Annotated in this window: 41 protein-coding genes (1 of these 41 running past the window's edge); 17 read left to right on the top strand and 24 right to left on the bottom strand. The window is 44.8% G+C overall.

The features are described from left to right. Together ACYVAA_RS07800 and ACYVAA_RS07795 are read right to left on the bottom strand one after the other, a co-directional pair. On the bottom strand, nucleotides 1-166 hold the 5' portion of the coding sequence (locus ACYVAA_RS07800) for a biopolymer transporter Tol (RefSeq protein WP_460540219.1). 3,128 nt of this gene lie to the left of the window's left edge; 166 of the gene's 3,294 nt are visible here — the first part of the coding sequence; its start codon is at nucleotides 164-166; its stop codon lies off the left edge, out of view. Nucleotides 167-189: 23 nt separating this feature from the next. Further along, nucleotides 190-1,242 carry an NAD(P)/FAD-dependent oxidoreductase gene (locus tag ACYVAA_RS07795; protein WP_460540217.1) on the bottom strand — a complete coding sequence of 351 codons (1,053 nt, stop codon included), beginning with the start codon at nucleotides 1,240-1,242 and terminating at the stop codon, nucleotides 190-192. A 57-nt stretch (nucleotides 1,243-1,299) separates the two neighbouring features. On the opposite strand from ACYVAA_RS07795, the gene ACYVAA_RS07790 reads away from it, so the two are divergent. From ACYVAA_RS07790 to ACYVAA_RS07770, 5 genes are read left to right on the top strand one after another with little or no spacing between them, the layout of a single operon-like run. After that, nucleotides 1,300-1,953, top strand: coding sequence for an MBL fold metallo-hydrolase (locus tag ACYVAA_RS07790; protein ID WP_460540215.1), 654 nt, complete (start codon nucleotides 1,300-1,302; stop codon nucleotides 1,951-1,953). Further along, on the top strand, nucleotides 1,950-2,648 hold the full coding sequence (pssA, locus tag ACYVAA_RS07785) for a CDP-alcohol phosphatidyltransferase family protein (RefSeq protein WP_460540213.1): 699 nt from the start codon (nucleotides 1,950-1,952) through the stop codon (nucleotides 2,646-2,648). Before ACYVAA_RS07790 ends, pssA begins: the two co-directional genes overlap by 4 nt. Beyond that, nucleotides 2,638-5,916 carry a type IX secretion system sortase PorU gene (porU, locus tag ACYVAA_RS07780; RefSeq protein ID WP_460540212.1) on the top strand — a complete coding sequence of 1,093 codons (3,279 nt, stop codon included), beginning with the start codon at nucleotides 2,638-2,640 and terminating at the stop codon, nucleotides 5,914-5,916. Before pssA ends, porU begins: the two co-directional genes overlap by 11 nt. Beyond that, nucleotides 5,913-7,133, top strand: a complete 1,221-nt coding sequence (gene porV, locus ACYVAA_RS07775; protein WP_460540210.1) for a type IX secretion system outer membrane channel protein PorV — start codon at nucleotides 5,913-5,915, stop codon at nucleotides 7,131-7,133. Before porU ends, porV begins: the two co-directional genes overlap by 4 nt. Then, entirely contained in the window at nucleotides 7,133-8,407 is a 1,275-nt protein-coding gene (locus ACYVAA_RS07770) for a M16 family metallopeptidase (protein ID WP_460540208.1), read from the top strand. The genes porV and ACYVAA_RS07770 overlap by 1 nt, the downstream gene beginning before the upstream one ends. Here the strand turns inward: ACYVAA_RS07770 and ACYVAA_RS07765 are convergent. The 3 genes from ACYVAA_RS07765 to ACYVAA_RS07755 are packed head-to-tail and all read right to left on the bottom strand — an operon-like array spanning nucleotide 8,404 to nucleotide 10,674. Then, nucleotides 8,404-9,360 carry a glycosyltransferase family A protein gene (locus ACYVAA_RS07765; protein ID WP_460540206.1) on the bottom strand — a complete coding sequence of 319 codons (957 nt, stop codon included), beginning with the start codon at nucleotides 9,358-9,360 and terminating at the stop codon, nucleotides 8,404-8,406. The genes ACYVAA_RS07770 and ACYVAA_RS07765 overlap by 4 nt on opposite strands. Before the next feature lie 8 nt (nucleotides 9,361-9,368). Further along, a complete protein-coding gene (locus ACYVAA_RS07760) occupies nucleotides 9,369-10,283 on the bottom strand; it encodes a GNAT family N-acetyltransferase (RefSeq protein ID WP_460540204.1) in 915 nt (304 codons plus the stop codon). Beyond that, nucleotides 10,261-10,674, bottom strand: a complete 414-nt coding sequence (locus ACYVAA_RS07755; RefSeq protein WP_460540202.1) for a sugar 3,4-ketoisomerase — start codon at nucleotides 10,672-10,674, stop codon at nucleotides 10,261-10,263. Before ACYVAA_RS07755 ends, ACYVAA_RS07760 begins: the two co-directional genes overlap by 23 nt. 208 nt (nucleotides 10,675-10,882) lie before the next feature. On the opposite strand from ACYVAA_RS07755, the gene ACYVAA_RS07750 reads away from it, so the two are divergent. Beyond that, nucleotides 10,883-11,479, top strand: coding sequence for an IMPACT family protein (locus ACYVAA_RS07750; protein WP_460540200.1), 597 nt, complete (start codon nucleotides 10,883-10,885; stop codon nucleotides 11,477-11,479). On the opposite strand, the gene ACYVAA_RS07745 is transcribed toward ACYVAA_RS07750, so the two are convergent. Genes ACYVAA_RS07745 through ACYVAA_RS07735 form a run of 3 tightly spaced genes read right to left on the bottom strand, consistent with a single transcriptional unit; the run spans nucleotide 11,463 to nucleotide 14,726 of the window. Next, on the bottom strand, nucleotides 11,463-12,074 hold the full coding sequence (locus tag ACYVAA_RS07745; RefSeq protein WP_460540198.1) for a 3'-5' exonuclease: 612 nt from the start codon (nucleotides 12,072-12,074) through the stop codon (nucleotides 11,463-11,465). The genes ACYVAA_RS07750 and ACYVAA_RS07745 overlap by 17 nt on opposite strands. Continuing rightward, a complete protein-coding gene (nhaC, locus tag ACYVAA_RS07740) occupies nucleotides 12,071-13,552 on the bottom strand; it encodes a Na+/H+ antiporter NhaC family protein (protein WP_460540196.1) in 1,482 nt (493 codons plus the stop codon). Before nhaC ends, ACYVAA_RS07745 begins: the two co-directional genes overlap by 4 nt. Before the next feature lie 58 nt (nucleotides 13,553-13,610). After that, complete coding sequence (locus ACYVAA_RS07735; protein ID WP_460540194.1) at nucleotides 13,611-14,726, bottom strand: NAD(P)/FAD-dependent oxidoreductase; 1,116 nt, start codon at nucleotides 14,724-14,726, stop codon at nucleotides 13,611-13,613. A gap of 76 nt (nucleotides 14,727-14,802) precedes the next feature. Between ACYVAA_RS07735 and ACYVAA_RS07730 the strand changes: the two genes are divergently transcribed. After that, nucleotides 14,803-15,297 (top strand): Mpo1 family 2-hydroxy fatty acid dioxygenase, encoded by a 495-nt coding sequence (locus ACYVAA_RS07730; protein ID WP_460540192.1) that lies wholly within the window; start codon nucleotides 14,803-14,805, stop codon nucleotides 15,295-15,297. Nucleotides 15,298-15,386: 89 nt separating this feature from the next. Beyond that, nucleotides 15,387-17,408 carry a cation:proton antiporter domain-containing protein gene (locus ACYVAA_RS07725; protein WP_460540190.1) on the top strand — a complete coding sequence of 674 codons (2,022 nt, stop codon included), beginning with the start codon at nucleotides 15,387-15,389 and terminating at the stop codon, nucleotides 17,406-17,408. A gap of 175 nt (nucleotides 17,409-17,583) precedes the next feature. Here ACYVAA_RS07725 and ACYVAA_RS07720 read toward each other — a convergent pair whose 3' ends face one another. Then, nucleotides 17,584-19,866 (bottom strand): patatin-like phospholipase family protein, encoded by a 2,283-nt coding sequence (locus ACYVAA_RS07720; protein WP_460540188.1) that lies wholly within the window; start codon nucleotides 19,864-19,866, stop codon nucleotides 17,584-17,586. Nucleotides 19,867-20,044: 178 nt separating this feature from the next. Between ACYVAA_RS07720 and ACYVAA_RS07715 the strand changes: the two genes are divergently transcribed. Next, nucleotides 20,045-20,746 carry a DUF4494 domain-containing protein gene (locus ACYVAA_RS07715; protein WP_460540186.1) on the top strand — a complete coding sequence of 234 codons (702 nt, stop codon included), beginning with the start codon at nucleotides 20,045-20,047 and terminating at the stop codon, nucleotides 20,744-20,746. 88 nt (nucleotides 20,747-20,834) lie between these two features. On the opposite strand, the gene ACYVAA_RS07710 is transcribed toward ACYVAA_RS07715, so the two are convergent. The 5 genes from ACYVAA_RS07710 to ACYVAA_RS07690 form a co-directional block, all read right to left on the bottom strand. Further along, a complete protein-coding gene (locus ACYVAA_RS07710; protein WP_460540184.1) occupies nucleotides 20,835-22,964 on the bottom strand; it encodes an FN3 associated domain-containing protein in 2,130 nt (709 codons plus the stop codon). Nucleotides 22,965-23,025: 61 nt separating this feature from the next. Next, complete coding sequence (locus ACYVAA_RS07705; RefSeq protein ID WP_460540182.1) at nucleotides 23,026-24,480, bottom strand: DUF1501 domain-containing protein; 1,455 nt, start codon at nucleotides 24,478-24,480, stop codon at nucleotides 23,026-23,028. 1 nt (nucleotide 24,481) lies between these two features. Next, entirely contained in the window at nucleotides 24,482-26,797 is a 2,316-nt protein-coding gene (locus tag ACYVAA_RS07700) for a PSD1 and planctomycete cytochrome C domain-containing protein (RefSeq protein ID WP_460540180.1), read from the bottom strand. Nucleotides 26,798-27,627: 830 nt separating this feature from the next. Next, nucleotides 27,628-29,100, bottom strand: a complete 1,473-nt coding sequence (locus ACYVAA_RS07695; RefSeq protein ID WP_460540178.1) for an alpha-L-fucosidase — start codon at nucleotides 29,098-29,100, stop codon at nucleotides 27,628-27,630. 357 nt (nucleotides 29,101-29,457) lie between these two features. Then, nucleotides 29,458-30,591 (bottom strand): family 20 glycosylhydrolase, encoded by a 1,134-nt coding sequence (locus ACYVAA_RS07690; protein WP_460540176.1) that lies wholly within the window; start codon nucleotides 30,589-30,591, stop codon nucleotides 29,458-29,460. 312 nt (nucleotides 30,592-30,903) lie between these two features. On the opposite strand from ACYVAA_RS07690, the gene ACYVAA_RS07685 reads away from it, so the two are divergent. Genes ACYVAA_RS07685 through ACYVAA_RS07670 form a run of 4 tightly spaced genes read left to right on the top strand, consistent with a single transcriptional unit; the run spans nucleotide 30,904 to nucleotide 37,730 of the window. After that, nucleotides 30,904-34,350, top strand: coding sequence for a response regulator (locus ACYVAA_RS07685; RefSeq protein ID WP_460540174.1), 3,447 nt, complete (start codon nucleotides 30,904-30,906; stop codon nucleotides 34,348-34,350). Between the two features lie 3 nt (nucleotides 34,351-34,353). Beyond that, nucleotides 34,354-35,181 (top strand): CheR family methyltransferase, encoded by an 828-nt coding sequence (locus ACYVAA_RS07680; protein ID WP_460540172.1) that lies wholly within the window; start codon nucleotides 34,354-34,356, stop codon nucleotides 35,179-35,181. Beyond that, the gene (locus ACYVAA_RS07675) at nucleotides 35,174-35,785 is read left to right on the top strand and encodes a chemotaxis protein CheB (protein ID WP_460540170.1); all 612 of its coding nucleotides are present in this window, start codon (nucleotides 35,174-35,176) and stop codon (nucleotides 35,783-35,785) included. The genes ACYVAA_RS07680 and ACYVAA_RS07675 overlap by 8 nt, the downstream gene beginning before the upstream one ends. Before the next feature lie 13 nt (nucleotides 35,786-35,798). Beyond that, the gene (locus ACYVAA_RS07670) at nucleotides 35,799-37,730 is read left to right on the top strand and encodes a hybrid sensor histidine kinase/response regulator (RefSeq protein ID WP_460540167.1); all 1,932 of its coding nucleotides are present in this window, start codon (nucleotides 35,799-35,801) and stop codon (nucleotides 37,728-37,730) included. A 72-nt stretch (nucleotides 37,731-37,802) separates the two neighbouring features. On the opposite strand, the gene ACYVAA_RS07665 is transcribed toward ACYVAA_RS07670, so the two are convergent. The 6 genes from ACYVAA_RS07665 to ACYVAA_RS07640 all read right to left on the bottom strand — a co-directional run bounded on the left by ACYVAA_RS07665 (nucleotide 37,803) and on the right by ACYVAA_RS07640 (nucleotide 44,988). After that, nucleotides 37,803-38,996: an MFS transporter gene (locus ACYVAA_RS07665; protein WP_460540165.1), complete on the bottom strand. Its 1,194-nt coding sequence runs from the start codon at nucleotides 38,994-38,996 to the stop codon at nucleotides 37,803-37,805. A gap of 141 nt (nucleotides 38,997-39,137) precedes the next feature. Continuing rightward, nucleotides 39,138-40,649: an alkaline phosphatase family protein gene (locus tag ACYVAA_RS07660; RefSeq protein WP_460540163.1), complete on the bottom strand. Its 1,512-nt coding sequence runs from the start codon at nucleotides 40,647-40,649 to the stop codon at nucleotides 39,138-39,140. A gap of 37 nt (nucleotides 40,650-40,686) precedes the next feature. Next, entirely contained in the window at nucleotides 40,687-42,285 is a 1,599-nt protein-coding gene (locus tag ACYVAA_RS07655; RefSeq protein WP_460540161.1) for a sulfatase, read from the bottom strand. A 592-nt stretch (nucleotides 42,286-42,877) separates the two neighbouring features. Next, on the bottom strand, nucleotides 42,878-43,123 hold the full coding sequence (locus ACYVAA_RS07650; RefSeq protein WP_460540159.1) for a YtxH domain-containing protein: 246 nt from the start codon (nucleotides 43,121-43,123) through the stop codon (nucleotides 42,878-42,880). A gap of 157 nt (nucleotides 43,124-43,280) precedes the next feature. Continuing rightward, nucleotides 43,281-43,757, bottom strand: coding sequence for a hypothetical protein (locus ACYVAA_RS07645; RefSeq protein WP_460540157.1), 477 nt, complete (start codon nucleotides 43,755-43,757; stop codon nucleotides 43,281-43,283). Nucleotides 43,758-43,998: 241 nt separating this feature from the next. Beyond that, entirely contained in the window at nucleotides 43,999-44,988 is a 990-nt protein-coding gene (locus tag ACYVAA_RS07640) for a 2-hydroxyacid dehydrogenase (RefSeq protein WP_460540155.1), read from the bottom strand. A gap of 490 nt (nucleotides 44,989-45,478) precedes the next feature. Between ACYVAA_RS07640 and ACYVAA_RS07635 the strand changes: the two genes are divergently transcribed. Genes ACYVAA_RS07635 through ACYVAA_RS07620 form a run of 4 tightly spaced genes read left to right on the top strand, consistent with a single transcriptional unit; the run spans nucleotide 45,479 to nucleotide 51,827 of the window. Continuing rightward, nucleotides 45,479-46,213 carry a hypothetical protein gene (locus ACYVAA_RS07635; protein ID WP_460540153.1) on the top strand — a complete coding sequence of 245 codons (735 nt, stop codon included), beginning with the start codon at nucleotides 45,479-45,481 and terminating at the stop codon, nucleotides 46,211-46,213. A 3-nt stretch (nucleotides 46,214-46,216) separates the two neighbouring features. Continuing rightward, nucleotides 46,217-48,973, top strand: a complete 2,757-nt coding sequence (locus tag ACYVAA_RS07630) for a TonB-dependent receptor (RefSeq protein ID WP_460540151.1) — start codon at nucleotides 46,217-46,219, stop codon at nucleotides 48,971-48,973. A 7-nt stretch (nucleotides 48,974-48,980) separates the two neighbouring features. Then, nucleotides 48,981-50,168 (top strand): DUF4249 domain-containing protein, encoded by a 1,188-nt coding sequence (locus ACYVAA_RS07625; RefSeq protein WP_460540149.1) that lies wholly within the window; start codon nucleotides 48,981-48,983, stop codon nucleotides 50,166-50,168. 12 nt (nucleotides 50,169-50,180) lie between these two features. Further along, entirely contained in the window at nucleotides 50,181-51,827 is a 1,647-nt protein-coding gene (locus ACYVAA_RS07620) for a hypothetical protein (RefSeq protein ID WP_460540147.1), read from the top strand. Between the two features lie 73 nt (nucleotides 51,828-51,900). On the opposite strand, the gene ACYVAA_RS07615 is transcribed toward ACYVAA_RS07620, so the two are convergent. The 4 genes from ACYVAA_RS07615 to ACYVAA_RS07600 form a co-directional block, all read right to left on the bottom strand. Continuing rightward, nucleotides 51,901-53,151: an NAD(P)/FAD-dependent oxidoreductase gene (locus ACYVAA_RS07615; protein WP_460540145.1), complete on the bottom strand. Its 1,251-nt coding sequence runs from the start codon at nucleotides 53,149-53,151 to the stop codon at nucleotides 51,901-51,903. A gap of 151 nt (nucleotides 53,152-53,302) precedes the next feature. Beyond that, entirely contained in the window at nucleotides 53,303-54,301 is a 999-nt protein-coding gene (locus tag ACYVAA_RS07610; RefSeq protein ID WP_460540142.1) for a 4-hydroxyproline epimerase, read from the bottom strand. A gap of 4 nt (nucleotides 54,302-54,305) precedes the next feature. Next, a complete protein-coding gene (locus ACYVAA_RS07605; RefSeq protein WP_460540139.1) occupies nucleotides 54,306-55,763 on the bottom strand; it encodes an aldehyde dehydrogenase (NADP(+)) in 1,458 nt (485 codons plus the stop codon). Beyond that, nucleotides 55,763-56,674, bottom strand: coding sequence for a dihydrodipicolinate synthase family protein (locus tag ACYVAA_RS07600; RefSeq protein WP_460540137.1), 912 nt, complete (start codon nucleotides 56,672-56,674; stop codon nucleotides 55,763-55,765). Before ACYVAA_RS07600 ends, ACYVAA_RS07605 begins: the two co-directional genes overlap by 1 nt. Between the last annotated feature and the right edge of the window lie 997 nt (nucleotides 56,675-57,671).

Genomic DNA, 57,671 nt, shown 5'->3' with positions numbered 1-57,671 from the left:
CGTAGTAATACACCTCAAAATTATTGGATGAAAAAAAATGCCAGTCGAATTCCTGGTGCTGTATCCTGTTTTTCCCAAAACGTTCTTGATCAAATTGAGCTTGGGAAACCGAAAAGCTACCAAGCCAAAGAATCGTAAAATAAATACCAACTAATTTTAACCTCATTGATTTGATATGATGTCTTAGTTCTAAATATACTTAAAAAATCGACTTATGTTAACATCTTTTTCAGGTTCGTCCTTCCCCATCAATAAGTCGAACATTATATTGCTGTAATAAGGTACCAAAGAAACTCCTTTGGCTCCAAACCCATTAAATATATAAACGCTGTCGTCCTTTGGATGTTTTCCCAAAATGGGCTTTCTGTCTTTTGTGGCAGGCCTGATGCCTGTCCGATGGCTGATCACTTTCTTTTGCTGGGAGGGAACAATCTTATCCAAGCGCTCAAAAATCTCCTGTTTTGCCCTTTCAGTTGGCCCCGTATCCAGGTCGTGCCAGCTGTAGGTGGATCCAACCCTGATGGTATTGTCCGGCATGGTGATCCTAAAAACTCCCCGGTTGATGATCTCTTCCGGGGTGAATTCATCCTCCATCTCCAAAATTTCCCCCTTGACAGGTGCGAAAGGAAGCCAATCGAAAAACGGGCTCTTCATTGCCCCTAGGCCATTGCAATACACCAATGCTCCCGCTTTGATGTCCTTGTATTCCCAAAAGGCCCCAGCTTTCCGAAGAGCGGTTTCTGCAAAGGCATCTTCCCTTAGCATTTCCTGTCCCTTTAGCCAGAGGGTATAGCCATTCAGTAAAGTGTTGATGTCCACATAGCCAGAGTTTTGGAGCATGATGCCCCCAAAGGGATCGTTTACTTCTTTGTACAGCGAGTGCATCCTCACCTCTTTCAGATAAGGCTGAAGTCCCTCATCGATGCTTTTGCCCATCCACTCATTCTGTTCCTCTATACTATTGAAGGGACGGTAGATAGGTTTGCTATATACCAGCTGTTTGCCTATCAGTGCTTCCAGCTCATTGTACAGCGGAAGAATTTCCGGGAAGAGCCTGTCGGCATTCCAGGTTTTCACCATTTTTCTTCCGGTAATGGGGTTAAACAAACCGGCCGCTACGCGGCTACTATTGTTCTGGGCAGGGAGATCCAGTACACAAACTGACTTTCCAGCTTTGATCAACCGGTAAGAAAGCACCGTACCTGCTATCCCCTGTCCTATGAGTAAAAAATCCACTTCCATGCCCAAAAATAAATTCTTTCTTCGTTATTTTGGCATGAATTCAAAAATGTTTCGGACATGCTCCAAGTTAAAGTTTTTACCTTCAACCCCTTTCAGGAAAACACCTATGTGCTCTATGATGAAACTAAAAAAGCCATCATTGTAGATCCCGGCTGTTATGAAAAGGGAGAAAAGGAAAGCCTCAAAAATTTCATTCAGGAACACCAGCTTCAGCCGGTGAGACTACTGAACACCCATTGCCATATCGACCATGTGCTTGGAAATGACTTTGTCAGCAGCAGCTATCAAATTCCCCTGGAAATCCATCCCAAGGAAGAACAGGTGCTCAAAGCAGTTGGGGCATACGCCTCCAATTACGGTTTCCCGGCCTACGTGGAATGCGAGGACTTCACTTATTTCGAAGAGGGAAACACCATCGAATTTGGCAATACCCAGCTTCAGGTGATCTGGGTGCCGGGACACGCGCCGGGACATGTGGTATTTTATCATGCAGAAAGTAAAACCTGCATTGGGGGGGACACCCTTTTCCAAGGCAGCATTGGCCGTACAGACCTTCCCGGAGGGGATCACCAAACTCTCCTTGAAGCCATCAAGGCAAAGCTTTTTGCCTTACCGGATGACGTTACCGTCTATCCTGGACACGGACCAGCCACTACTATCGGGCATGAAAAACAGTACAACCCATTTGTGGGCAAAAAGGCTATATTTTGAACATCAAGAAACATATTCCCAATGCCATCACCTGCATGAACCTGGTGAGTGGTATGGCCGGCATCTATTATGTCAACCAGGATAAAATACATTATGCCACCTATTTCATCCTTGCTGCGGCGGTATTTGACTTTTTGGACGGTATGGTGGCCAGACTGCTCCATGTCCACAGTGAAATCGGCAAGCAGCTGGATTCCTTGGCAGACTTGGTGACCTTTGGTGTATTGCCGTCTTTTGTGGTTCTAAAACTGCTGGAAATTTCCTTTCCCGATAGTTTTCTTCCTTTTTTGGCCTTCTTTATCGGCATACAATCTGCCCTCCGGCTGGCAAAGTTCAACGTGGACACCCGACAGTCTGACCGCTTTATAGGCGTGCCCACACCGGCAAATGCCTTACTGCTATGCACCTTGCCGTTTCTTGCAGACCAATTTGATTGGGCCAACTCTTTGGTTTCAAATGGCTATTTATTGTTGGCTTTTTCCTTGCTAATGGCTATTTTGTTGACCGTGGAATTACCACTTATCGCACTGAAATTCAAAAACTTTCGGCCTTCAGACAACTTGTTTCGTTATTTGGTGATCATTATCGGAATTTCAAGCATAATTCTCTTGGGAATTGCAGGAATACCTTTTGTGATAATGGGATATATTTTACTTTCTTTGATTGAGAATTTGATTAGACCCCATGAAGTCTAACCTTTCTATCGTATGCTTTTTAATTAGTATTTTATGGCTTACCATAGCCTGTGGTATACAGTCAGCAGAGGCCCAGTCCAAATTCTTTAAATTTCCTGTCACCGAATCTGGCATTTATAAGATCAGCTCCTCAGATGCCCAAAAATGGGGAACCAGTACAGTCCAGCAACTGGCCATTTATGGCCAAAAGGGTATGCTCCCGCAGGAATTGGAAGAGACTGCACTGGAACTTAAAGAAATCCCTACCTGGATGGACAACGACCAACTTTTTGTCTACCTCGAAGCACCAAACACCTTGGATATTATCAACGATACGCTTCGCTATCGACACCATTACTTTGCCGATACCGCCTATTACCTTATACAAACCGGAGTGGACAGCCCTAAAAGGATAACTTCCTCCTCTGCTTCACCTGTTCCCTCCCCAGAAAGCTGGCTTTATCAAGTCCATGCATATAAGAAAGAGGTCCACAACCTCTTGTCTTCCGGAAGGAATTGGTACAGTAACAAACTTTTTTCGGGAGGCATCTCTTCCTTCAATATCAGCGTTTCACCTTACCACCAGGGGCCCATTTATTTCCAGGCAGAAGTAATGGCCCAATCCTTTTCACCCAGTGAGCTGAGTATCCGAAGTGCTCAGACCATTTTCACCAAAATGAATGTTGCTGAGATCCCCAACGCCACTTACGGCATTAAAGGCATGGAAGCTTTTTCCAAAGGTTTTGTGGATCATTTGGACCTTGGTACGGTCACCAGTTTCAATTTGGAGATGAACAGCGCCCATTCAGGAGGTGTGGGTTACCTCAAGTACTTCTTACTGGGCTTGCCCCATCATCCGGATCAGTTAACACCAGGCATTTACTTTCCGCTGGAAGGGAGAAATGTCCGCTTTTCCATCAGGCCAAACCAGCAGGCCTGGGACGTAACGGACATGTACCTTCCTAAAACCGTTCCTACCAATGCAGGTGCTGGAACGATTCCTTCACACCACAAACTGCTGATACTAGATCCAGAAAAGGTCCGGAACATTGCTTCTCCTCAAAACATCAACTTAGACCTTAGGCATACCTCTGCGAATGCCTCTTTGGTCATCATTGCTCCTTCCTCCCTGTTATTTCAGGCCAACAGATTGGCCGAGCATAAAAACAAGACGGGAATCCCCACTTTAGTGGTCAAGCTGGAGGACCTATACAATGCCTATAATTATGGCACAAGGGACATTTCAGCCATACGAAACTTCCTTGCTGACCAATTCCACAAATCCGGTAATCTCCGCAATGTCCTGCTGTTTGGCAAAGGAACTTTTGATTACAAAAATATTATCGACGGAAGGCCCAACCTTATCCCTGTTTACAGTTCCCGTAACAGCTTGGATCCTCTAAAATCCTTTAGCTCGGACGATTATTTTGGCTTTTTGGAAATGGGCCAGGGCAGTTGGCAGGAAAGCGAAGCAGGCGACCATCTCCTGTCTGTCGGGGTAGGAAGAATCCCCGTGATAAACCGCCAAGAGGCAAAATCCGTCGTGGATAAGATCATTCAATACGAGACAGCATCCGCCCAACAGGGAGTTTGGAAAAGGAAACTGCTTTTTGTAGCCGATGATGCGGACAACAATATCCACTTAAGGCACAGTGAAACGCATGTGGCTACCTTGCTGGAAAACCATCCGGAATTCATTGCCGAAAAACTCTATCTGGACAATTTCGAACAGGTTCAGGAAAATAACTATCAATCCTCTCCTACTGCCAAGGATTTCCTGGCCAAAAAAATCAGTGAGGGCACTTTTTTGGTCAATTACATTGGCCATGGAAATGAAAACACCCTCACCTCAGAACGGCTATTCCAAACTTCAGATATCCAAAACTGGCCCGAAAGCCCCCATTTCCCCATCTTTATGACGGCCACCTGTGAATTTGGAAGGCAGGACAGCCCTTTTTTGCGCTGTGGGGCAGAAGAACTGCTAATAGCTGAGAAGAAGGGGGCGATAGCTCTTCTAACTACAGGAAGGCCTGTTTTCAGTAATATTAATTTCCAGCTCAACAAGGCTTTTATCAACACGCTTCTTCAGCAGGATGCGGGCCAATACCTACTGCTGGGGGATATCTTTAAGCAGACCAAAAACAATAGCCTTAATGGCCCTTACAACCGAAACTTTTCATTGATCGGTGATCCCAGTTTAAGGCTCCCCCTTCCCGAGCTGAATATTTCCCCATCCCTTACAAGTCCTGAGCTGTTGATCGAAACGGACACCTTAAAGGCGGGCAGCGAAGTAAAGATAATGGGGCAGGTGCTTGATCCCTTGACAGGCGCCTTGGTTTCCGCTTTTGACGGGGAATACCTTCTTGACCTGTACGACGGGCCTGTTGAGGCACCAACCTTAGGAGATGAAGGTCCAAAAGGAAGCTTCCAAAGAGCAGACATTGTCCTGCACAGGGGAACGGGCAAGGTGAAAGGCGGTCTATTGGAAGCCAGGGTCTTTATCAAGCCAGATCTTCACGCCAACTATGAAAAGGGCAGTGTGAGGATATATGCATCGGACTTGAAGAGAGGATGGGAAGCTATGGGCTCAAAATCCCTGCTGATAGGTGGGACACCTGAACAGCCAAAAGAAGACCTAAAAGGCCCAGTTATTAGGCTTTTTGCAGAAGACAGCCTTCAAAAAGTCCACACCATCCCCTCCAGTCAAGTAAGGCTCCTAGCCCATCTGAGTGATGAAAGCGGGATCCAATTGGCCAAGGTCCCTACAGGTCAAAATATTACCCTAAAAATTAATGAAGATGCGGTACTTGAGCTAAACGATCATTACAGGGCCCTCCTTGGTGATTATCGAAAGGGTATAATTGATTTAAAAGTGAACGGACTGAAAGAAGGAAAAAACCTCCTTAGCTTGACAGCCTATGATAATTATGGGAACCAAAGCACGGAGCAGCTTGAAATAGAGGTCCGGGGCAGCAGGGAGTTAACAATCCTTGGGCATACCACTTATCCCAATCCTACCAGTGGGATCAGCTATTTTAGCTTTACCCATAACAGGCCCGGGGAAAATCTATTGGCAATGCTCAGTATTTATAATCCACTGGGAAGTAAAATATTTTCTATGGAGAAGCGTTACGTTAACGCTGGCAACGAAATCAGTGATATTGAATGGTTTTTTTTGCGTGACAGAACAAAATTTCCCGCAAAAGGAACTTATATTTACACCTTACAGCTTATTAGTGAAAAAGACGGAACCACTGACCTAACAACAGGGAAAATTCTTATTCAATGAAACAAACGAGTATTAATCTTAAAGCGCTTATTTTTTCAACTGTCCTCGGCCTGGCTTTCGTAACCACTGTTAGGGCTCAAAATTCAGTCGTTGTGTCTGGTCAGGACGAAGGGAGAAGGGTCATCATTACAGCCGTACCTTTCTTGAATTTTGCCCCGGACAGTAGGCATGCTGCCATGGGAGATGTTGGTGTGGCCACCAGTCCAGATGCCAACTCGGCCCATTGGAACGCTGCCAAGTTGGCCTTTATAGAAAATAAAACCGGTTTTTCACTTTCTTACTCTCCTTGGCTGGGTAAATTGGTGCCGGACATGTCGCTGAATTACCTTACCGGATACCTTAGAATAGATGAAATGTCCACATTTGGACTTGACCTCAGATACTTCAATATGGGTGATATCCAGCTCACCAACGGCTCTGGTCAGGATATCGGCCAGTTCAACCCACGGGATATCGCTATTGGAAGTACCTATGCTCGAAAACTATCAGAAAACTTTTCCTTAGGAATATCGGCCAGATTTATCCATTCCAATCTGTCAGGCAATATCAGCTCGGCCGGAGGAAGCGACAGCCGTCCAGGAGTCAGTGTAGGAGTAGACGTAGGTTTGTACCATAAAAAAGAAGTCCTTTTCAGCGGCAAAGAAGCCCTTTGGTCTTGGGGAGTCAACGTCAGTAATATTGGCCCGAAAATCACCTACAACAGTGCCGAAGACTTGGACTATATCCCAACCAACCTCCGCGTAGGAACTGCCTTGGATATTTCTTTGGATGAAAACAACAGTTTGACCTTTGCACTGGACCTCAACAAACTTATGGTTCCCACCCCTCCCATTTATGAACGAAATGAAGACGGAACCTTAAGAACGGATGCAGACGGAAACCCCATCATTGCTGAAAATGGTGGAAAAGACCCTAACCGCCCGCTCCTAAGTGGCATGTTTGGTTCTTTTGGAGATGCCCCTAATGGCTTTAGTGAAGAGATGCAGGAATTGATGATCTCTTTTGGGGTGGAATATGAATATGCCGAAAAATTCGCCCTGCGAACAGGATATTTCCACGAAAACAAGAATAAAGGGGGCAGACAGTATTTCACTATGGGGGTAGGATTTGACATCAAGCGCTTTGGCTTTGACTTCTCCTATCTTGTACCCCAAAAACAAAACCATCCTTTGGCTGAAACCCTGCGATTTTCACTCGCATACAATATACCACAGTAATGACAGTATTAGATCGCTCTAAGGCTCCGGCTTTCCAAATCCCGGATCACATAGAATTAATCAAACCAGAGAAGCGGACTCTTAAAAATGGAGTCCCTTTGTATTTTATATCCACACCGGAAATTGATGCTATCAAGCTGGAGGTGATCACTACCTCCACCGAGGGCCGCCATTCTGATGAGGATGCGCTGGTACCTTTTTTCACCCTGCATATGCTCCTGGAAGGCACCAAAGACATGAGTTCTTCCCAGCTGGACAGTTTTTTTGATCATTATGCCTCCGAAATAGACATCATTTCCTCTTTTGAACAACAGGGGATTTCACTGCTGACCACCAAAAAACATTTTGGCCGGGTGCTACCTGTTTTCAGGTCCTTGCTGACCGACGCTACCTTCCCAAGTAAGGAACTGGAAAAGAGAAAGTCCCAAAAATCACTCACCATTTCCATCCAAAACGAACAAAATGGCTCAAGAGCCAACCAACTGTATAGAAAAGCCCTGTTCGGGGCAGACCATCCCTATGGTTTTATTGCTGAAGACCGTCATGTCACTTCCATAACAACCGAAAAGCTCAAGGATTTCTATGAAAACAATTTCTTGCTTAGCCCCGAAATCTTTGTAATTGGCAACCTAAGTGAAGTGGAAATCGACAGCATTGCTGATGCTTTCGGAGGACTTGAAACCAACCTGAGTCCTAAGTCAGTTCCTGTTTTTAATACTTGGCCGGATAAACGCCTCAACGAGTTCAAAGAAAAGGCTGTGCAGTCCAGCATTCGTCTGGGAAAACACCTGATTCCCAAAACACATCCGGATTACCATGCACTCACCGTTTTCAACACGATCTTGGGCGGTTACTTCGGAAGCCGCCTCACCAAAAACATCCGGGAGGACAAGGGACATACCTACGGCATTTACAGCTCCATTGGAAGCTTGGAAAAAGCCGATTATTGGGTGGTGATGGCTGATGTACAGAAAGGCTTTGCAGATGATGTCATTAAGGAAGTTTATAAGGAAATCGAGCAGCTGAAACATTCACCGATTTCCGTGGAAGAAATGGAAATAGTGCGTAACTACATGATAGGCCATTTCCTTTCCAATTTCAGTAATGTCTTTGACCTGATCAACCGGTTTAAAAACATTCATCACGCCGGATTGGGGTACGATTTCTATGAGGCCCAACTGAATTATTTCAGGTCCTTCACCCCTGAAGAGATCATGGCTGTCGGTCAAAAGTATTTTGATCCCCAGAGCATTATAGAAATAGTGGTAGGCTAGCCCCTCTTTAGAAGCTCATACCAAAAAGAAAGATCCCACCGGAGGCTGCTCCAAATTTTATACAGTTGCAGCCTCGGTCCTTTAGCTCCCTTTCTTTCTGCCAGTGCCAGCAACTGCTGAGCCACCTCAAAATTGGCTGAAGCAAGGGCATGTTTGGCTTCATGCAAACAGCGAAAGACCAGGGCCATGTCTTCCTTCTTTGTCCTGTTCATCCGTGCAATATTTTCACATACCTCCAAGGTAGACCATAGCATTTCTGAATGCCTCCTTTTGTACTGTCCGGAAGAAAAAGAACTTTGATGAAGCCGCTTCATGACCCCAAGATGTCCGCTATAAACAAAGGGATATTTTCTTGCCAATCGGGTAACAATGTCAAAATCTTCGTAGACAAGCTTTTCATTGTAGCCGTCCTCCTGTCTTAGAAGGTTCCCCTCGAAAACCATGGTAGGCGTACAAACGCAATAAGTGGCAATTACTTTTTCATATACCTCACCACAAGGCAAAATTACATGGTTCTTTCCTTCAAGGTCTTCAGGAAAAAAAGTCCCCAATTGTTTCCCTTCTTCTGAGATCAAATAGGCATTGGAAGAACATAAAGCAGCAAAAGGATTGGCTTGTAACATTGCCACGGAGTGCTCCACGTGCTCTGGGAGCATTTTGTCGTCCCCGGATAAATCGATAATATAGTCTCCGCTAGCTTGCTCCAAGGCTTTGTTGAATACCGAACAATAGTTTTGCCTCTTCTTATAAAATTGGGTAATGACTGAAATTTCTTTGCCCTGGTAGTGAAGCCATTTTTTGATTTCCTCCACACTGCCATCAGTGCTGCCATTGTCCACAATAATAAGCTCATAATTCCTATGCGTTTGCTGGACAACACTGTTCAATGCTTCAGTCAGGTAGTGTTGATGGTTGTAACAGATGCAGATGATAGAAACCAGGGAATCAATCATAAATCAATTTATAGCTGAATGGCCCAAACCGTCTTATTGGAAATTTTATTGGAGTACTTCAACTTGGCCTGTCCCTCCTTCAAACCTTCCCTTCCATTGGTTATGACGGTGCCCAGATCAATAATATCCACTCCCAAGGATTCTCCTAGCCTGATCACCTCAAACATCATCCCTTCCATGGCATATACATGATCGAAAGAAGGATCAAAGGCGGATAAATGATAGCTCAAACTGTTATCAGTCAATTTCACGCATAAGGCATGGGCCACTGATTCCCCATTACAAAGGAATGAGATCAGGAAAAACCTCTCCGGAAAGCCCCCTACCTGGCTTATCAGGGCATCTTCTTGTATCCTATAGGCATCACCACTATGGGTATGCCATTCCTTGACAGCCTTCAAAAAATTAAAGTTTTTTATACCTCCCACCTCCACTGCACATTCCATTTTTTTCACCTTCTTTTTGTGCTTGGATAATTTTGCATGGACAAAGCCCTTGATGAATTTCTTGTCCACCAGGAAATGATGCATCTCCATTCCTTCCAGTGAAAAGCCCTGATTTTGAAGCACAAAATGGATCAGGGGATTGTTTTGTTCGTAAATTTCCGGAGGTTGAACCAACTTCAGTTCCCTTATTCCCATGGAATTCAGGGTCGATACCAATTCCTTAATGAAATGGAGAAAACTGTCGACGGTGATTTTTTTATCCACCCAAAAACCTCCATAAGAAAGCTCTTTTCTTGAGACTGCCATCCCTTCTTCCGATACCATAAAAGCAATGGAAACTTTGCACTTTTGCTTCTTGAGTAGCTTTGCAACAAAAATCTGCTCTCCATTCAGTGGGAAATGGTCTCCTAAAAAACACCCCTGCTCATCTTCGGGATTTTTCTGGACGATGAATTCATAGCTCTTTCCTGTATCCATCTTGCAGTTTTTCAAAATCAGCTTTATCTCTAATATAATCTTCCTCCGAATATTCCCTATTGGAGAGCACCATCAGCACGCTGTCGGCCTTAAAAGTAAATTCTGACCAGACCAAGGCAGGTAAAAACAGGGCATTCCCTGGGCTATTCAGCTTAAATACGTACGTTGCCTTTGCAAGATCCTCCAGCACCACCTTTACTTCTCCCTTCAAGCATACTACTACCTGCTCATCTTTATAGTGTGCATGCACTCCTCGTATGCCTCCCTCAGGCACTCCGGTCAACCAAAAAGTCCGCTTTACAGAAAGTGGAAAAATTTCCTTGTCCCAAAAACAAAGGTTTCCTGAAGAACTCATTACTTTCCCCAAAGGAAAGGTATAAGGTTTAATCATATCGGCAATACTATTCGGATAACGAGCAAAAATTCACTTTAAAACGAAGTTAGGGAAATTCACCTGTCATTCCCTAAAACTGCCCAAGAATTAAAATTAAATTAGCATTCGCGTAAAGAAGCCCCATATAACCCGCAGCTTTTTTGCCTTTCCATTCCTCAAACTTTACTTTTGGCCACAGTTTGGAGTTAAATTCCCGATAATCGCTATGGATGATTCTTTTTTGACATTAAAAGAGACCTCTGAAGGTCTGTACAAAGAAAAGGGCAGTAAATTTCTGGCCTTTGCTTTTCCTGTTCAGGATGAAGATGAAATCAAGGAAAATATTGAGGCACTCAAAAAGAAATATTATGATGCCAGACATCACTGCTATGCCTATATCCTGGGAAAAGACCAGGAGCAGTACCGGGCAAATGACGACGGAGAGCCTAATCACTCCGCAGGTGATCCTATCCTAGGCCAAATAAGGTCAAACAACCTGAGCAATGTCCTCATTGTGGTGGTTCGCTACTTTGGAGGCACCAAGCTAGGGGTTGGGGGGCTGATCAATGCCTATAAAACGGCTGCTGCAGAAGCCATTGCCGCTAATGAGGTAGTGACAGCCATCGTTCGCCAATCTATCAGGTTTGATTTTGACTATTTGGACATGAACGATGTCATGAAGTTGATAAAAGATTATGAGCTTACCATTAAAAGCCAAACCTTTGACAATACCTGTCAGATGCAATTATCCATCAGGGAGGCTTTGCTGGAAGAAGTTATGTCAAAACTGGAGGATATTTCCTCTGTCAAATTCCATGATTAGAGAACAATTTGTCCAAATAGCCCTTTTTATAAAGTTCTTCAAATATCTCCAGACATGCCCAGGCATCTGTAGCGGCATACAGCTGTTGCTTTTTGGTCAGTTTTTCAGCCTCCCAGTTGGAAACTTGCTCGGACTTTGAAATCCGGATATTGAGCACCATGGCACTGAGGTTCCTTACCCCGACATTGTGAAAACCTACCTTTTTGAGTTCTTCGTTCAGATCAAAAAAACTGGCTTGTCTAAATGAGGGTTCCAACTTCCTCAAGGCTTTGATATCATCCCTTACAGCCGCTCCTATTTTCACCTTATTGGGATCCTCTAAAATAGCACGAATTCCCCTGGGAAAGCCAATGTGGTTTAGCCGAAATAAAAAGGCCTTGTCCGGCGTGGAAAGCTGCAGCAATGAGACACTATGGTGCACTCCCTTTCTAAAGGAGGGCCTGGTTTCGGTATCAAAACCGATCAGGCGGTACCTGTTCAGTTCGCTAATGGCATCAGGAACCTGCTTCTCGTCTTCGATAAGTACGATTTCTCCCTTAAAGTGACCTATAGGAAGTTCATTGACTTGTTCTTTACTGATCTTAAAAGGAATCATACAGCCAGTTCTTTTTGAATTTCTCTCATTTCTTCTTCTGTATAGTAATTAATCCCCAGTTTAAGATAACCGTACATAACGGTCATAAACGGGCTGATTATATTAAAAAAGCAGTAGGGCGCATACGTAAGTGTGGCTACTCCAAGCACGGAAGCCTGGGTGGCACCACAGGTATTCCAGGGCACCAGTACCGAGGTGACAGTTGCGCTGTCTTCAAGGGTCCTGCTGAGGTTTTCACCTTTTAGCCCCCTTTTTTTATAAATATCTGCATACATTCTTCCGGGAACCAAAATTGCCAGGTATTGGTCTGATGTGGTGAGGTTGAAAAAAACACAGGTTGCAGCAGTGGACGCGATTAAGGAGCCCAAAGAATGCACTTTCGCAATCACTGCTTCGGCCATAACCATCAACATGCCGCTTTCCTCCATGATCCCGCCAAAAATCATGGCACAGATGATCAGCCAAATGGTATATAACATCCCTGCCATCCCCCCCGTGGTGAGCAGTTCGTTGACCATCTCATTGGAAGTACTGATGCTCACCTCGCCATAAAGGGCCATCATCACCCCTTTGAAGGACTGGTAAAGGTAATTGGTACCCGGTTCATCAGCGATGCTATGTATGATCTGTGGCTGAAACCCTACGGCAAAAACACCTCCCAATAAGGCCCCGGCGAGCAATGCCGGAACAGCCGGGACTTTCTTTACAATCATCGTCAAGACGACTAAGGGCACGATAAACAGCCAGCCATTGATTTCAAACTTTTCTAAAATGACCTCAGATATGCCTTTTACCTGCTCCACTGAACCCCTCGCACCAATGGTATAGCCCAATACGCCAAAAATGATCAAAGTGATCAGCATGGAGGGAACCGTGGTCTTGGTCATATGCCGGATATGGGTAAAGAGATTGGTTCCTGCCATGGCGGGGGCCAAATTGGTGGTATCCGAAAGTGGGGACATTTTATCCCCAAAATACGCTCCCGAGATGATCGCCCCGGCAATTATCCCTTCCTCAAAGCCCAGTGCCCTGCCTATCCCAAGCAAGGCCACTCCCACAGTGGCGACCGTGGTCCAGCTACTTCCGGTAGCAATGGACACGATGGCACTCACCAAACAGGCGGCAATCAAAAATATACCGGGATTTAATATCTGCAGACCATAGTAGATCATGGCCGGAACAATTCCGCTTATCAACCATGTACCTGCCAGTGCCCCGATCAGCAACAAGATCAGAATGGATGGCATTGCTGCACTGATGCTGTTTACGATCCCCCTTTGGATCACGTCCCATTCGATTTGAAGTCTGAAGATTGCCATCAACGCAGCCACTGCAGAGGATAAAATCAATACCATTTGATTGGAGCCGGACAAGCTGTCTGTTCCAAAAATCCGGATATTGATCACCAATAAAACGATAAGGAATATGATGGGGACTAAAGCCTCTCCCAAACTAGGCTTTCGTTTAAGGTTCGTCATTGATATTATGTCGAAATAATTTTTTAGAAATTTAAAATTAACAAAAAATATGATTTTATCAGGATACCAACAAATCTACCAATGCTTTACCGGTTTCCCAGCCTATGGCCACTCCCATCCCGCCTAACCGTACCGCTACTCCCGCTCTTTGATTAACCATCTGAACAATAGGCTTTTTTGATAAACCAAAAGCCATGATCCCTGACCATTCCATATCCCATCCAATAGTTTTTCCGGGAAAAATCACTTGCGTGGTCATCTCCTTCAGATAGGCTGCGATCTCCTTATTGATACCCAACCGGGTGGTGGTTTCCTCAGCTTCGGCAATATTCCTCCCTCCCCCGATCAGGAGCCTGTCGTCCACATTTCTAAAATACACATACCCCCTGTCCAGATGAAACGTCCCCTGCCAAGGAAAATGAGCCAATGGTTTGCTCAGCAGGATCATCCCTCTTCCGGGTTGGATATCAAGTCCCTGAATGAGTTGTCCGGTAAAGGCATTGGTACAAACGGCCAAAAACTCGCTTTTGAATGTCACTTCATCTCCAGAGTAGGAGGACGCATAGGCCTTGCACGCTTCATCGTCTACTTTGTGGACCTCCACTCCTGTCAGCACTGCAATGTGCAGCTCCCTGCATTTTTGCCAAAGGCATTTGATGTACTTTGCGGGGTCAAGCTGTCCTTCGTAGTTGTTTCTTACCAAATGACTGACCCTTGGGGAAAACCCGAATGATTTGGGGTCAACCAATTCAAATACCTGGTCTTTAAAAATGGGAGCAAGAAGTGAATTGATGTTTTCCATCTCCTCCAGTACCTTTTCATCTTCCCTTTTGATAAGGTCGTATCCACCCGTATTGCTATATTCCAAAGCAGCATCCCCAAAAACCTTTCGGATATTCCTCAGGCCCGACCACCTCAAACGGACTAGTTCCACCACCTCCGATTCCGGCCTGTGGTTCCTATCATCCTGTATTTCAGAAAGACTGCCAAAGCAAGCAAATCCGGCATTTCGGGTACTTGCCCCACTGGGAAAAATCCCTCTTTCCAGTACCAAGACCGATTTATCAAGGTATTTTTCCTTGAAATGAATGGCCGTGGAAAGCCCCACAAATCCCGCTCCTATTACAAGTAGGTCATAGTTCAAAAGGTTTTTCTTTTCCCAATAGCTCAACATATTTCTGCCTGGCAATTAATTTTCAAGTAAGATTGTTTAAATTAACTAAAGTCTAGGTTATAACTATACATTGGTAATGTCACAGACTACTGCCCGAAAGATCGACCAACTGCTGACCGAATACGGTTTAAGTCATCAAAATCCAATAAACAAAAAAATCCATTGGGTATGCGTCCCCGTGCTGTTTTTTAGCGTGGTAGGAATGATCTACAGCATACCGATACAAGCTATCGACTTTCTCATCCCCTACCTTGGACCATTTGCCAACTGGGCCACCGTGGTGCTCATTTTAGTCCTTTTCTACTACTATACCTTATCGCCTCCCCTGGCCTTGGGCATGTTTCTTTTTGCCTCCTTTTGTATGCTTTTGGCTAACCTTATCACCATTATTTCCCCTGTCCCGCTTTGGTCCGTCTGCCTGGTGATCTTTGCCCTCTCTTGGGTGCTTCAGTTCTATGGCCATAAAATCGAGGGCAAAAAACCTTCCTTTTTTAAGGATTTGCAGTTTCTGCTGATTGGACCGGCCTGGTTGATGCATTTCATCTACAAGCGGTTTGGTTTTGCCTATTAGCGGTGAATTGTCCGGACAATTTATGTAATTCATTGTTCTTATTGTATTTTTAGGCATAAGATTAAGTACTGTTGCTTTTATTGTAATCAATGAACCATAATTTACTCGCTTCCGCCGAACTACCGATACTGCCTGATATCGTGATCATTTTTGGGCTGGCCACTTTGGTTATCCTGCTTTTCATGCGGCTGAAAATCCCTACCATCATCGGTTTTCTGTTTACCGGAGCCATCACAGGCCCCTACGGACTTTCACTCGTCAATGCATCCACAACGGTGGACGTACTCAGTGAAATCGGTGTTATCCTTTTGCTTTTCGTGATCGGCATGGAGTTTTCACTGAAAAGCCTGATGTCCATCAAAAAGGCGGTATTTATCGGTGGGACTTTGCAGGTCGGACTGACAATATTGGTTACTACGCTCACGGCCTATTTCTTTGGCTTTGATTGGAACGTTGCCGTCTTTTTTGGTTTTCTATTCGCGCTGAGTAGTACGGCCATCGTGCTAAAACTCTTGCAGGAAACCGGTCAGGTAAATACCCTTTCGGGCAAAACCACTTTGGCCATCCTGATCTTTCAGGATATCATCATAGTTCCGATGATGCTGCTTACGCCCATGCTGGCGGGTGAATCTGAAAACATTGTGCTTTCATTGATCCTCATGTTGGCCAAGGGGGGCTTGGTGGTCTTGATCACCATTTTATCAGCCAAATACCTTGTTCCCAACCTGCTTTTCCGCATTGCGAGGACAAGAAACGAAGAACTCTTCCTGCTCAGTATCATTGTGATCTGTTTTTCTGTAGCCTTTCTAACTTCCCTTATGGGGCTTTCACTGGGCTTGGGGGCCTTTTTGGCGGGATTGATCATCAGTGAATCCGAATACAGTCACCATGCCACGGGAAAAATATTGCCTTTTAGGGAAATATTTTTAAGTTTCTTTTTTGTCTCCGTGGGAATGTTGTTTGATGTAAGCTTTCTCTTTCAGAACATTGGGGTCATCTTGGTGATTCTAGCCATGGTCTTTGTCTTTAAGTTTGTCCTTACCGCTATCTCAGTACGATCCCTGGGCGTTGATTTCAAAGAAGCGTTTGTAGTAGGTTTCTCCATTTTCCAAATCGGGGAATTCTCGCTTTTGTTGGCAAAAGTGGGCATGGAAAACGGTCTTTTGGACAGCGACAATTACCAGTATTTTCTGGCGGTATCCATATTGACCATGGGCCTGACGCCCTTTGTCATGAAAAACCGAGAAAGACTCTCCTTTAGATTGTTGGACACCCCGCTTTCCAAGCGATTAAAAAACCGCTTTAGGGTTCCTTCGGAAAGCATTTCAATGGCTAATATGGAAGGGAAAGAGCTTTCGGATCATCTGGTTATCGTAGGCTACGGACTAAATGGGCGCAACCTCTCCAAGGCTGCGAAAAGAGCCAACATCCCTTATGCCATTATCGAAATGAACCCCGAAACAGTACGTGTAGAGGGAGAAAAAGGGGAACCCATCATTTTTGGGGATGCGGCCAATGAGATTGTCCTCAAACATGTCAATATCCACAAAGCGCGTGTAGTGGTCATCGCCATATCCAATGGTGCCGCGACCAAAAGCATCATTGCTGCCATCCGCTTATTGGCCCAAAACGCTTCCATCATCGTCCGGACACGCTATGTAAACGAAATCTCGGACAACCTTTCCCTGGGCGCAGATGAAGTAATTCCCGAAGAGTTTGAAACGTCCATTGAGATATTTACGCGGGTACTGAACAAATACCTTATCGCAAAGGATGAGATTGAAGATTTCACCGAAGAGGTACGTTCCCACAATTATGAGATGTTCAGATCCACCAAAACCAAAGGAAGGGACCGGCTCAACATTGACCTGCCAGAGATCAATTTCATCAGTCTCCGCATCGACAAAGACAGTGGCCCATTTGTTAATAAACCCCTGAAAAAGGTTAAGCTTCGGGAAAGTATCGGCATCAATCTGGTAGCCATAAAAAGGGATGGAAAAACTTCTTCCAATATTAACGGTGAAACAAAGCTGAAATTTGGTGACACAGTATATGTGGTGGGCAAACCGGATGCCCTCAATCAGTTTGAAAAGGAAATAAGTGATAACTAGCGTTTAATCAGTTAAAGCAAGCTTGACGGCTGGTTTCATATGTTGAAAGGATGGCCTTTTCATCAAGCCCAGGACAAACAAGGGATTGGCCTTTATGATTTGTCACGCCTGTATTTGACCTTAAACATGGAGGCGAATTTTAACTAATCTTACTTATAGAGAAAGAGGAACGTCTTTACTGCTCTGCAAAGATCGCTTTTAAGCGTCCCAGGGACTCTTGATTTTGGTAGCTATTGATGCAGTTCAGGATATCCCTTTTCTCACTGGATGTCAATCTCCAGTTGAGAGAAGCCCTTTGCACTTCCAAGTCCTCTTGCTCTACCTGATCCCCGTTCTTTTTTCTTTCTTTCCGCTCTAAAAAGTCTACTGAGGAATATTCAAATTCAACCCTTTCCAAGTCAAAATCTGAATTTTCTTTCATGTAGTTAAACAGCGTTTCATTATTGAGGGTTTGCACATTATCCCAGTTGATATAGATGTTCTTTAGAGGGGTAATCAGTTTCTGGGAAATTGTCGGCGGGTTTTTCTTTTCGATTTCCAAAATCTTCTCTGAATCCCTGATGGTGACCAAGACCACCCCGTCGGTATTTTCGGCAATCCATTTTCTGAACACGTACAAGAATCGAAGGGCATCATTGATACCGAAATTATCGGACAAGCCCGCATCCATGATCTCCATTTGCGGCTCTGAAGGCAGTTGGATATTGGGAGTGATAAAAGGAAAAGTGGCCCCCATTCTCAGGGCACTGATAAACCGCAAACTCTTGGCATCCTGTTCACGAAAAAATCTCAAAAAATCTATCGCCTGGCTTTTCTCTTCATTGCCAGTAGATCTTCCCAACGAAATCCCCATATAACTCATTGAATGGGGAGCGATAAAGAGTTTTCTCCCGTCATTGACAATCAGGGGAGTTACGGGAAGCATGGGAATCTTGGCTTCTTTTTCCGGTTTGGCATAAGCCGCTAAAGGCTTGTCCAAAACACCTTTGGTATTGATGTTCAATTGATTTTCAAAAGCAAAGCCCCGGTCTTCCAGGTAGTCCCTGCCATTATACGACACATGTTGGTTTCTTATCAAAAGATCATTGACCATCAAGGTAAAAATAATTGGGTTCAGGTTATCCGCAGATATCTGTTTGAGGTATTCCTCACTGGTCACATCCACGCTGTCAGCCTCCAGGGACTGTAGATAAAGCTCCCTAAAAAACGCGGCGCCTACCACTCCACCAGATGCTCCGGTTATTAACCTTGTATGCGGCATCAACTTTCCTTCTGAAACTTGATGCACTTGCTGAAGCACATGCAAGGTCCATAATGCCGCCCGCTGTCCGCCCCCACTACAGGTGATCAATACCATTTTTGGAGGAGCATCTTCAGGGAATTTGGCCCTCCAAGTATCCAAGATGACCTCGGTATTCTTTATATCTCCTTGTACGGTATCGGGATGTACCAGGGCATTGAGACGGCCCAGGTTATATTCCGCGGGTTCGGTATCGTAGTCCAGGCCCAAAGCAGAATGGGGCCGGTTCATGATTTCTGTTCTGGAGGCAAGGTTAAAGACAATGAATATCCCAATGGCCACGAAAGTGGACCAGCTTCTCAACCAAAATGTAACCGCTCCTACCAACAAGGTCAATATAGAGAACATCAGCATTACGCTCATGGCGGCAGGAAACTGTAGCAGCTCATTGTCCCTAAAAAAGCCCAATATCAAAATAAACACCACCAAAACCGTTTCTATGATAAACAGGTTAAGGTGATTCTGATCAAAGACCTTAAGGATCATAGTGCCTTCAAACCTGGCCAAATCCGGTCTGACCGCCTTTATTTTCATGTCAATATCCAAATAAGTATCGACTTTATCTTTGGCCCGCTTTCTGTCCTGGTACCGCTTGATCACGTTGGCTCTGGAGACTTTGGTCTTTCTCAACTTTTTGTCCAAGGTATCGGTGAACATGACAAAAAAGTCTTTGTTGGTCAGGGCAAAGTAGGAAAACAGAAACAAAAAAGTCAGGAGGTTCCCAATGAGGAAGCCGATGATGTACCTGAAAATCTCCCAATCACTTTCCAACTCGTTATCCAGCTGGAAATCGATCACGCTGAACAGGTAAACCGTATAGACCAAAAATGGAATCAGGCTATTATTGATACAAAACCGGATAAAAGGTCTGGAAAGAACGGCCAAGAACTTAAACTTTGCCGCATCCATAATATAAGTGGTCATGTGAAAGGCCATGGTAAAAATGGCAAAGCCAATTCCCATCAAAAAAAAGCCTATCCAAGACACTTCGTTTAAATATTCAGGATCCAGAAACAAATAAGGAATGCCAAGTACCCTGCCGAAGTTATTCGAAAAGACCATTACCAGCAATACCCAGATACACACCAGCGCAATGTTCTTTTTCAAGTGGAGCTTGAGCAATTGAATCGGAAAACTGTGCGAAATGGCAGTCCACATAAATGGTATTTTTAAAAGTTAATATACCATTTTTGTTTGTTTATTGGCATTTCTAGCCCAAAAAAGTCAAGACAAGTTACGCTTTATATCAGCTACTCAGCGAATAATGAAAATTTCTATTTGGGCTTTCTCCAATAGGTATTACCTTAGCCCTCCGAAAGTCTAAAGAGGAAGAAAAATGAGAATCTGGTTTTTGTGCAAAGTAAAATATGCGAAGGAAAACGAGCAAGGGCTCCTAAAAAATGTTAACGAACAATACCTCATTGATGCAGTATCATTTACGGAAGCAGAAGCCCGTATTTACGATATGCTGGGCAGCGTCATCCGTGGGGATTTTCAGGTGACCAATATTAGCAAAAGTAATATTGTAGATGTATTTTTTTATGACGACATCGACCTTTGGCACAAGTGCAAGGTAACTTACGTAGTGGCTGACGCTGACAGTGGCAAAGAGAAAAAAGTGACCCAGTATATGCTGGTGACCGCTCACGATGTCAAGGAAGCCTATGACAGGATATACGAAAGCCTGAGCAATATGCTGGTGACTTTCCGTGTTCCGGACATCACCGAAAGCCCGATCGTCGAGATCTTCCCTTATGAAAGCGAGGATGAGGAATTATTGCCGCCACCGCCTTCCAACCTTAAACCGGTCAGCGAGGTAAGGGCCGATCAAATGCGTAGAGAAGAAGCCCGCGCCACCTCTGCTCCAGAGGCAGCTCAAGAGGAAGAGGAAGATTTGGAAGAAGAAGAGCCGATAGTGGATGAAACGCCTGAAATCACAGATGAATCAGAAGAAGCATCTGACAACTATGATGAAGAAGACGAAGAAGGGGTAGAAGAACTTGCCTCTAGCGATACTGATGAAGAAGAGGACAAATAATGTCTCTTTGCTCCTGCTAAATCCCGCAGGATAATTATCAATAAAAAAGGGCCGTTTTGGCCCTTTTTTATTTAATCTCTTTATTTGCTCAATTCAATACCACCTCATCCAAAAACACCCAGCCTTTATCACCGGCACCTCTAAACCACGCAGGTAAATTGGGATTGGGCGTAATTTTAATCCTTAACTTATCGGAAACCTTACTGTCCATTTGATAGATAAGCTGGGCCATCCGACTTCTCCCGGACCTTTCAGGGACCTCAAACTTCTCCGAGGCCACCGTTGTCCATCCACCTGCTTTCTGGGCCATTATTTCCACTTTCAAAGGAGGGAAAATATGGGCCTCCTCATGGTACATCATGCTCAACGCTACAGTCCCTACTTTTTGTCCATCGGATAGGCCAATATCCAAAATCATGGGCTCATCTTTGAATCCCAGCCAAGCGCCGGATGCATAATTCGAATCCCCCTTCTTCAGATCAAACAAGGTCTTTACTCCATCCCCTTGATAATTCCCGGAAGGCTTCGTCCTTAACTCAACCTCTTTAGGTGTAAATCCTGCCTTATATAAGTAAGCTTCTGCTGCTTCACTTCTTTGCCAGCCCTTTGCGAAGGCCACGGCCTTAACTGCCGAGGTATTGTCCAATAGAATGGGCTTTTCATACCGAAGACTATTTATGCTGTCAGGAGCTGAGCCATCTAAAGTATAGAAAATTTCCACCGAACCTATAGGGTGCTTGATCTCCACCTCTTCTTCCCCGTCGATAATCTCCTTTTTATACTTAATTTGTGGACTGTTCAATTGATAAACCACCCCTTCATCTTCATACCCCCACTCGACTTCTACGTGTGGACGTTTGTCCAAAAACTCGGCAGCATGCTCTTCGCTTAGTCCGGTGCTCCACAGAAACAGGTACTCCAATGAGTTTGAATTCACCAAAGTTTTGAAAACACTTTGGTCCAAATCATTCCCTACTAAAGACACCGCTCTCAGCTTAGGTAAAGAGGCCAGCACTTCCAATTGTCCTGCTTCAAGACCACAGAAATTGAGCTTCAGATCTTCTAGATGACTGAAATCCTTCAAAAAACTGAGATCCACTCCCTTTAATGGCATCCTGTTGAGATTGAAACTGACCACTTGTTCTTTGACTTTTTTCAGTTCATCGAAAGAGGAAGGATCAAAGGCGGCGGCACCAAAATAAGATATTTCCAAGGCAGGGGACTCTGGATAGATAGGTTTGACCACCCTGTAAAAATTATTCAGCTCCTCTACTTTTTTGGGATCAGCAGCTTCAAAATCATAAGGTTCTTCCTTTTCCAATTGTAAACTGGCCAATTGATACATTGGGCTTTCCTCTCCTTTATCTGCCACTCTTCCTTCAAAAGATGCACCTTCCTGCACCCAGATCTTCAATATTTCCAGTTCCTCAGGACTAAGCTGGGGTTTTCCTTTAGGCGGCATGTGCTTCTTCTCTTCCTTGGGAAGTAAAAGGCGCTCTATAAAAAGGGATTTGTCCCAATTGGCGGTATCAAACAAGGAACCGTTTTTTCCACCTTTCTGGATCATGGCCACCTCGTCCAGCCGCAACTCTCCCTTACTCTTACTGGATTGGTGACAGTTGATACATTTTTGTTCCAAAATCGGCTTTACCAAATGGGTGTATACTTCAGCCTCTTCCAAAGGTACACCTGCACTGTTTTTGGCCTGCACAGGTTCTAACAGAAAATCTGTTCCATGCGTAAGGTTGGCTCCCCAATGCCCTGCACCGATGAGGACAAGTAAGAGGGTCAAACTCATGCCTTTCTGCATCTTGGGCCACTTGTCCATCATAAAGTACACCAATAATGCCAGGAAAAACACCGCCAGCCCCAACCATTTGTGCAACACCAGGTTATCCCCCTCATACCCTTCTTCATGGCTCAGCACCCATCCGGTCAGCACGGTAATTCCGGCAAAAAATGTTGCAAACAACAGCGACCACCTGGCCATTTGCTGTTGGTAGGGAGTCGGTAAAATCCTGGGCACCAAAACAAATACCAGTGCAATCACCATCAGTACAATGGGAAAATGCAAAATCAAAGGATGACTTCTGCCGGCCACTTGTAATAAGGCAGGCACCTCTAACCGGTCGCCGCCGATCAGAAATATAATGATAAGGCCGGTAAAAACGATCAGTAAGTTTTCTAACCAGCCTCGTAGGTTATTTCTTATGTTCATGGGTACTTTTGATAGTAATACAATCCCTCCTCAGGAAGTTTTAATTTATCGGCAAAAGGCCTTAGACAAGGATATCCTTCACCACATGTCCTGCCACATCGGTCAAGCGGTATCTTCTACCCAGGTGCTTGAAAGTGAGCCGCTCGTGATCCACCCCCATCAGGTGCAGCACAGTAGCCTGAAAATCGTGCACATGCACAGGATCTTTGACGATATTATATCCAAATTCATCCGTTTCCCCATAAACCATCCCTGATTTCACTCCGCCGCCGGCCATCCAAATGGAAAAGGCCCTAGGGTGATGGTCCCTACCATAATTATCCGCCGACATTTTGCCTTGACAGTAATTGGTTCTACCAAATTCACCGCCCCAAATCACCAGTGTCTCGTCCAACAAGCCTCTTTGCTTAAGATCGGTGATCAAAGCCGCGGAAGCTTGGTCGACGTCTTTGGCCTGTCCGGCCATCTCATTGGGCAGGTTGCCATGCTGGTCCCAGCCCTGGTGGTAGAGCTGCACAAAACGCACCCCGTTTTCCGAAAGCTTCCTTGCCAGCAGACAATTAGCAGCATAGGTACCCGGTACCAAACAATCGGGTCCGTAAAGCTTGATGATACTGTCCGGTTCTTTGGATACATCCGTTACTTCAGGTACGGCAGTCTGCATCCTAAAAGCCATTTCATACTGCTGGATTTTGGCTTGGATCTCCGGATCCCCAAACTTATCGTAGGAAAGCTGATTGAGGCTGGCTATCTGATCCAGCATCCTTCTTCGGTCCATTCTGCTCATCCCATCTGGATCACCCAGATACAGCACAGGATCTTCTGAATTGGAAAACTGTACACCTTGGTGCACGGCATCCAGAAATCCATTGCTCCAAAGCTTGGAATACACCCCCTGGCCATTGCCTTTCCCGCGACTGAGAAGTACGCAAAAGGCGGGTAAATTATTGTTTTCACTACCCAATCCATAGCTTAACCATGAGCCCATACTGGGCCTGTTTCCCACTTGAGCTCCGGTTTGAAAAAAAGTCAGGGCAGGATCATGGTTGATCGCCTCGGTATGCATGGATTTTACAATACAAATGTCATCAACTATTTTGGCCGTATGGGGAAACAAATCACTGATCCAGGCCCTGGCCTCACCGTATTGGTTAAAATCATAATAGGATCCCACCAATGGAAAGGAGCTCTGTCCGGCAGTCATTCCGGTCAGTCGCTGCCCCATCCGTATACTTGCAGGAAGGTCCTCTCCCATCTTCTGTCGTAACATGGGTTTATAATCAAAAGACTCCAATTGGCTCGGAGCACCGTTTTGAAAAAGGTAGATTACTCTTTTTGCCTTGGGAGCAAAATGGGGAACCGCTGCCATAATCTCTTCTTCCATACTTGATTTTCCGGAAAACAGATCCGGTATCAACAAGGAACCTAAAGCCATGCTGCCCAGTCCCAAACTCATTTTGGAAAGGAATTTCCTTCTGTTTTGATTTAGTCCGTGTTCGAGTATTTCCTTTTCCATATCAAATTTTAGTAATCGTTTCTTCCAAATTATACAAGGCCACAATCACCTGCATCATGGCGGCTGTCTCTGCTTTGACGGCATTTTCTTTCAGTGGGGTTTCCCCTACCTCCAGGCTTTTTCCTATATCATCAGGCTGCTCTTCAAACTTCTTTCTTTCTTGTTCATAATACCCCAGCATGATATCCAGCTCTTTCTCTCCCATTTCACGACAGAGAATTTTTTTGAATGCCAACTGAATGCCCTCTTTTGCGCTGATTCCTTTTGTTTCAATTTCTGCGGACAGTACCCTGGCGGCCTCCAGCACAAATGGATCGTTCAGCATTACCAGCGCCTGCAAAGGCGTATTGGTTCTTCCGCGGGTAACCTCACAACGGTCCCTGTTACTGGCATCAAAAATAATCGCCTTCGGTGGTGGAACGGTGAGCTTGATAAAGTGATAAAGGCCCCTACGGTAAAGATCATCCCCATGGTCCTGCACATATTTGGCGAGTGTACCACGTCCGGAGGTCGCTGCCTCCCAAAGCCCTTCAGGCTGATAAGGCTTGATGCTCGGCCCTCCAATCTCCTTGTTGAGTAGACCACTGGAGGCCAACACCAGATCCTGAACACTTTCTGCAGTAAGACGAAGTCGTGGAGATCGGGACAAGTACAGGTTTTCAGGATCCCTTTTCAGACTTTTATCGCTTACTTCTGAACTTTGACGGTAAGTAGCCGACATAAAGATCTGCTTCATCAGGCGTTTAATATCCCAGCCATTTTCCATAAAATCAACTGCCAGCCAATCCAACAGTTCGGGATGGGTAGGAAGGTCTCCCTGCATACCAAAGTCCCCTGCGGATTTCACGATTCCCTGGCCAAAGATTTCCTGCCAGATCAGGTTCACAAATACCCGGGCGGTCAGGGGGTTCTCTTTGCTTACCGTCCACTTGGCCAGACCTAACCTGTTTTGGGGCAGATCATTCGGAAACTCCATAATGGATGGGGGCGTCGATGCCTGTACTTCTTTGGTCGGGGCATCATAGACACCTCTGTCCAAAATATAGGTCTTACGCAAAGTATCCAGCTCGTCCATTACGGAAACCATTATTTTACTGGTATCCTGATGGTTGAGATAGCTCAAAACCCCTTCATGATCAAAATCCTCTTGGTTTATCCATAAAATGGGTGTTTTCGCAGGCTTGCTTCTGGACACATCCCCCTCGAAGCCTTTTTCAGGAGTATTGTTGAAAAAAGCATACATCTGAAAATAGTTTTCCTGGGAAAAGGGATCATACTTATGATCGTGACACTGGGCGCATTCCATGGTTATCCCTAAAATCCCCTTACTAAAGGTATTGGTTTTGTCCAGAATGTATTCCACCCGGTATTCCTCGTGGATCACTCCGCCTTCCTCAGTGTATTTATGGTTTCTGTTGAATGCCGTGGCCAGAATCTGTTCCTTGGTGGCATTGGGAAGCATATCTCCCGCAAGTTGCCAGGTGATGAACTGGTCATAAGGCATGTTCTGATTAAAAGCATGGATTACCCAGTCCCTATAAGGCCATTGTGTCCTGTATTCATCGTCCTGATAACCATAACTATCAGAATACCTGGAAATATCCATCCATGGCACAGCCAATTTTTCACCGAAGGATTTCATTGCCATGAGCTCATCCACCAGCTTGCTATACCCCTCATCATCCATCTCGGCATATTTGTCCATCAAAGCTATATTCGGCGGCAAGCCGGTGATATCCAAGCTTAGGCGTTTGACAAGCGCGGCAGCATCAGCTTCTGGATTTGGAGACAGCTTTTTCTGCTCCATCTTGGCAAGGGTAAAGCGGTCTATTTCATTTTTTGCCCAATCATCCTTGGCTGGAAGTTCCGGTTTTTCTGGCGGCATAAATGCCCAGTGGGCCTCATACTTGGCCCCTTGTTTGATCCATTTTCTGATAATTTCAATCTCTGCTTCATCCAGTTTCAAATTGGACTCTGGCGGTGGCATTTGTAAGGAGGGATCTTCCGTACTGATGCGCTGATAGGCCGCTGAGGCATCCGGCTTTCCGGGAACAATTACATGCAATTCAGGATTGTCCTTCAATGCGGCATAGGCACCTTCTTCCGTATCCAAGCGCAAACCTGCTTCCCGCTTATTGGCATCAGGACCATGGCAGGCAAAGCAATTGTCAGAAAGAATCGGGCGAACATGAAAATTATAGCTGATCTGATTGGATGGAACCAAACTGGCCCCTGTTTCAGAGGGCTTATTACAAGCAGTATGCAATAAAACTCCTGAAATAAGTAATAGTGGTAGTAGGTTATTGGGGACTTTCATTAAACATTTATTGTTTATTTGTTTAAACAAACTTACATAAAACCCTTATTAATTACAATCAATTCTATTTGATTGTGTTAGGAAAATTTCCTTTAGGCTTATTGTTCATCATTTAGTGGGCTGATAGGAAAGGCAAACATGCTGCATGCCATCCTTGGTTTCTAGAAGAGTTTGTACTTAAAACTATCAGGTCACAGTTTTAAGGGCCTTTTTCAAGTCCTTGCTTCCAAATCAGCAAAACCGCTTACCTGATGCTATTTGCTCAGACTAAAGAGACTTCCTTGGACAACTTTTCAGGAAGAGGACTGTGTCAACACCGATAAATAGAACACATGCCCTAATCTAAAGAATATCTTAAAACTACACAACTAAAAATTTTAGTAGACTAATAGAAAACCAGCTAAAATTCTATTATCCCCCCTTCTCCAATACAAAAAAGAATCACTAGTTTCTTATATCGATATAATATTAACTGTGTATCTGCATTGTTGCACGTAACCAAATATTATAACGTTCTTGTTGTTTTCTGTTCTTTTATTTAGGTATTATTTTGTTCTATTAATGCTACGTGCAAAATCCCGGATAATCAGAAATGCATATATCGAATTGTGTGTATCCAGAAAGACACCAGTAGCTCTAAACTAAAAAATCATCTCACTCAACTTGTCTACTATTTTGATGACAACGAATTTCAAAAAACAGTTATAGCTCCGTCGAAAAACAACTGTTTCACAATTGGGGACTTGGAAAAAAAATGCCCTGAATAAAATTGAAATTATCCAGGGCATTTTATTTATCAATTAGCTTCTCTGTTCACCTAATCAAACAAGTCACCTCACACCGCTTATCTTAAAACTCCATGCATGCTGACAGGGCAATTCATCATAGGCCAAATTCGGGACTTTTACCAATAGATCATCCCCCTTTTGTACGTAATCAAGATTGCCTTCCAGTCCCAAAAGTTGCACTTTTGTCCCTCTAGAAGCTTTTATCCCCTTGATCAGTAATTCCCCCTTGGGAAACTTAGGACTAATGGCATAAATACTGCCTTCTTTTTCAGTGAAAAAAAGTTCCTTCACTGCCTTGCCCGGAGAAGGGTCTATCGTCTGCTTAAGGATATAATCCCCTCCCAAATAACCTTTTTCATGATCGATTTTACGGTCACCTGCCGACCACTGAGCAGACTGTTTCCATTTTCTTGTGCCATAGATAGCTTCGCCATTGACCTCTAACCATTCTCCCATTTCCAACAAACGTTCTTGCATGATAGGTGGAATATTGCCCCTGGCATCGGGACCAATATCCAAGAGCAAGTTTCCTCCATTGCTTACAATATCCACCAGCATCAATAGCAGCGCCCTGGTACTGTTATAATCCTGCGCGTCCTCATTTTGATTATAGCCAAAAGAAAAACCCATTCCACGGCATTCTTCCCAAGGTTTGTCAAATACCTTTCCAGCCTCATATTCTGTGGTATAGTAACCTCCATGCTTTTGCCTCAGTCCCTTTCCCCAGCGGTCATTGACCAGAATATCATCTTTAGCGGCGGACTCATTGTATAGCCAGGCCAAAAACTCCTCGCTTCTCCACTTTTCGCCTTCCATTTCCCATTCACCGTCGGTCCACAGGATATCAGGCGTATAATTCTGTACCAAATCCTTCACCTGTGGCAGGTAATGTTCTTCCACAAACCTGTCCTTATCATTCTGCCACCAAGGGTGATACCATTCATAGAGGGAATAATATAGGCCCATCTTTACGGGGGTCTTCCGGACGGCTGCCGTCAGCTCGCCGACCAAATCCCGCTTGGCCCCCACTTCCATGCTGTTCCAGGCAAAGCCCCTGTCATTGGCCTGCTTGTTGGGCCAAAGGGTAAAACCGTCATGGTGCTTGGAAGTCAGCACAATGTATTTAGCTCCGGCCTGCTCAAAGAGACTGGCCCATTCCTCAGGGTCAAAAAGATCCGCTGTGAACATTTCCCCAAAATTGTAGTAAGGGAAATTTTCCCCATAGGTTTCCGTATGGTATTGGTACACCTCATCCCCTTTAAAATCTCCGTTTCCAAAAAGTGCTTTGCTTTGAAGCCAATACTGGTACCATTCGGAATAGGTTCCCTTGGGAGACCAAGCGGGCACAGAATAGGGACCCCAATGGATAAAAATCCCGAACTTGGCGTCCTCAAACCAAGCAGGAACCGGTCTTTTGTCCAATGATTCCCAATTGGCTTCATATTCTTGGCCTATCACCGGAGCCAGTGAAAGGAGCAATACCAGCAAGGACAGACAACTTTTGACTTTTTTCATTTCAATTCGCTTTACTAATTCTTTGTACTACAGCTAAAAACTTATTAATAATTTTACATTATTCAGCATGAATTTACAAAAACTTTCGACTATCTCTCCATCACAAAGTATAATAGGTAAAAAAATATAGCATTTTGTGGAATATTAGGGCAAATCCTTGGATCGCTTAACTGCTTCATCTATAATCCTACACCTAAATATATAGGGTGCACACCAAATAAGGGGGCCGCAAGAACCGGGCAGGCCCCTGGACATTAGAAGGCAAGATCAATTTATGTCGTTCATCTTCACAGTTGACTGAACAAAATAAATTCGTGTAAATCCGTGTAATTCGTGGACTTCCTTGTCAAAATTTATTCAGTAGTCGTCATCCTTTATAACCACATCACTCCCTTCCAACTCCTGAATTTTGGCAAACATCTGGCGGAATGTATTCCAAGCGGTTTCCTGTCCTCCATCTCTGTCCGGTTGATTTTCATAGAAACCATCCATAAAGCTTCCTGCCCCTGACCATACAGTCTGCATCATCCCGTAAAACCGAGGCTTCATTTCACTCGTGGCCGTCTCCCTAAACCTGAACATGTCCTTGACCTGCTCCACCGATACTTCCGGCTTCCTCCAGTTACAGGTCAATACCCGAAAACCCTTCATAGCAAAATACACCGCTGACTGATCTGGCCGTTCATAATGCCAATCCCCGATCACCACATCTTTAGGAATCATATCTATGGCCCTATGGGTATTGTTCATGCTCGCCTCCCACATCCCCATACCGGTAGTCTTTCCATCCAACAACCGGTCGCCCCATATCCATAACTCTCTATCTTTTTCTGCCAGATGGTTCCTGATTTTCCGTACCTCATCGGCAAAGAGCGCTGCTTTGTCCTTCCCCGAACAACGGGGACATTTGTCATCCCCTATATAAAATACCTCGTCCATGCCGGCATGAAAAGCATCCGCTTCAAAAGCCTCACATATCTCATCCACCATATCGAAAACTACCTCATGTACCTCCGGATGCAAGGGACAATAGCTCTTACAGTACAGTCCATCCTCATTCGGCCACTCATATTCTTCAGGCAGCTCGACATGGGGCGTTTCATCAAATTCCGGATAAACTTCCAATAGCTTTTCCAGTTCACTGTGCCAGGATTGGTGGCCCAATAAGTTGATCTGGGGAATGATCCTTATTTCATGGTCCCGGCACACTTTCACCATTTTTTTCACTTCCTCCAAGCTCAATGTTTCATCGGCTCTCAGTTCGGGACGCCGCGTATAGTCATACCGGTAATCCACGCGAAGTACCAAGGTATTGATAGCCCTAGGTGCCAATTCCTCCTCAATAAATTTCACAAAACGATCGACTTCATCTGGATTAGGTGCTGCTATGGCAAAGGCCTTGACGGGTAAAACATCCTCACTTAGCCCTTGGGGAAATCCTGTCTGGAAACAGCCTATCAAGAGCAACAGGCTACTGATGATAATTTTCATAAATAAGGTATATTTTGGGTTAAATTGATGAAGCATAATTTAGCCAATAATTTGGAATTTGTTTCATTTTTAGGGCAGAAGCACTCCCTCCAATCCAAATTCTGCCCGCAAAACCTCACTAAGAAAAAGACCCTCAACAGGGTACCAATAGTACCGGCACCAGTAGAAAATAGCAGAAAAAGTAAACAAGAGGAAACTGCGATTATTTTATTTCCTTAAATATTTTTAACTTTTCCAAAAATTAACAGCTTCGTAATTACACCCTACTAGAATTAAATAAAGCCATCACCAAGCTTTGATCTTTATAAAAGCATGTCAAAAATATCGTTTAAAAAACTGCTTATTGCCGGTTTTTCGCTTTCTCTTGTCATTGTAGCATTTGTCAACTACTCTTCCTACCGCGGGTTAAAATCTTTTCAGGAAAGGGTGGCCTGGGTAAACCACACCTATGATGTTTTGCTGGCCAGTAAAGAAACCCTGATTCAGCTGCTCAATGCCGAAGCCAGCCAAAACGGGTATTTGCTTACCCAAGATGAAAATTACCTGGAATTATATCATGTCACTACCGACTCCGTTCATGTATTATTGGACAGACTACAAAATTTAGTATCCGATAACCCTGGACAAACCAAGAAGGTAAAAAAACTGGAAAAGGTGGTCTTGAAAAAACTGGACAACCTGGAAGCTACCATTTTTGGAGAAATGCCCTCCATTCAGGAAGAAAGTAGCGGTTTGGACATCAGCGAAGGACAAGACCTGATCGCTGAAGTGCGAAACATGGTGTCCGACATCATTGCAGAAGAAAATAACCTCCTGGCAGAAAGGGAGACTCTCGCCCAGTCAAATGCTGACAGGGCCATGCTCAATATACTCCTGGGAGTAAGTGCCGTTCTGGTCATCATCTTCTTGCTGTTCGGCTATATCATCAGAACTTTTGGAGAAAAAACCAAAGCAGAAGAGGTGGTTAAAAACGCCAACAAAGAATTGGAAAAACTATCCGCTGAACGGGAAGAAAAGAACTGGTTGCTGAAAGGGGAAAAATTGCTCAATGAAAAGCTCCACGGTGACCAAACTATGGATCAATTATCGGAAAATGTACTCCACTTTTTTGCCGAGTACCTGAATGCCAAAATCGGGGCCATTCATTTGTTTTTACCGGAAAAGAAAAAACTTAAACTCCTCAATTCCTATGCCTGCACCCTACCTTCCCATTCGAAGGAAACAGGATTGGGAGATGGACTGCTGGGGCAGGTAGCCCGAGATTTGACCACGGTTGTTATCAAGGACGTTCCTAAAGACTACTATAAAATCAAAACCTCTCTAGGGGAAATGTCGCCTGATTTTATCCTGATCACCCCCATTATTTACAACTCCAAATTAAAGGGGGTGATCGAGCTTGGATTCTCAGGAAAACCAAAATCGCGGGAAAAAAGACTGATAGAACAAATCAACAGCACTATTTCTGTGGCCATTCATACCACCCAGGGACATGATAATATGAGGGAGCTTTATGAAAAGCTCCAGGTACAGGCCGAAGAACTGGAAAGTCAGCAAGAAGAACTCCGGCAGACCAATGAAGAGCTCAGCCATCAAACAGAAATGCTTCAGGCTTCTGAAGAAGAGTTGAGGGTCCAGCAAGAACACCTGCAACGCTCTAACGTTGATTTGGAAGAAAAAGCAGCACTTCTGGAGGAAAAAAACCAAGAGGTCGAAGAGGCCAGGGCCTCATTGATCAAAAAAGCAGAGGAGCTGGAACAAACCAACCGTTACAAATCTGAATTCCTGGCCAATATGAGCCATGAACTCAGGACCCCGCTTAACAGTGTGCTGATTTTGGCTAAACTGCTATCGGACAATAAAAACGACAACCTGAACGAGGAGGAAATCAAGTTTGCCAAGGTAATCCATAAAGCCGGAAGCGATCTCTTAACACTGATCAATGATATCCTTGACCTTTCCAAAGTCGAATCCGGCAATCTGGATATTTATGAGGACGCCATTGAGCTTTATGATATTGTGGAAAACATGCGCTATCTGTTTAAGGAAGTCGCTGCAGATAAAAACATCACCTTTATTACTGAAATAGGTGAGCGCCTTCCTAGAAGCATCTCCTCAGACCGACAGCGCATCGACCAGATAATCCGGAACCTTTTATCCAATGCTTTCAAATTCACTCCTAGTGGTGGTGAGGTGAAGCTGGACTTTAAGCTTGTTCAAGGATCACGTATCGCCATCACTGTCAAGGATTCAGGGATAGGCATTTCCCAAGAAAAACAACAATTGATCTTTGAGGCTTTCAAACAAGCCGATGGGACGACAAGCCGAAAATACGGTGGAACAGGCCTTGGGCTTTCCATCAGCAAAGAACTCAGCAAACTGTTGAAAGGATCGATTAGCCTTCAAAGCGAAGAAGGAAAAGGAAGCGCCTTTACCTTAGAGCTCCCGCTGCATTTGGGATTGGAAGACACTGAGGCTGCTTCACCTTCCCATCCAGTGGAAGCAGCAACACCTCCACGTTCGGTCAATGATGAAAAACAGGACAAAACACCGGCGATCTCCTTAAAAAACAACCATGAGCCAAAACGGCTGTTGATCGTTGAGGATGACGAAAACTTTGCGGACATACTGGCCACTTATGCCAAGAAAAAAGGGTTTGATAGTACTGTGGCCCTTAACGGAGAGCAGGCCTTACAGGTCATGAAAGCAATGGTTCCAGCAGCTGTTCTGCTGGACATTATGCTTCCGGGAATAGATGGATGGGAAGTTTTAAAATGGATGAAAGAACAGCCCCATCTCAAAAACGTCCCTGTACACATCATGTCTGCTACAGACCGAAACCCCAAAAAGCTATCGGAGAGCGGCGCTACCACTTTCATCAATAAACCGGTGGACCAGGCAATTTTGGACAATGTTTTTGATCAACTCAAACCCTCCCTGCCTAATTCAACAAAAACTGTTCTGATCATAGAAGACCAGGAAATCCAAAGCAACGTACTGAAAACAAAACTTCAGGAGGAAGGATATGAGATCATACAGGCTTTCACCGGTAATGAAGGCATAGCAAAAGCTGAAGCCATGCGCTTTGACAGCATCATTCTCGACTTAAACTTGCCTGACATCCCTGGAGAGGATGTTTTGGACAGCATCAAATCCACGGAAAAAAATGCCGAAACCCCTGTGATTATCAATACGGCCATGATGCTTCCTGAAGCCCTTTCCACCAGAATCCTAAATTACAGCAATGCCGTAGTCGTCAAAACCCCGAAGTCAAATGAGCGTATTTTGGATGAAGTAAAGTTGTTTATGCGCAAGATTCATACCTCATCTACTTCCCAATCCCCACTATCATCTGCGAGCAGCCCTTCTTCAAAAAGGCTAAAATCCCTGGAAGGGAAGAAACTGCTATTGGTGGACGATGATATGAGAAACATCTTTGCCCTGTCCAGCTCTTTGCAGCAACATGGCCTAAAAGTGGAAATTGCCAATAATGGCCTAGAGGCCCTGGACAAGCTACAGCAAACGGAGGGGATCGACCTGGTGCTCATGGATATCATGATGCCGGAAATGGATGGATACGAAGCCATGAAAAACATCCGCAGCGGAAACACTTACAAAGAAGTACCCATCATTGCCCTGACGGCAAAGGCGATGAAAAACGATCGGGAAAAATGTATTGAAGCAGGGGCTAATGATTACATCTCCAAGCCCGTTGATATGGACAAGCTCCTTTCTTTGATGAGAGTCTGGTTAAGCAACTGATTTATGGAAACCTTTACCTATTCCATTACTTTTGAAGAGCTTGAAGAAATGATTCGGCTGATCAAAAACATACACGGTTATGATTTTGGGGATTATGCAGAGGCTTCGCTGAAGAGAAGGTTTACTTATGTCATGAATAAGTTTAAGCTGGACATTTTCGAACTCAAACATCAATTGACCAACGATACGGATTTCTTTGCTGAATTCCTCAATCAGATCACGGTCAACGTGACCGAAATGTTCAGGGATCCAAGCTTTTATTTATCCATCAGGGGCAATATTGTCCCCTATCTGGAATCCTACCCCCACATCAAAGTTTGGAATGCGGGGTGCAGCTCGGGGGAAGAAACCTATTCCTTTGCCATTTTGCTTAAAGAATACGGTTTGCTGAACAAATGTTTTCTCTATGGTACCGATATCAATTCAGAGGTCTTGGATATAGCGCAGGAAGGGATCTACGATCTGAGAAAGATCAAACAATATTCATCGAGCTACATACAGGCTGGTGGCCAGTATTCCTTATCGGATTATTACCATACCGATGAGGATGCCGGCATTATCCATGCTGATTTGAGAAAGAAAACCCTTTTCTCTGTCCACAATTTGGCCAATGACGGCTGCTTCAACGAGTTCCAAATGGTAGTCTGTAGAAATGTCCTGATCTATTTTAATGATCATTTGAGAAACAAAGTCCTGGAACTGCTGACACAAAGCCTTTGCCACTTGGGATTCCTTTGCCTGGGATCTAAGGAAAAGCTAAGGCATCCAATCTTGAAAAAACAGTATAAGACAATAGACGAAAAAGAAAACATTTACCAGAAGATTGCCTAGCTCCATTGACATATACCAAAAAAAAATAAAGTCCGCCCAATTACTGGTAATTGGGGGGTCAGCAGGAAGCCTGGCTATCTTGATGGACTTGATCCATGCTTTGCCTGCCCCCCTTTCATTGCCCGTGATCATTGTGATTCACAGGGGGGCATCTAGCCCGGAAAAGACCCTTGCAGCGATTTTACAGAAAACCAATCCCAAAGTGACCGTTAAAGAAGCCGAAGAAAGAGAAATACTAAAACCAAACACCTGCTATATCGCCCCGGCAGGCTACCACCTGCTCATAGAACGCAACCATAGCCTTTCTCTGGATAATTCCGAAAAAGTCTGGTTCAGCAGACCGTCCATTGACGTGCTTTTCCAAACCGCCGCGGAGGTATTTCAGCAAGGGGCTGTCGGCATCCTTCTTTCAGGTGCCAATGCAGACGGTGCCGCAGGTCTGCTGCAGATAAAAGAAACAGGAGGCCTTACCTTTGCCCAGCATCCTGAGGCTGCCGAATATCCGGCCATGCCTACTGCTGCAGTTGCTATAAGTGCATGTGAGACCGTCCTTATTCCTGATGAAATGCGCGCCATCCTAAAGCACCTTCCCACCACTCCTTGAACCAACTTATTAGATGAAAAACATCAATCTCCTACTACTAGACGACAAAGAAGAAAACCTGCTGGCGCTTGAAGCCCTGATCAAGCGTGATGATTTCACCATTTTTAAAACCACCGATCCCAATACTGCGCTTAGGTTTGCCTGGGAAAATGACATCTCCATAGCTCTGGTGGATGTGCAGATGCCTGATATGGATGGCTTTGAGTTTGCTGAAATCCTTAAGGGAAACTTCAAGACCAAGCAGATCCTGATCATCTTCGTCACAGCCATTTCCAAAGAAGCAAAATACGCCATCAAAGGTTTTAACACCGGCGCAGTGGACTACCTTTATAAGCCGCTGGATCCTTTTGTAACCACGGCAAAAGTAGATGCTTTCGCCCAGCTGGCAAGGGCCCAGCGTGAGCTCCGAAAGAAAAATGAAGAGCTGGAAAATTATGCATTGGAGGTCAAAAACTCTGCGGACATTATTTGTAGGATCAATCCTAAAGATTTGCGTGTGCTTTCCATCAATCCCGCAATAAGCACTGTGCTCAACCATAAGCCCGAAGATATCCGGGACAAATGCCTGATAGAATATACCGAGGACAAAGAAAAATCGATTTCCAAGTATGAATTGGAAAACATGGTGAAAGACGGAAAAGAACACATTGTCTTTCAGGACCGATACAAAAACTTCCAGGGTGAAACCAGATGGCTTGAAGTCCGCGCCACCCAAAAGAACAACCTGCTCATGCTAAACATGAGTGATGTCACCGTCCATGTGAACTATACCAACGAACTTATTCGCTCCCGGGACCTGGCGCAGGAAGCGAAAAAAATTAAGGAAAACTTTCTGGCCAGTATGAGCCACGAAATCCGTACGCCCATCAGTGGTATCATCGCTTTGACCAAAACACTCCAAAACACTTCCCTGACTTCAGAACAATCCAAAACCATGGATTTGATCGCTATTTCTTCGAAGTCATTGTTGGGAATAGTAGATGATATTCTTGACCTTTCAAAGATTGAAGCTGAGAAATTCTCCATCATCAGAGACAAGACCGAGATCCATCAGCTGGTCAGAGCTGTCAAGGATATCCTCCAGTACAAAGCCGATGAAAAAAACATAAATTTGACTTGTCACATTGAAGATAATGTCCCATCGTGTATCTTAGCAGACGGACTTAGACTTAACCAGATTTTGATGAACCTGGTCAGTAATGCCGTTAAGTTTACCGAGAAGGGTTTTGTAAAGATCCATGTATCAGCTTTCGGTAACCAAGACGGTAAAACCAATCTGGCTTTCAGGGTGGAAGATTCTGGTATAGGCATGTCTCCCAGTCAATTGGAAAGAATTTTTGAAGAATTCACCCAAGCTGAGACCAATATCACCCACCGATATGGGGGTACGGGACTTGGATTATCCATCACCAAAAAACTTGCCCAACTCAAAGGAGGCAAACTGGAAGTGGACAGTCAGCTTGGAAGAGGTTCTACATTTACGTTTACAAATAATTTTGAAGTAATTAAGAGCAAGCAATTGGAAAAGGACTATAAGTCAGACACCGTCATTCAACCTTTTGACACTACCCTTAGAATCCTGATGGCTGAGGACAATATGATCAATCAGTTTGCTGCCAAACATGTCATGAAGGACTGGAATGTCCAGCTCGATATTGCTGAGACAGGTACAGAGGTGATCAAAATGTATCAGGAGGGCCAGTACGACATTATTTTAATGGACATGTACATGCCTGAGATGAACGGGTTTGAAGCCACTGAAGTCATCATATCAGATATGGAGCAAAACGACAAGTCACTTCCTATCATTGGCCTTTCTGCAGTCGTTTTGGATGATGACATCAATAAAGCCTTGCAGGCGGGAGTGGTCGACATCATCAGCAAGCCCTTTGAGCCTGCCAAACTAAACGCGATGATGCGAAAATACTTAGGGATGTCGCAGTAGCCGACATCCTAACAAAAAAGGCCTTCCTTATCAACAAGGAAGGCCTTTTTTGTTATTGAGGGGTGGATGAGACTAAGACAGCGCCTCGTTGGTTTTCACATCCCTTTCGATCCTTTTACTCCTGAACTTCATGAATAAAAAGAAAAATATGACAATCAAAACAGCCGGCAAAATCGCTACATAAGACAAGGTGGAAGCCCCACTATCAGCATCCATAAAGCTCCCCATTACAGGCAGGACAATGGACACTGAGAACATGCCCAATCCTCCCATCAAAGACAGTCCCAAAGCTCCGCTTTCCGGAATCCTCTCCGCCACGAAGCTTAACATGGTCGGCCAGAAATAGGTAATCCCAATAGCAAACACAAAAGCGGCGGCGAAAACCATACCTCCACTGACATTGCTCAACCAAATCAATCCAATACAGCTAAAGACTGCCGAAAACAACAACATACCAGTAGTGTCAAGTTTCTTTACTACCGGTCCTGCCAGTCCCCTGCCAACAGCCATGATGCCATTTACAAAAGCCAGGATCAAAATCCCCGATACTCCAGTCCCGCTCAGCAGCGCTTCAATTCGCTGGTTAGTGCCCAGCTCGGTGGATGCGGTCAGCAGCATACAGAATCCCATCAAGAGAAACAGCGGAGATACCACGGCCTTCCACATATCCTTGGTGGACACCCCCATGGTCACCCGTTCTGTTTTTGGCAATTCTTTGCCCAAAAACAGCACCCCATACGTCACCAATGGAACAAATAAAACCGCCACTAAAAGTTGCCACGGCAGACTAAGGATGTCCATCATCAGATAGCCGATCAGGCTGCCGATAACAATTCCCCCGGGAAACCAAACATGAAAGCGGTTGAGCATTTTCGTTTTGTTTTCTGGGTATAAACTCGCCACCAGAGGGTTACAGGCAGCTTCCACCATTCCATTTCCGATACCGATAAACATGGTTCCTAAAAAGAAGGAATAAAATTCCGTGGAAAAAATGGTAAGTACTATCCCCACCAGATGACTGAAAAAAGCCATCCAAACGATCTTTTTGATACCGAAGTAATCCACCAAGGGACCTCCAATAATCATGGCCAAGGTAAAGCCCCAAAAGGCTGGAGCAAATGCAAGACCTATTTCGGTGCTGGTCAGTTGAAATTCCGTATCCAATACTCCCTCCAGTTTTGCCCGGACAGCAAAAGTCATGGAGGTCACAATCAATGCCAGACAACTGGCATTGAACAAGGCAGTCCTTTTTATTGCGTGATTCATGTACTTTGGGTTTTGTTGTTATTTAAAGGTTAATGAAATACTATCTATTAAATTCACATGAAAATAAAAAACTTCCTCTTGTTTTCCACATTTAGAATACGTTTTTATATTCTTGAACATCGCATCACCAGGATTGCTGACCTACAAATCACTCTTCATCGCTGTAAGGTCAAGGGGATCCCCCATTTCTTTTTGAAGTTTTAGCAGATCAGAAAACATCTCCTTCACCCGAACGTCTTGTCCGGGCTCACCGGCAATATCATGCATTTCCAAAGGATCCTTTTCCAGATCGAAGAGCAACACCTTGTTGATAGCTGGATACACCAAAAGCTTATAGTTCTTCTTTCTGATCATCCTTTGTGAATTCATATAAGCACCATAAATCCCATCCTGATAGTATCCCTCTTGCTGATCTCCCCGGGCTAAATCCAAAAAGCTGTGAAATTCCACATATTCAGGTTTGGAAATCCCTGCCAGTTCCAGACTGCTGGCCATAATATCCTGCAGATATACATCATGATCTATGGATTTTCCAGCTGGAATGGTAGGCCCCTTAACCAAAAGAGGTACCCTGATACTATGGTCAAACATGCTTTGCTTCCCAAGCAACCCATGGTGCCCTACGGATAAACCATGATCCCCTGTAAAAAAGATATAGGTATTTTCCATCTTACCTGATGCTTCCAGGGCATCCAAGATTTTCCCAATTTGTTCATCCAAATGGGTGATTATTGCATAATATTCCTTCAAATGGGTCTTGATGGCAAAAGGGGTTCTTGGAAATGGTGCCAAAGCTTCATCCCTCAAACCTACGGTATTTCCGATAGCATCCTTATAAGGGTACTCAGGTAGCCAGTTTTCGGGCAGTGGAATATCATCCACATTATACTTATCCAAAAATTCCTTCGGTGCCTGCCTCGGGTCATGAGGGGCATTGAAGGCAATGTACATAAAGAAAGGATTGTCTTGGCTCTGGGCCTGTTTCAAAAAATCCTCCGCATCATCCCTGACCACTTCACTCCAATGTTTGTCTCCTTCCCAAAAACCTCCGTATGCGGTATCGGAAGAAGCCCATGAACTGTCCTTTTCACTTAAAGGCCTAAAATACCCTTTTGGCCTTATCTCACTTATATCCTCCCCATTTTTTACAGCCTCAAAAAGAGCTGCCTTATCCGGAACAGTGTTCCATAAATCTTTCGGCATTCCCGGTCTAATATGTTTTGCTACCTGGAAAACCTTCTCAGCGGGAGCTTCTACATGCCACTTACCAGTCATATAGGTATCATATCCGGCATCGGCCATCAGCCTTCCCCAGGTCTGCTCCAATGCCACTGAATCCCCTGCCCCCCAGGCTTTTGAGATTTCCTGGGATCGCCAAAGATGCCTCCCTGAAATCATCATTGCGCGGGAAGCCACACAAATCGCTCCATTCCAGCCTCCCATATTATAGGCATGTGTAAAGGAAGTCCCGCCGCTTACCAACCGATCCAGGTTGGGCGTTTCAATCACTCCGTTTCCAAGGGCATGGATGGCTTCATAAGTATAATCATCGGCAAACAGAAAAAGAATATTGGGCTTTTTCACTTGCTCCTCTTTCTTGGTTTGGCAGGAGAAGAGTGCCAAAAGAACTACTACTAAGGTTATTTTATGCATGGACAATAGTGTTATTGCTTTATAAATGATGTGTTCGCTAGTCTTTTGTCACCTTACTGCCCCACCAATCTGCGTTGGGCTTCCATTCAGGAGCAAACATCTGCATTCGTTCCTTTTCCAATTGTGGCATCCTTTTGTCTCTTGCCCCGTCCAACACCTTTTTCTCTTCACTGGCATTATAGGCTGGATCAGGTCGAGGCTTGCTGGCACTGGTAGCCATCAGCCATTTCATCAGGTCTTTTTCTAAACGGCTCCGGATTTTCACTTCTTGGTTCCCAAGGTCGTTTTCCTCTGAAGGGTCCTTCTCAAGATCATAAAGTTCCACGGCCTGATCTTCCCAATAATAAATCAATTTCCATTTTCCGTCTCTCACTACTGAACTGGGGTCTCCGCCTTGGTTTCCGTAGTGGGGATAGTGCCAATACAACTGTCTTCCTTTCAAACGCTTCCCTTTCATGGCCGGAACCAAGCTGATCCCCTCTATCTCGCTGGACATTTTGGGTTTTGTACCCACCAAATCCAACACCGTAGGCATAAAGTCTATTCCACTGGCCGGATAATCGATCTCTTTATTGGCGGCCATACCAGGCACCTTGATAAAATAAGGCACCCTGAGTCCACCCTCCCACTGGTAACCTTTGCCACCCCTTAGTGGCAAGTTGGAAGTGGAAAAATTGTCTCCAGAAGCTACTCCTCCATGGTCAGAGGTAAAAATCACAATGGTATTGTCCTCCAGACCGGCCTGCTCCAATGCAGAAAGCACCTTTCCCACCGCTTCATCCATCGTCTCCACCAATCCAGCATAAACAGGATTGTCCTGGACTTTTCTAATCGGCAACCTTCTTTCCATTTCATATCCATGCTCCTGGATTCCTTCCGTCACTGCCTTTTGGCGGTACCGGTTCCATTTTTCCTCCGTTGTTTGAATGGGGCCATGTACGGCATAAAAAGAAAGCATGGCAAAAAAGGGCTTTTCATGGGCTCTACCGATAAAATCTGCCGTTTCATTGGCCAATCTCAAACTCAAATTTTCCCCATCAGGCCCTTGTTCCATTTTAGGATTGACATATGGAGCAAAATAGCCGCCCATGGGACTCCCTTTGTCCCAACCACCTACATTGATGTCAAAACCCCTGTCCTCCGGCAAGGATCCTTCTCCGCCTAAATGCCACTTTCCCGCAAAAAAGGTTTCATAGCCGTTCTCTTTAAGCGCCTGAGGGAGTGTCAACAAGCGCGGGTCCAGATCATGCCGGTAGCTGGGAGGCAATAGCTTGGTGTGCCGACCGTACTTTCTCCAGTCCTCTCCTTCCGGAGCTCCAATCCAATCGGTAATTCCATGAACCGCTGGGCTTACCCCCGTCATGATGCTGGCCCTGGCAGGGCTACAAACCCTCGCCGCCGTGTAGCCTTGTACAAACTGGAAAGAGGACTTGGCCAATCCATCAATATGAGGGGTTTCATAAAAATCACTTCCGGTAACACTGAGGTCATGGTACCCCAGGTCATCCACCAGAATAAACAATACATTGGGCCGGTCTTTATCCTGACTAAAAGCAGGAATACAATTAAAAAACAAGAAACATAAAACAAGCAGCGCCTTAAGGGCATCGGCTTTGGTATAATGATTAACTTTCACAAAATTAAATTTTAGGTTGAGTGCCCCAAATTATAAAGTTTGTTTAAATCTTCCATTACCCTTGGTAAATATTATGATTTAAAGGCAAATATTTTGTTTAACTTTTCTGACTCTCCGGAATTTTACACGTAGTACAAATTAAACAAAATACTTAACTGAAATCCTCCTAAAGGCCTTTGGAGCATTCGGTTTTGGGACAGTTGATGGAGGCGTTAAAAAAATGAGTTAGTTCGCGAAGTGGACGAGCGAGATCCACTCATTTTTAGCCTACGGCAAATGGCACAAAATCAAATTGAGACAAACTGATCGTAATCGAAAACCAATTCACTCAATTTGAAGAAGGCTCCATGGCCTAGATTCCTGCCTCCCGGTAGGCGAGGTTTGGTTCTTTTCATCAATGGAAAAGAACAGAAAGCAATAAGAACCTTATAAGATTTGGTTACGTGCAACATTGTGGATACACAGATTAACTTTTTTCTCTAGGTCAATTAATCAGAAAGATGACTCGGCCTATAACAGAAAATCCCCTCCGGAAGGGAGGGGATAAAATAGTGGCCGACATAACTGTCGGTCCATTTTCTGGTTTATTGGACTAGGCTTCTTTGGCCATCAATGCCTCTTTTTGGGACTTGACCTTTTTGGTCAATTCATTGATGGCCCCTTTTAGCTCATCGAATTTTTTGTCCATTCTTCCATTTAAGGTGTGAGCCAATTCCTCACCTTGCTTTTGGAATTTTTTTCTGGTCTTTCCACCCTCATCGGGTGCGAACATTACGCCTAATGCAACTCCTGCAGCCAAACCTGCTGTTAAAGCTATCCAAACTTTTCCTTCACCCATAATTTTACAATTTTTAGTGGTTTAAATTAATTAACAATATATAACTATTAAAATATCCTGTTTTTTCATCATATAAAACAGAAATAATAATAAATTTTAAACAAACACCATGCTAGAAAATCCCATCTGCTTCAATGAATCTCAATTTCCCCCCAAATCACTGCTTTTTTTGAAATTGGTCCAGCCCCTCTTCAACCAGCTTAAAAATCTTTTTCTTTAGGTTCCTGAAATCTTTAGCAAACACAGCAATAAGTGTTTCCAGCTCCTCCTGATGAACAATTATATTTCGGTTTGGAGAAGTGTTGCCCGATTGAACCTGTTTACTGATTTCTTTCATCTGCCGGCGGATTTTAGCATCCACTTCTTCCCTCCTTCTCTCCAAAATCATCAAACGGTTTTCGACCCTACGGACATAAATCATGTCAATGTCTTCCATAAACCTGTAGAAGTACTTGCCCATTAGGTCCTTGAGAAACCTCAACTCGTCCTTATAAAAGGCCAAGTCTGACCGCCAATGTTCACCCAAAGCATAAAACCCGGTATAAAGATCCCCATTGGGGTGAACCGGTAGATCTTCGTTTGGAACTCCAACTTCTGCTGTCATGTTCAAACCTCCTTTGACTAACATCATCATTGAATAAAACTTTCCTTACATTATTTATACGAAAGTTATAACGGGGATGTCCATATGAGTTTCCCGTATTCTTTCCGCCCCTTTGATTACCAAAAATCAGCAACTTAACTAAAAGCAATTTCGCCTGACGCTCCTGATCTTAGGGATGGAGCCTGCTAATTGATGCGTGTTACGTTAATTTAACCAAATAGCCCGCCTTAGGCAACTAATTCAAAAAAAATATGGATAGCCTGCAAAATGGCTATGGATGGAGTTCATTGGGACTGGACCGCTTGCCTGCCCAACAATCGAGGTTCTGTGCAGTAACCGCCGCTATTTTCTCCAATGCCTCCTTTGTCAGAAAAGCCTGGTGACTGGTGATCATGACATTCTGGAAAGTCATGAGACGTGCAATCACATCATCTTGCAAGATATCTTCTGAATGATCCTCAAAAAACAAAGCGCCCTCCTCTTCGTAAACATCCATTCCCACTGCTCCTATTTTTCCACTTTTCAGACCGCCGATCACATCCCGGCTATTGACCAAGGCACCTCTGCTGGTATTGATCAGCATCACGCCTCCACGCATTTTATGGATAGAATCTTTATTGATCATATACTGCGTTTCTGGAGAAAGTGGAAGATGTAAAGTAATAATATGCGACTCCTGACACAGTTTGTAAAAGCCCACGTATTCCAAACCATACCATTGCTCCAACTTCTCATTTTTATAAGGATCGTAGGCCAGGATTTTGCACCCAAATCCATTTAAAATTTTCACCACCTTGGCCCCTATCTTTCCCGTACCGACTACCCCCACTGTTTTCCCCTCCATATCAAAACCAACCAAACCGTCCAGGGAGAAATTCAGCTCCCGCACCCGTTGATGGGCCCTGCATAGTTTACGGTTGAGGGCAAGCATTAGTCCCACTGTATGCTCTGCTATGGCGGCGGGGGAATATTCGGGCACTCTGGCCACCTTGATCCCAAGTTGCTCAGCAGCTTTCAAATCCACATGATTGAAACCTGCCGATCGTAAGGCCAAATATTTCACTCCCAAAGCACTTAGCTTTTCCAACACCAGCGCAGAAGCCTCATCATTGACAAAAATCGAAACGGCATCACTGCCTTGGGCCAAACTCGCCGTATCTTCGTTCAAACGGGTATCGATATATTTAAGCTCGTGCCCATTGAGGGCCTGCTCGAGGAACTCCTTTTCAAACTTATGAATGCTAAAAACCGTGACTTTCATTCCTTAAAATTCTTTCAGTGGTGCTTATAACAATAGCAGAAATGAATTTATCATTATAAACATTTATTTCAAAGCGTATTATTAAGTCTCCTCAGCTCCCCGTTTATCAAATGATAAAAGCCGTTTCAATATTCGATTTTACGATTAACGTAAATTACACCAGTAAATTTATTTCTCACAGATTCCACAGATCTACCTGGCGTTAGACAGGATTTAACGAAATTTAAAAACCTTTTCTGTGGGTTTCTGTGCATTCTGTGAGAGATGGTTTGCTAATTTAGAAGAGCTACTGCTGTCTTTGCGGATATACATATTCGATTTTATCAGTTTTGACCAGTTAAAACATTTGCTGCCCCATCCACGTAATAAATGCTGACTTTGACTTTATTGCGAGCTTAATTCGAAATGTCCCAACAATATCCGGGTCATCGATCTCTTTTTAAGAATATATTACTTCCTTTATCAACCAAATTCTTAGTGTTAGCCAACTATGAAGCATTTTTCCCAACTACTTTTTTTCTACCTGTGCTGCATTTTGGGACAGCAAGGATTTTCACAAACAGATCAGCAGACTGATCAAGGGCTTGTTTCTGCCTATAAAAAGATCATACCGTTTCCACAGGAAGTGTTTTCTGGGGGACAATATGCCGTTGGGGAGGCCTTTCACATCGAGGGAAGTCCTTTTCTAATATCCAACGATTTTGTCAAAGGGCAAATCACCATAAACGGTTTCACCTATACCGATATCCTGTTGAATTATGATATACAAAAGGATCAATTGATCACCTATCATCCCAATAATTTTCAGCGCATCGTGCTGAATGCCCAAAAAATCAATTCTTTCGTACTCCCCACAAATAGAAAATTCATCAAATCCCCCGTAAACCAGGGATATGCCTTTCATAAAAGTGGCTATTACGAAGTACTGTGGGATCAAAAGTTGATTGTACTGGTAAAGCACACCAAGGAGGAGAACCTTAAAAAAGACTACAATGCTTCAGCAAGCAAGCATTTTGAATTTAGCTACCGCACCCATTACTTTATTGAAATCGGGGACAAGTTTTATCGGATCAACAACAAAAAGGACCTGGCAAAAGCCCTGGGAATTTCAAAAAGGCAGATAAATAGAAGCCTCAAAAAAGCAAAGCTGAAGTATAAAAAGCAAACCGCCTCGAGCCTGGTGAACGTTGCTGCAAATTATGTCTCTGATTTTGATAACAACTAAGCTATGAAAGGCGCCCTTTACCCATTTTTGCTTGCCCTCTTGGTTCTACTATCTTCCAATGCAATGGGGCAGGAAACTGAAAAAGAAACCATCTCCGGTCTTTTTCCCGGCATCAGCTTCAGCCGATTTGCCAACAATATGGAGACCAAAACAGGTTTTCGCTTTTACTTCAAACCGGAAGATGTGGCAGAGGTAAAGGTAAATGTCAGTGCCAATAATAATGAGCTAAAGGATGTTTTGGAGCTTATCTTCGAAAATACAGGGATCCGTTTTACCATTGACGACAAAAACAGGGTCTTTATCCACCGCAAGCAACAGTTTTACACTGGCCTTTCCAAAGATTTTTTCAAATCCGATACTACGAAGACATCCCCCTCCGAACAATATGACGAGAGTACACTGGAAAGGGCCTACAGCAAAAACAAACTCTGGGTCATAGGTACAGAGTCTCCCATCAACAACAGTGAAAAGGCGGAGTTGAGCGGGACTGTTTATGGTCTGAAATCAGGAGAACCGATTTTTGGGGCAGTGATCTTTGAAAAAAATGACTACACCAGGGCCATCACCGATGAAAACGGGCACTTTAGTATTTCCCTGCCGAAAGGACGTCATACCTTATACATCCAGCATTTGGGGCAGTTTCAGGAGCAGCGCCAGCTTGAGCTTTTGGGGCCTGGACACCTGAAGCTTCAAATTGATGAAAGCATTGTTTCCCTGGATGAGGTGGTGGTCAGTTCCGATAGGCTTTCCAATGTCAACCGTACAGAAATGGGCGTGGAAGTGATACCGGTAGAAACCATGAAGAAACTTCCCTCCACCATGGGGGAAGTGGATGTCATCAAAAGCATCCTGACCCTCCCGGGGGTAAAGACCGTTGGGGAGTCCAGTGTGGGCTTTAATGTCAGGGGAGGCGCGGCAGATCAAAACCTTATTCTGCTCAACCAAAGTACCATCTACAACCCTTCTCATTTGTTTGGCTTTTTCTCCTCATTTAATACCGACATGGTCGAAAAAGTGGAATTGCATAAGGCAGGAATGCCCGCCAACCTTGGAGGAAGACTTTCTTCCGTGCTGGACATTCAAGGCAATTATGGCAATCAGGAAAAACTCCACGGCAAGGGCGGTATTGGACTATTGACCAGTAGGCTTACCTTGGATGGTCCTATCGGTGACAATACCAGTTTCCTGGTCAGTGGCAGAACCACTTATGGCAACTGGCTGCTGGACCTGGTCAATGAAAAGTCAGACTTCAATGCTGCCGGGGCTTCTTTTTACGACCTGAACGTCAACGTAAAACATGACATCAACGAAAAAAATGTGCTAAAACTCTCCACGTATTGGAGCCAGGACCACTTCAATTTTGATCAGGACACCACCTACCGATACAGCAACAGAAACATTAACCTCAACTGGAGCCATTACTTCAACGATCAGCTTGAAAGCAATATGATGCTGGGTTATGACCATTACCGTTTTGGTATTTCAGGCCGTGAAGATGCCCTCAATGCTTTTGATTTTGACTTTGACATTAGCCAACTAAATTTCAAACTTCATTTTGACTATGCTTATAAGGCCCATCGTACGTTAAAATTCGGCCTGGACAATATCCATTACCAGCTTAATCCTGGCAGCCAGCAGCCCTTTGGAGAATCATCTGTTGTACTGCCTGCTACAGTCTACAGAGAAAAAGCAATGGAAACCGCGCTGTTTATTAACGAGGTGGCTGAAATCAACGAAAAGCTCACCGCCGAATATGGCATCCGCTATGTAGTGTACAACTTCCTAGGTCCCCATGAGCTATTCGAATATGCTCCCGGTATCGGTAAAAACGAATCCACCATCACCGGACAAAAGCGTTATCAAAACAATGAAGTCATCGAAACCTATCATGCCCCTGAGTTCAGGATGTCTCTCCGCTATCTATTGGACAATTTCACTTCCCTCAAGGCAGGTTTCCATACGACCCGGCAATATATCCACTTACTGAGCAATACCTCAGCCGTCACCCCTACCGATACCTGGAAGCTCAGCGACCCCCATGTCAAGCCCCAACAAGGCCGGCAGTTCTCCCTGGGCCTGTACAAAAACCTGGATCAGGGAATACTGGAAACCTCCCTGGAAGTCTACTACAGAAGCATGAAAAACCTGATTGATTACAGAAGCGGGGCAGAACTCGTGCTCAACAATGAACTCGAACAGGATGTACTCAATACCGACGGGCAGGCTTATGGGGCCGAACTGATGATCAAAAAGCCTACAGGAAGGCTTAGCGGCTGGCTTAGCTATACCTTCTCACGCTCGCTTCTACAGACCTCTCCTAATGAACCGGCCGAAAAAGTCAATGAAGGAAAATGGTACCCCAGTAATTTTGACCAGCCACATGATATCATGCTGGTGGCCAATTATGAGTTTAACCAAAGGGCAAATGTATCCATGAACGCCAATTACAGTACCGGACGCCCCATTACCTTGCCTGTAGCCAAGTTTAACTATAACGGCTCCGAGCAGGTCTACTATTCTGATCGGAACGCCTATCGAATCCCGGATTATTTCCGAATAGACTTGTCGCTGAACCTGGAAGGAAGCCACAAGATCAAAAAACTCGCCCATGCTTCTTGGTCTTTGGGGGTCTACAATGTTTTGGGAAGAAACAACCCCTACTCTGTATACTATATGCCTGTAAAGGGAATATTGAGAGGATACCAGTTGTCCATTTTTGCGCAGCCCATCCCTTACATCACCTACAATTTTAAATTTTGAATCCGCTATGAAAAACAGCCATCTAGCCGTTCCTATCTTACTCCTCGCCTTGATTTGGCAGGGATGCCGGGAGATTTACGATCCAGAGATCAATCAGGAAGACCTGGAAGTCCTGGTGGTAGAAGGAAATGTTGAAGTGGAAGGCGGCGTATCTGAAATCAGTTTGAGCTATACTTCTCCTATTGGCTCAGGCGAGAACAGCTTCAGGAATGTACCTGATGCAGATATCGTCATAGCCTACCGAACCCAGGGAGGCGAAGAAATACAGCATTCCATGCAGCGCACGTTATCTGGCACTTACACCTTGGACCACCATTTTAACAGTGAAAACCAGCACCGCTTAATCATCAATATCCCCGGCAAAGGAAAATATCAAAGCGACTGGATCATGCCCACCTTAACGCCAACCATAGATGAAATTGGCTTTATCCAAAATGAAAATAGGGAAGTCGAGATTTATGTCAATACCATAGGAAATGAAGATGCCCAGTATTTTGTCTGGGACTTTGAGGAAACCTGGATGTTCAGCACACCCCTGATCAGTTTTCTGAAATATGTCCGGTTGAGCGAGACCAAAGACACAGTGGTCTACAGAAACTCCAATGAAATGACCCATGAATGTTTTCTTTCAGAAACCTCGAGTAAGGTCGTCATAGGCTCATCGGGACAATACCAGGACCATTTGATCCACCAAAAGAAAATCCAGCAAATCCCCTATGGCTCTGAAAAATTGGGAAGACGCTATTCCATCAGGGTTCGGCAACGGGCGGTATCCAAAGAAGCCTATGATTTCTATGAAATCCTCAGGAAGAACTCCGATGATATCGGAGGAATTTTCAGTCCGCTGCCCTCTGTACTGGGCACCAATATCCATCATGAATCCAACTCCGCAGCCAAAGCCATCGGCTATGTAACAGTAGGCACAACCTCAGATAAGCGCATTTACATAGGCCGACATGAAATTGATGACTGGCGGGTAAATAATCCCTACTATGCGGGCTGCGAATTTTCGACAGACACGGTTCCTGTTTCCGATATTTCCATCGTGTTTAACAATAATTTCAGGGTTCCCGTCTCCCCTATAAGTTCAGCCAACGACCCTACCCGCATTACCGCCTACGTCGGGGCTAGTACCAAATGTACTGACTGTACCCTCAGAGGGACAAAAGAAAAACCTGATTTTTGGGAATACTAAGCTATCAAAACCATGAGAAATGTTGTTTACCTATTTTTCTTGCTCTTTTTACCGATATCCCATGCATCAGCATGGCAAAGTACAAGCCAAGCGGTTTTTACCGAAACCGTCCATGTCCATAAAAGCAAAACGATTTCAGTAGCCGGAGAAACCATACCGCTTTTTGTGGACATCAGGATGAAAGGTGGCCCCACCCCTTCAAAAATGGCCTATGCAGAACTGATCAACCGTCAAGGCGAACGGATGGCAGGGACTATCATTCCCCTGGATAAGGGCCAGGCATCGGCATCCCTCTCTGTCCCAGCTGAAATCCCCTCTGACCATTACCTCTTCAGGCTCTACACCCGGCTGGCTGCTAGTATGAAAGATGAAAAAAACTATCACCATAGCCTCATTACCGTGATCAATCCCCATCTGAAGCCAAAAGACATTGCATCTGACAAAGTCATTTGGAAAAAGGAGGAACAGCAAAATCCCATAGAAATGTCTCTTTCAAAGGAACTTTTGGATACGGACGAAGCCGGAAAACTTACCATCACGGGGGATGCGGGACAAGAAGTCACTGTTTCCATCAGCAGAAAGAACCCCTTCCTTGCTGACCTGTATCCCTTGGTAGATGGCGGCGATCATTCCAGAGCGGCCCAGGAGGAGATTGTTCCGGAGTTAAGAGGCCACATCATTAAAGGTCTCGTTTCTGAAAATACCCTTGACACAAGCCGTGTTTATTTCCTTTCTGCCCACGGCAATAATTCCGCCTTGTATTTGGGCAAAGCCAATAAAAAGGGAGAGGTTTATTTTGAGCTTGGCCCCATGAAAGCTTATGACTTCTTATTGTTGCAAACCGCCCAAACGAATGCTCCTTTTGACCTTTCCATACAGCAGCCCTTTGCCCCTGCACCCGGCAAGGAACTGCTTAACCTCCCGCCTTTAGTGCTTACAAAAAAAGACCAAGCGATACTGGATGACTTGGTGCTTTCCTATTCTACCAGTGACTATTACCAGAAACCGGTTGCCCAGGAACCACTTCCCATTATAACCGGATATACGGCCGACAGGAGTTACAATTTAGACGAATACAACCGCTTCGAGGACCTGGCCACCACCCTGAAAGAATATGTCCCTACCGTATTGGTCCGGAAAAATTCAGGCAAGTACCACTTCAGGCTTGCCAATTTTCCCGAAAACCGTACCTACAAGGACAATCCCCTTATGCTGATCGATGCCATGCCCGTGTTTAACAGTGATGCCCTGGGAAATTACCAGGCAGATAGCATCGAAAGGATAGAGGTGATCAACAGAAACTTTTATATCGGGGACAACCGGTTTGATGGAGCGATCAATTTCAAATCCTTTGGTAACGATTTTGGTGGATTCCCCCTGCCCGAAGGGGCACTGTATCTGGAATACCCCCAGATCCAACAGCCCATGCTGTGGAAGTTTAACACCCCTCAAACCGATGCTGATTCCCATTTGCCGGATTTCAGAACAATCCTTTACTGGGGAGAGCATGAAAAAATCGGTCCTGATGGAAAACTGGAAATCCCCTTCAATACCTCTATGGTCCCGGGGGAATACGAAATCAGGGTAAGCACAGTCAATGGTTCCATCATTCGCTCAGCGACGGAAACGGTAAAAGTTAACGGTAAGGGAAGTGAATGACATCAAACCCATTTTATCATCATTCCTTCGTACCTCGTACTTTGTACTTCCTACTTCGTACTTAATACTTTCCTCACTTCACATACCTCCCCACGGCAAAGGCATCTATCTTAACCTCCCCTTCCTTGCCTTTGACCAGCCCGGCCAGGATCTTTCCGGTAGCAGGTGCCAAACTTAGCCCCATCATGCTATGGCCTGCCCCAAAGGCTACATTCTGCCATTTGGGAGCTTTGCCGATATAAGGCAGGCCGTCCGGTGAACATGGCCTCATGCCTTTCCATATCTGGTTTTCCTTAGGAAATGCTGCTTGGAATTCCGGGTAATAGGCCTTTATGGAATCATAAATACCCTGCACCCTGTTTAATCGTATTTTGTCGGCTTGGTTGGATATCTCCATTGTCCCGCCAAACCTCACTTTATCGCCGTAGGGGCTTTGGGATACCCTTGCCTCTGTAAGGATACTGGCCTGCATCAGCTCAGGGGTATTGGGAAGCTCAAAACTGTATCCTTTGCCTCCCATCATGGGCAAGCTAAAACCAAGCATTTTGGCAATCTGGTCTGACCATGAACCTGCGCATACCATCACCTGGCCACAAGCGATCTTCCCTTCATTGGTAAGCACCGCTTCCACTTTATCTGCCCGCTTTTCAAAACCGGTAATGTTCACCCCACTTTTCAGCTTCACCCCATTGGCGGTAAGTTGCTGCTTCAAAAAGCGGTACAAATCTTTTGGTGACAGATGGGCATCATCGGGGAAATAGACGCCTCCCCTTGCTGCCACTTCCTGGTTGGGTTCCAGTTTGCTGATATCTTCCTTACTTAAGACTTCGGCATTTAGGCCACTTTTTAAGGCCAATTCCGCCATTTCCCTTTCTTCTCTTTCCCCTTCCTTGGTTTTGTAAAGCATCAGCAAACCCTTGTCCGCCAACCTGATCCCCTCATTGCCATGCTCCTCTACAAAATCCAAGTAAAGCTGTTTGCTGAAAAGACTGATCCCTTTGAGATAGGGAATGGATTTCTGCACATGCTGGGCATTGGAATTGCGGTAAAACAGCAGGCACCATTCCAATAAACGTCTGTCCAGCCGGGGCTGGATATAAAAAGGGCTTTTGGATGAAAACATCCACGAAATCCCTTTCGAAATCATCCCCGGTGAGGCCAAAGGCACAATATGGCTGGGGACAATCATCCCGGCATTGCCTGTGGAACAGTTTTCCTCCATGTCCCCTTTGTCCAGGACAATGACCTCTTCCCCTTCTTTCTGGAGATAATAAGCCGTAAAAAGACCGACTATCCCTCCTCCTATTACAATCGTTGGTTGCATAAACACTTACTTAAATAAAGTAGAAGCATTCAGAAAAACGCTGAATGCTATTTGGGTTATATTCGAAAAGGGCCTTTATTCGTACTTCAACCTCCCTCTCGTACTTTGTACTTAATACTTCGTACTTCGTACTTTTCTCCAGCATCTCCCCTCAAATCACTTGAAATCCGTGCACATAAGGATCATCATCGTCCAGAAAAATGGTATTGTACCCGGTAATCTTTGCCCAGCCTTCTATACTGGGAACGATCGCCGGTATCCCTCCCACTGTGGTCGTATCCACAATTTCCCCGGTAAATTTCGATCCGATATAACTTTCATTGACAAAGGCTTGGTGGGCCTTTAGTTTTCCCCGGGCATGCAGCTGCGCCATTCGGGCCGAGGTGCCTGTTCCACAAGGAGAACGGTCAATTGCCTTGTCCCCGTAGAAAACAGCATTCCGGCCATGGGAGGCTCCGTCCAAGGGCTTACCTATCCACTGGATATGGCTCAGTCCATTGATCCTGGGATTTTCCGGATGGACAAATTCATAAGCTTCATTGATCGCTTTACGCAGCTTTCTGCTCATGACTATCAACTGCTCCGCAGTGAAGTCCTGTAAGCCTGTAAAGTTTTCCTGGGGATCGATAATGGCGTAGAAATTCCCCCCATAGGAAACATCAAAGGTCAATTCTCCCAATTCTTCACAAGCAATGGTCAGGTCCTGGGCAATCACAAAACTGGCCACATTGGTCAGCTTGACTGATTTCACTTGTTCTCCTTCTTGCTGATAGCTTACCCTCACCAGACCTGCAGGGGTTTCCAGGCGAAGCTTTCCCGCTTCCTTGGGAACCACCAACCCTTCTTCTATGGCCACGGTGACTGTCCCAATGGTGCCATGCCCGCACATGGGCAGGCAGCCGCTGGTCTCAATATACAGTACTGCCACGTCATTTTCGGGATCATGTGGCGGATATAGCATGGAGCCCGACATCATATCATGTCCACGGGGCTCAAACATCAATCCCCGACGAATCCAATCGTAATGTTCTACGAAAAACTGCCTTTTCTCGAACATATTTTCCCCTTCCAGGAAAGGGACACCACCTGTGACCACCCGCACGGGATTGCCACAGGTATGGGCATCAATACAACTAAATGTTTTTTTCATTCAATTAATTAGCATCAAACATATAAGACAACAGTTTACCATCCACTGTCCTTGGAATACCTAATGGATTGGATTCCTTCAAAGCATCAGGCAGCAAATCCTCAGGGCAATTCTGCAAAGCCAGCGGCCGGGCAAATCGCTTAATGGCATATACGCCCACTGAAGTGGAACGGCTATCTGTTGTGGAAGGGAAAGGCCCTCCGTGTTGCATGGCGTAGCCTACCTCCACGCCGGTTGGGACACCCCCGTAAAGCAATCTACCGCATTTTTCCTGCAACTCACTGATCAGCTCTTCCTGCTCGGCCAGCTCCTCTTTTGTTGCCCATAGGGTAATGGTCAACTGCCCTTCCAGTGTTCTGGCTGCTTTCAACAATTCGGCCTGGTTTTCATAAGTGACCACCATTCCAAATGGTCCGAACACCTCTTCTCTGAGGGATTTGTCCGCTAACCAGCTTTTCAGGTCAGTCCTGGCCAGGGCAGGATATCCGGCTTCCACACCCTCCGCTTTTTTTGCCCACTGCAAGGCTGAAGTAGTTTCAAAAGCCTTTAAACTTCCAGCATACGTCTGCTGAATCCCTTCGTTCAACATCTTTTGTCCATCGATGGCCTCAAGACTTTTGGCCGTTTCTTTGGCAAATTCCTCGGCATATTTTTCAGGGACCAAGATCACTCCAGGATTGGTACAGAACTGCCCAACACCCAAGGTGAGGGACTGGGCATAATTGGCGGCCAGCCCTTGTAAACCGGTGCTTAACTGGTTTTCAAGAACGAAAATAGGATTGATGCTGCCCATCTCCGCATATACCGGAATGGGCTCTTCCCGACTATTGGCCAGATCAAACAAGGCTTTTCCTCCTTTGTACGAACCGGTAAAACCTACAGCCTTTGTCAAGGGATGCTTTACCAATTCCTGCCCTGCTTCAATTCCTCCTTCCACGTGCTGGAAAACACCTTCCGGCAAGCCGCTATTTTGGAGGGCTTTTTTAATGGCCCCATAGACCAAAAGAGAGGTTTTGGGATGAGAAGGATGGCCCTTGTAGACTACGCTACAGCCAGAGGCCAAAGCCGAAATGCTGTCCCCACCGGCGGTGGAAAAGGCCAAAGGAAAATTACTTGCTCCGAAGACCACGACCGGTCCCAAAGGCACCAAGTACCTGCGTAAATCAGGTTTTGGAACGGGTGTCCTGTCCGGATCTGCATGGTCAATGGTCGCCTCCAGCCAGCTGCCTTCCTCCACATATTGGGCGAAAAGCCGGACCTGTCCGGTGGTTCTTCCTAATTCCCCGGTAATCCTTCCTTCCGGCAAGTGGGATTCTTCACAGGCAGTCGGTATCAGCTCCTCTTTTATGTCCTCCAAACAGGAGGCTATGCTCCTCAGAAAAGCGGCCCTATCTGCCAGTGAAGTCTTTTTATAAAGGTTAAAGGCTTTTGAAGATTGGTTTAATACCTCATCAATTTGCATTACACACTGGTTTTTAAAGATTCCAATTGTGGTCTGTTTTCCAGACCTTCCTGTATGATCTGTACGATATTTTCTCTTTCTTCTCCTATCAAAGTCAAGCGCGGTGCCCTAACATGCTCTGTGCCAATACCGGCCATGGTCTCCGCCAGTTTGATATATTGCACCAGCTTGGGATGGATATCCAATTCCAAAAGCGGGAGGAACCACCGGTAAATGGCGATGGCCTCATCCACCCTTCTCTCCTTGATCAAGTCAAAAAGAACTACGGTCTCTCTTGGGAAAGCACAAACCAAGCCGGCCACAAGTCCATCAGCTCCCATCAAAACACTTTCCATGGTCAAGGTGTCCACCCCACAAAGAATTTTGTAACGGTCCACGTACCTTGTCTTCATTCTGGTCACATTGGAAACATCACGGGTAGACTCTTTTACTGCCTGAATATTTTCACATTCCAACAACTCATCAAACATCTCCAAGGTAACATAAGTTTTATAATCTACCGGATTATTGTAAATCATAATGGGCAAGGAGGTGGCATTGGCAATGGTTTTGAAATAAGTCACCGTCTCCCTATGATCAGATGGGTAGCGCATGGGTGGCAGTAACATCAAGGCTTCCACACCGATTTCCTCTGCTTTCTTGGCCCAATAAACCGCTTTTGAAGTGGATCCTTCAGCAATATTAAGGATTACCGGAACCCTTCCTGATAGCCTTTCAATAGTTTTCTTGGTCAGTGCTATCTTTTCTTCATCCTCTAATACACTTGACTCCCCAAGTGTTCCCCCCAAAATAATGCCTTTTACACCGGCTTCTATTTGGGCGTCAAGGTTTACGAAAAATGTATCGTAATCAATGCTGCCATCAGCATGAAACTTTGTAGTGACAGCGGGAAAAACTCCATTCCAATTCATACGTTTCAAGTTTTGTTTTGAACAAAGGTAGAGCTTGACCTGATAGTATAATTGCACCAAATTAGTGATTGATGATACCATATTACCATCAATATCTTTCTTGCTGCTTTGAGCCCAAAAAACACCTGAAATAGGCAAGCCCCCGCTCACAAGTCCCCCCCGGGCAGGAGTATGAGCAGAAACGTACAAAAAGTTTTTAATTCAGTGGAAATGCGCAGCATTCATGATGATCATCAAGAATAAAAAGCAGTAAAAAAACTTACACAATTGACAGCAATGACAGCTCACTTTGACAAGCTCAGTGACGGCATAATTTATTAAGATGTAATCCGGCACACGCTATGTTTTGACAGGATTAATATCAATAGAGAATACAACTTGCCGCCAAAACCCGTAAATTTCAATTGAGAAAGTCTAACCAAGAAAATGTCTATAATTACGTCATCGCAAGTGATCATAGAACCAGTTTTTTTTTGGTTCTATATGATTTGTAGTGGCTAAACTTGCTAAAACTTTCAATTACAGGTCTCCTCTGTTTAATTGATTGGAGGTAGATTTTCGGCAAGGCTTTTCAATGTGTCAAAAGGCATTAGCGGAAAATGGTTGACATTATGAATAGTTTTGGCGGCTAATGCTTAGAACGACTGTTGGCAAGGCCCCGGGCTGCGCCTCCTTTGTCGTCTTGCCCGGGGTTAACCTTATAGCACCCCTTCAGGGTGCTCCTGTGATGGTTTTTTTTATAATGGTTATAGCCCTGTATGGGCAAAACATTAATAACCCTGGGTGCCAACCCAGGGCCAGAAGTGTCTAAGTTGTCCGCTTTAGCTGATTTTCCTGTTAATTGTGAAAAATCTTTTCCTACCGATAGCCACCTTAGGTTTGAGTGGTTGAAAAATGGAATGTTTTGAAGTATAATTGAAGCCCCGTCAGTGACCCAGCGATAGCCTTAGATGTAAGAGATCTAACCCGATATTTGGGACTGACAGGCTTTAAGAAC

It is taken from the genome of Echinicola sediminis (assembly GCF_054777495.1).
The sequence above is the reverse complement of the archived record's forward strand: the minus strand, read 5'-3'. Positions and strand labels throughout refer to the sequence as shown.

Coding starts and splice junctions, on each gene's coding strand:
- ACYVAA_RS07795 (WP_460540217.1), bottom strand. CDS start 1,242: ATGGAAGTGGATTTTTTACTCATAGGACAGGGGATAGCAGGTACGGTG.
- ACYVAA_RS07790 (WP_460540215.1), top strand. CDS start 1,300: ATGCTCCAAGTTAAAGTTTTTACCTTCAACCCCTTTCAGGAAAACACC.
- porU (WP_460540212.1), top strand. CDS start 2,638: ATGAAGTCTAACCTTTCTATCGTATGCTTTTTAATTAGTATTTTATGG.
- porV (WP_460540210.1), top strand. CDS start 5,913: ATGAAACAAACGAGTATTAATCTTAAAGCGCTTATTTTTTCAACTGTC.
- ACYVAA_RS07770 (WP_460540208.1), top strand. CDS start 7,133: ATGACAGTATTAGATCGCTCTAAGGCTCCGGCTTTCCAAATCCCGGAT.
- ACYVAA_RS07765 (WP_460540206.1), bottom strand. CDS start 9,360: ATGATTGATTCCCTGGTTTCTATCATCTGCATCTGTTACAACCATCAA.
- ACYVAA_RS07760 (WP_460540204.1), bottom strand. CDS start 10,283: ATGGATACAGGAAAGAGCTATGAATTCATCGTCCAGAAAAATCCCGAA.
- ACYVAA_RS07755 (WP_460540202.1), bottom strand. CDS start 10,674: ATGATTAAACCTTATACCTTTCCTTTGGGGAAAGTAATGAGTTCTTCA.
- ACYVAA_RS07750 (WP_460540200.1), top strand. CDS start 10,883: ATGGATGATTCTTTTTTGACATTAAAAGAGACCTCTGAAGGTCTGTAC.
- ACYVAA_RS07745 (WP_460540198.1), bottom strand. CDS start 12,074: ATGATTCCTTTTAAGATCAGTAAAGAACAAGTCAATGAACTTCCTATA.
- nhaC (WP_460540196.1), bottom strand. CDS start 13,552: ATGACGAACCTTAAACGAAAGCCTAGTTTGGGAGAGGCTTTAGTCCCC.
- ACYVAA_RS07735 (WP_460540194.1), bottom strand. CDS start 14,726: ATGTTGAGCTATTGGGAAAAGAAAAACCTTTTGAACTATGACCTACTT.
- ACYVAA_RS07730 (WP_460540192.1), top strand. CDS start 14,803: ATGTCACAGACTACTGCCCGAAAGATCGACCAACTGCTGACCGAATAC.
- ACYVAA_RS07725 (WP_460540190.1), top strand. CDS start 15,387: ATGAACCATAATTTACTCGCTTCCGCCGAACTACCGATACTGCCTGAT.
- ACYVAA_RS07720 (WP_460540188.1), bottom strand. CDS start 19,866: ATGTGGACTGCCATTTCGCACAGTTTTCCGATTCAATTGCTCAAGCTC.
- ACYVAA_RS07715 (WP_460540186.1), top strand. CDS start 20,045: ATGAGAATCTGGTTTTTGTGCAAAGTAAAATATGCGAAGGAAAACGAG.
- ACYVAA_RS07710 (WP_460540184.1), bottom strand. CDS start 22,964: ATGAACATAAGAAATAACCTACGAGGCTGGTTAGAAAACTTACTGATC.
- ACYVAA_RS07705 (WP_460540182.1), bottom strand. CDS start 24,480: ATGGAAAAGGAAATACTCGAACACGGACTAAATCAAAACAGAAGGAAA.
- ACYVAA_RS07700 (WP_460540180.1), bottom strand. CDS start 26,797: ATGAAAGTCCCCAATAACCTACTACCACTATTACTTATTTCAGGAGTT.
- ACYVAA_RS07695 (WP_460540178.1), bottom strand. CDS start 29,100: ATGAAAAAAGTCAAAAGTTGTCTGTCCTTGCTGGTATTGCTCCTTTCA.
- ACYVAA_RS07690 (WP_460540176.1), bottom strand. CDS start 30,591: ATGAAAATTATCATCAGTAGCCTGTTGCTCTTGATAGGCTGTTTCCAG.
- ACYVAA_RS07685 (WP_460540174.1), top strand. CDS start 30,904: ATGTCAAAAATATCGTTTAAAAAACTGCTTATTGCCGGTTTTTCGCTT.
- ACYVAA_RS07680 (WP_460540172.1), top strand. CDS start 34,354: ATGGAAACCTTTACCTATTCCATTACTTTTGAAGAGCTTGAAGAAATG.
- ACYVAA_RS07670 (WP_460540167.1), top strand. CDS start 35,799: ATGAAAAACATCAATCTCCTACTACTAGACGACAAAGAAGAAAACCTG.
- ACYVAA_RS07665 (WP_460540165.1), bottom strand. CDS start 38,996: ATGAATCACGCAATAAAAAGGACTGCCTTGTTCAATGCCAGTTGTCTG.
- ACYVAA_RS07660 (WP_460540163.1), bottom strand. CDS start 40,649: ATGCATAAAATAACCTTAGTAGTAGTTCTTTTGGCACTCTTCTCCTGC.
- ACYVAA_RS07650 (WP_460540159.1), bottom strand. CDS start 43,123: ATGGGTGAAGGAAAAGTTTGGATAGCTTTAACAGCAGGTTTGGCTGCA.
- ACYVAA_RS07645 (WP_460540157.1), bottom strand. CDS start 43,757: ATGATGATGTTAGTCAAAGGAGGTTTGAACATGACAGCAGAAGTTGGA.
- ACYVAA_RS07640 (WP_460540155.1), bottom strand. CDS start 44,988: ATGAAAGTCACGGTTTTTAGCATTCATAAGTTTGAAAAGGAGTTCCTC.
- ACYVAA_RS07635 (WP_460540153.1), top strand. CDS start 45,479: ATGAAGCATTTTTCCCAACTACTTTTTTTCTACCTGTGCTGCATTTTG.
- ACYVAA_RS07630 (WP_460540151.1), top strand. CDS start 46,217: ATGAAAGGCGCCCTTTACCCATTTTTGCTTGCCCTCTTGGTTCTACTA.
- ACYVAA_RS07625 (WP_460540149.1), top strand. CDS start 48,981: ATGAAAAACAGCCATCTAGCCGTTCCTATCTTACTCCTCGCCTTGATT.
- ACYVAA_RS07620 (WP_460540147.1), top strand. CDS start 50,181: ATGAGAAATGTTGTTTACCTATTTTTCTTGCTCTTTTTACCGATATCC.
- ACYVAA_RS07615 (WP_460540145.1), bottom strand. CDS start 53,151: ATGCAACCAACGATTGTAATAGGAGGAGGGATAGTCGGTCTTTTTACG.
- ACYVAA_RS07610 (WP_460540142.1), bottom strand. CDS start 54,301: ATGAAAAAAACATTTAGTTGTATTGATGCCCATACCTGTGGCAATCCC.
- ACYVAA_RS07605 (WP_460540139.1), bottom strand. CDS start 55,763: ATGCAAATTGATGAGGTATTAAACCAATCTTCAAAAGCCTTTAACCTT.
- ACYVAA_RS07600 (WP_460540137.1), bottom strand. CDS start 56,674: ATGAATTGGAATGGAGTTTTTCCCGCTGTCACTACAAAGTTTCATGCT.